General features: G+C 58.9%; 51 protein-coding genes and 2 tRNA genes (1 of these 53 running past the window's edge). 32 read left to right on the top strand and 21 right to left on the bottom strand.

Annotation, left to right across the window (positions count from 1 at the left end; genetic code table 11):
• Both fdnG and EPN93_12995 read left to right on the top strand, forming a co-directional pair.
• Window positions 1-473: the end of a formate dehydrogenase-N subunit alpha gene (gene fdnG, locus EPN93_13000; GenBank protein ID TAL33944.1), read on the top strand. 2,500 nt of this gene lie to the left of the window's left edge; the window shows 473 of its 2,973 coding nt (coding positions 2,501-2,973); its start codon lies beyond the left edge, outside the window; it ends in the stop codon at window positions 471-473.
• Window positions 474-476: 3 nt separating this feature from the next.
• Window positions 477-1,295 carry a 4Fe-4S dicluster domain-containing protein gene (locus tag EPN93_12995; protein ID TAL33943.1) on the top strand — a complete coding sequence of 273 codons (819 nt, stop codon included), beginning with the start codon at window positions 477-479 and terminating at the stop codon, window positions 1,293-1,295.
• A 77-nt stretch (window positions 1,296-1,372) separates the two neighbouring features.
• On the opposite strand, the gene EPN93_12990 is transcribed toward EPN93_12995, so the two are convergent.
• Complete coding sequence (locus tag EPN93_12990; GenBank protein TAL33942.1) at window positions 1,373-1,801, bottom strand: response regulator; 429 nt, start codon at window positions 1,799-1,801, stop codon at window positions 1,373-1,375.
• Between the two features lie 277 nt (window positions 1,802-2,078).
• Here EPN93_12990 and EPN93_12985 point away from each other — a divergent pair, with 277 nt between their 5' ends.
• Together EPN93_12985 and EPN93_12980 are read left to right on the top strand one after the other, a co-directional pair.
• The gene (locus tag EPN93_12985) at window positions 2,079-2,525 is read left to right on the top strand and encodes a hypothetical protein (protein TAL33941.1); all 447 of its coding nucleotides are present in this window, start codon (window positions 2,079-2,081) and stop codon (window positions 2,523-2,525) included.
• 74 nt (window positions 2,526-2,599) lie between these two features.
• The gene (locus EPN93_12980) at window positions 2,600-4,912 is read left to right on the top strand and encodes a hypothetical protein (protein ID TAL33940.1); all 2,313 of its coding nucleotides are present in this window, start codon (window positions 2,600-2,602) and stop codon (window positions 4,910-4,912) included.
• 13 nt (window positions 4,913-4,925) lie between these two features.
• Here the strand turns inward: EPN93_12980 and EPN93_12975 are convergent.
• A tRNA-Ala gene (locus EPN93_12975) sits at window positions 4,926-4,998 on the bottom strand.
• A 130-nt stretch (window positions 4,999-5,128) separates the two neighbouring features.
• Here EPN93_12975 and EPN93_12970 point away from each other — a divergent pair.
• The 5 genes from EPN93_12970 (at window position 5,129) to EPN93_12950 (ending at window position 11,875) form a co-directional block, all read left to right on the top strand.
• Window positions 5,129-8,359 (top strand): PAS domain S-box protein, encoded by a 3,231-nt coding sequence (locus EPN93_12970; GenBank protein TAL33939.1) that lies wholly within the window; start codon window positions 5,129-5,131, stop codon window positions 8,357-8,359.
• Between the two features lie 324 nt (window positions 8,360-8,683).
• Window positions 8,684-9,913, top strand: a complete 1,230-nt coding sequence (locus EPN93_12965) for a hydrolase (GenBank protein TAL33938.1) — start codon at window positions 8,684-8,686, stop codon at window positions 9,911-9,913.
• Window positions 9,914-9,933: 20 nt separating this feature from the next.
• Window positions 9,934-11,148 (top strand): cyclic nucleotide-binding domain-containing protein, encoded by a 1,215-nt coding sequence (locus EPN93_12960; protein TAL33937.1) that lies wholly within the window; start codon window positions 9,934-9,936, stop codon window positions 11,146-11,148.
• Between the two features lie 3 nt (window positions 11,149-11,151).
• Complete coding sequence (locus tag EPN93_12955) at window positions 11,152-11,796, top strand: Crp/Fnr family transcriptional regulator (protein TAL33936.1); 645 nt, start codon at window positions 11,152-11,154, stop codon at window positions 11,794-11,796.
• Between the two features lie 5 nt (window positions 11,797-11,801).
• Window positions 11,802-11,875: transfer RNA gene (locus EPN93_12950), tRNA-Arg, on the top strand.
• 6 nt (window positions 11,876-11,881) lie between these two features.
• Here EPN93_12950 and EPN93_12945 read toward each other — a convergent pair.
• Window positions 11,882-12,913 (bottom strand): hypothetical protein, encoded by a 1,032-nt coding sequence (locus tag EPN93_12945; protein ID TAL33935.1) that lies wholly within the window; start codon window positions 12,911-12,913, stop codon window positions 11,882-11,884.
• A gap of 198 nt (window positions 12,914-13,111) precedes the next feature.
• Here EPN93_12945 and EPN93_12940 point away from each other — a divergent pair, with 198 nt between their 5' ends.
• From EPN93_12940 to EPN93_12920, 5 genes are all read left to right on the top strand, one after another.
• Window positions 13,112-14,290: a hypothetical protein gene (locus EPN93_12940; GenBank protein ID TAL33934.1), complete on the top strand. Its 1,179-nt coding sequence runs from the start codon at window positions 13,112-13,114 to the stop codon at window positions 14,288-14,290.
• An 86-nt stretch (window positions 14,291-14,376) separates the two neighbouring features.
• Window positions 14,377-15,978 (top strand): chorismate synthase, encoded by a 1,602-nt coding sequence (locus tag EPN93_12935; protein ID TAL33933.1) that lies wholly within the window; start codon window positions 14,377-14,379, stop codon window positions 15,976-15,978.
• Between the two features lie 5 nt (window positions 15,979-15,983).
• Window positions 15,984-16,928 (top strand): bifunctional riboflavin kinase/FAD synthetase, encoded by a 945-nt coding sequence (locus tag EPN93_12930; GenBank protein ID TAL33969.1) that lies wholly within the window; start codon window positions 15,984-15,986, stop codon window positions 16,926-16,928.
• Complete coding sequence (locus EPN93_12925) at window positions 16,912-17,427, top strand: MGMT family protein (GenBank protein ID TAL33932.1); 516 nt, start codon at window positions 16,912-16,914, stop codon at window positions 17,425-17,427. Before EPN93_12930 ends, EPN93_12925 begins: the two co-directional genes overlap by 17 nt.
• A gap of 99 nt (window positions 17,428-17,526) precedes the next feature.
• Window positions 17,527-19,353 carry a methyl-accepting chemotaxis protein gene (locus EPN93_12920; protein ID TAL33931.1) on the top strand — a complete coding sequence of 609 codons (1,827 nt, stop codon included), beginning with the start codon at window positions 17,527-17,529 and terminating at the stop codon, window positions 19,351-19,353.
• A 34-nt stretch (window positions 19,354-19,387) separates the two neighbouring features.
• On the opposite strand, the gene EPN93_12915 is transcribed toward EPN93_12920, so the two are convergent.
• Window positions 19,388-21,133 (bottom strand): DEAD/DEAH box helicase, encoded by a 1,746-nt coding sequence (locus tag EPN93_12915; protein TAL33930.1) that lies wholly within the window; start codon window positions 21,131-21,133, stop codon window positions 19,388-19,390.
• 186 nt (window positions 21,134-21,319) lie between these two features.
• Between EPN93_12915 and EPN93_12910 the strand changes: the two genes are divergently transcribed.
• Complete coding sequence (locus EPN93_12910) at window positions 21,320-22,267, top strand: hypothetical protein (protein TAL33929.1); 948 nt, start codon at window positions 21,320-21,322, stop codon at window positions 22,265-22,267.
• 7 nt (window positions 22,268-22,274) lie between these two features.
• On the opposite strand, the gene EPN93_12905 is transcribed toward EPN93_12910, so the two are convergent.
• Window positions 22,275-23,570, bottom strand: a complete 1,296-nt coding sequence (locus EPN93_12905; GenBank protein ID TAL33928.1) for an ADP-ribosylglycohydrolase family protein — start codon at window positions 23,568-23,570, stop codon at window positions 22,275-22,277.
• A gap of 229 nt (window positions 23,571-23,799) precedes the next feature.
• Here EPN93_12905 and EPN93_12900 point away from each other — a divergent pair, with 229 nt between their 5' ends.
• Entirely contained in the window at window positions 23,800-24,879 is a 1,080-nt protein-coding gene (locus tag EPN93_12900; GenBank protein TAL33927.1) for a hypothetical protein, read from the top strand.
• 480 nt (window positions 24,880-25,359) lie between these two features.
• On the opposite strand, the gene EPN93_12895 is transcribed toward EPN93_12900, so the two are convergent.
• On the bottom strand, window positions 25,360-26,796 hold the full coding sequence (locus tag EPN93_12895) for a hypothetical protein (protein ID TAL33926.1): 1,437 nt from the start codon (window positions 26,794-26,796) through the stop codon (window positions 25,360-25,362).
• Window positions 26,797-26,921: 125 nt separating this feature from the next.
• On the opposite strand from EPN93_12895, the gene EPN93_12890 reads away from it, so the two are divergent.
• Both EPN93_12890 and EPN93_12885 read left to right on the top strand, forming a co-directional pair.
• Window positions 26,922-27,362 (top strand): hypothetical protein, encoded by a 441-nt coding sequence (locus EPN93_12890; protein TAL33925.1) that lies wholly within the window; start codon window positions 26,922-26,924, stop codon window positions 27,360-27,362.
• Window positions 27,363-27,429: 67 nt separating this feature from the next.
• Entirely contained in the window at window positions 27,430-27,891 is a 462-nt protein-coding gene (locus EPN93_12885; GenBank protein ID TAL33924.1) for an FAD-dependent oxidoreductase, read from the top strand.
• Window positions 27,892-27,894: 3 nt separating this feature from the next.
• Here EPN93_12885 and EPN93_12880 read toward each other — a convergent pair whose 3' ends face one another.
• The 5 genes from EPN93_12880 to lepB all read right to left on the bottom strand — a co-directional run bounded on the left by EPN93_12880 (window position 27,895) and on the right by lepB (window position 33,991).
• Window positions 27,895-28,998, bottom strand: coding sequence for a M20/M25/M40 family metallo-hydrolase (locus tag EPN93_12880; protein TAL33923.1), 1,104 nt, complete (start codon window positions 28,996-28,998; stop codon window positions 27,895-27,897).
• A 14-nt stretch (window positions 28,999-29,012) separates the two neighbouring features.
• Window positions 29,013-31,577: a hypothetical protein gene (locus EPN93_12875; protein TAL33922.1), complete on the bottom strand. Its 2,565-nt coding sequence runs from the start codon at window positions 31,575-31,577 to the stop codon at window positions 29,013-29,015.
• Between the two features lie 78 nt (window positions 31,578-31,655).
• Window positions 31,656-32,168, bottom strand: coding sequence for a cyclic nucleotide-binding domain-containing protein (locus EPN93_12870; GenBank protein ID TAL33921.1), 513 nt, complete (start codon window positions 32,166-32,168; stop codon window positions 31,656-31,658).
• The gene (locus EPN93_12865) at window positions 32,165-33,370 is read right to left on the bottom strand and encodes a hypothetical protein (protein TAL33920.1); all 1,206 of its coding nucleotides are present in this window, start codon (window positions 33,368-33,370) and stop codon (window positions 32,165-32,167) included. The genes EPN93_12870 and EPN93_12865 overlap by 4 nt, the downstream gene beginning before the upstream one ends.
• Before the next feature lie 18 nt (window positions 33,371-33,388).
• The gene (gene lepB / locus EPN93_12860) at window positions 33,389-33,991 is read right to left on the bottom strand and encodes a signal peptidase I (GenBank protein ID TAL33919.1); all 603 of its coding nucleotides are present in this window, start codon (window positions 33,989-33,991) and stop codon (window positions 33,389-33,391) included.
• A 162-nt stretch (window positions 33,992-34,153) separates the two neighbouring features.
• Between lepB and EPN93_12855 the strand changes: the two genes are divergently transcribed.
• Window positions 34,154-35,338, top strand: a complete 1,185-nt coding sequence (locus tag EPN93_12855; protein ID TAL33918.1) for a pyridoxal phosphate-dependent aminotransferase — start codon at window positions 34,154-34,156, stop codon at window positions 35,336-35,338.
• A 247-nt stretch (window positions 35,339-35,585) separates the two neighbouring features.
• Here EPN93_12855 and EPN93_12850 read toward each other — a convergent pair whose 3' ends face one another.
• The 4 genes from EPN93_12850 to EPN93_12835 all read right to left on the bottom strand — a co-directional run bounded on the left by EPN93_12850 (window position 35,586) and on the right by EPN93_12835 (window position 38,490).
• Window positions 35,586-36,524 carry a class I SAM-dependent methyltransferase gene (locus EPN93_12850; GenBank protein TAL33917.1) on the bottom strand — a complete coding sequence of 313 codons (939 nt, stop codon included), beginning with the start codon at window positions 36,522-36,524 and terminating at the stop codon, window positions 35,586-35,588.
• A gap of 169 nt (window positions 36,525-36,693) precedes the next feature.
• Window positions 36,694-37,110, bottom strand: coding sequence for a hypothetical protein (locus tag EPN93_12845; GenBank protein TAL33916.1), 417 nt, complete (start codon window positions 37,108-37,110; stop codon window positions 36,694-36,696).
• Window positions 37,111-37,127: 17 nt separating this feature from the next.
• Entirely contained in the window at window positions 37,128-37,988 is an 861-nt protein-coding gene (locus tag EPN93_12840; protein TAL33915.1) for an HDOD domain-containing protein, read from the bottom strand.
• Window positions 37,989-38,010: 22 nt separating this feature from the next.
• Window positions 38,011-38,490: a chemotaxis protein CheD gene (locus EPN93_12835; protein ID TAL33914.1), complete on the bottom strand. Its 480-nt coding sequence runs from the start codon at window positions 38,488-38,490 to the stop codon at window positions 38,011-38,013.
• A gap of 205 nt (window positions 38,491-38,695) precedes the next feature.
• Between EPN93_12835 and EPN93_12830 the strand changes: the two genes are divergently transcribed.
• The 6 genes from EPN93_12830 to EPN93_12805 all read left to right on the top strand — a co-directional run bounded on the left by EPN93_12830 (window position 38,696) and on the right by EPN93_12805 (window position 44,031).
• Window positions 38,696-39,376, top strand: coding sequence for a peptidase M15 (locus EPN93_12830; GenBank protein TAL33913.1), 681 nt, complete (start codon window positions 38,696-38,698; stop codon window positions 39,374-39,376).
• 238 nt (window positions 39,377-39,614) lie between these two features.
• Complete coding sequence (locus EPN93_12825) at window positions 39,615-40,562, top strand: hypothetical protein (protein TAL33912.1); 948 nt, start codon at window positions 39,615-39,617, stop codon at window positions 40,560-40,562.
• The gene (locus EPN93_12820; protein ID TAL33911.1) at window positions 40,549-41,094 is read left to right on the top strand and encodes a hypothetical protein; all 546 of its coding nucleotides are present in this window, start codon (window positions 40,549-40,551) and stop codon (window positions 41,092-41,094) included. Before EPN93_12825 ends, EPN93_12820 begins: the two co-directional genes overlap by 14 nt.
• Window positions 41,091-41,687, top strand: a complete 597-nt coding sequence (locus EPN93_12815; protein ID TAL33910.1) for a histidine phosphatase family protein — start codon at window positions 41,091-41,093, stop codon at window positions 41,685-41,687. The genes EPN93_12820 and EPN93_12815 overlap by 4 nt, the downstream gene beginning before the upstream one ends.
• Window positions 41,688-41,714: 27 nt before the next feature.
• On the top strand, window positions 41,715-43,307 hold the full coding sequence (locus tag EPN93_12810) for an alkaline phosphatase (protein TAL33909.1): 1,593 nt from the start codon (window positions 41,715-41,717) through the stop codon (window positions 43,305-43,307).
• Between the two features lies 1 nt (window position 43,308).
• Window positions 43,309-44,031 (top strand): methyltransferase domain-containing protein, encoded by a 723-nt coding sequence (locus EPN93_12805; GenBank protein ID TAL33908.1) that lies wholly within the window; start codon window positions 43,309-43,311, stop codon window positions 44,029-44,031.
• 25 nt (window positions 44,032-44,056) lie between these two features.
• Here EPN93_12805 and EPN93_12800 read toward each other — a convergent pair whose 3' ends face one another.
• Both EPN93_12800 and EPN93_12795 read right to left on the bottom strand, forming a co-directional pair.
• Window positions 44,057-45,136 carry a hypothetical protein gene (locus EPN93_12800; GenBank protein ID TAL33907.1) on the bottom strand — a complete coding sequence of 360 codons (1,080 nt, stop codon included), beginning with the start codon at window positions 45,134-45,136 and terminating at the stop codon, window positions 44,057-44,059.
• Window positions 45,137-45,141: 5 nt separating this feature from the next.
• Complete coding sequence (locus EPN93_12795) at window positions 45,142-46,503, bottom strand: tetratricopeptide repeat protein (protein TAL33906.1); 1,362 nt, start codon at window positions 46,501-46,503, stop codon at window positions 45,142-45,144.
• A gap of 199 nt (window positions 46,504-46,702) precedes the next feature.
• Between EPN93_12795 and purE the strand changes: the two genes are divergently transcribed.
• The 6 genes from purE to EPN93_12765 all read left to right on the top strand — a co-directional run bounded on the left by purE (window position 46,703) and on the right by EPN93_12765 (window position 51,662).
• The gene (purE, locus tag EPN93_12790; protein ID TAL33905.1) at window positions 46,703-47,233 is read left to right on the top strand and encodes a 5-(carboxyamino)imidazole ribonucleotide mutase; all 531 of its coding nucleotides are present in this window, start codon (window positions 46,703-46,705) and stop codon (window positions 47,231-47,233) included.
• A gap of 8 nt (window positions 47,234-47,241) precedes the next feature.
• A complete protein-coding gene (locus EPN93_12785) occupies window positions 47,242-48,798 on the top strand; it encodes a glutamine-hydrolyzing GMP synthase (protein ID TAL33968.1) in 1,557 nt (518 codons plus the stop codon).
• 33 nt (window positions 48,799-48,831) lie between these two features.
• Window positions 48,832-49,572 carry a hypothetical protein gene (locus EPN93_12780; GenBank protein TAL33904.1) on the top strand — a complete coding sequence of 247 codons (741 nt, stop codon included), beginning with the start codon at window positions 48,832-48,834 and terminating at the stop codon, window positions 49,570-49,572.
• Between the two features lie 49 nt (window positions 49,573-49,621).
• A complete protein-coding gene (locus tag EPN93_12775; protein ID TAL33903.1) occupies window positions 49,622-50,500 on the top strand; it encodes a radical SAM protein in 879 nt (292 codons plus the stop codon).
• A 98-nt stretch (window positions 50,501-50,598) separates the two neighbouring features.
• Window positions 50,599-51,369, top strand: coding sequence for a hypothetical protein (locus EPN93_12770; protein ID TAL33902.1), 771 nt, complete (start codon window positions 50,599-50,601; stop codon window positions 51,367-51,369).
• Between the two features lie 53 nt (window positions 51,370-51,422).
• Window positions 51,423-51,662, top strand: a complete 240-nt coding sequence (locus tag EPN93_12765; protein TAL33901.1) for a hypothetical protein — start codon at window positions 51,423-51,425, stop codon at window positions 51,660-51,662.
• Window positions 51,663-51,669: 7 nt separating this feature from the next.
• On the opposite strand, the gene EPN93_12760 is transcribed toward EPN93_12765, so the two are convergent.
• The 4 genes from EPN93_12760 to smpB form a co-directional block, all read right to left on the bottom strand.
• On the bottom strand, window positions 51,670-54,093 hold the full coding sequence (locus EPN93_12760) for a hypothetical protein (GenBank protein ID TAL33900.1): 2,424 nt from the start codon (window positions 54,091-54,093) through the stop codon (window positions 51,670-51,672).
• Window positions 54,094-54,578: 485 nt separating this feature from the next.
• Window positions 54,579-54,929 carry a hypothetical protein gene (locus tag EPN93_12755; GenBank protein ID TAL33899.1) on the bottom strand — a complete coding sequence of 117 codons (351 nt, stop codon included), beginning with the start codon at window positions 54,927-54,929 and terminating at the stop codon, window positions 54,579-54,581.
• Between the two features lie 129 nt (window positions 54,930-55,058).
• Complete coding sequence (locus EPN93_12750; protein ID TAL33898.1) at window positions 55,059-56,186, bottom strand: GGDEF domain-containing protein; 1,128 nt, start codon at window positions 56,184-56,186, stop codon at window positions 55,059-55,061.
• Between the two features lie 119 nt (window positions 56,187-56,305).
• The gene (gene smpB / locus EPN93_12745) at window positions 56,306-56,764 is read right to left on the bottom strand and encodes an SsrA-binding protein SmpB (protein TAL33897.1); all 459 of its coding nucleotides are present in this window, start codon (window positions 56,762-56,764) and stop codon (window positions 56,306-56,308) included.
• Window positions 56,765-56,907: 143 nt separating this feature from the next.
• Here smpB and EPN93_12740 point away from each other — a divergent pair.
• On the top strand, window positions 56,908-57,671 hold a 764-nt coding region (locus tag EPN93_12740), incomplete at its 3' end, for a response regulator (protein ID TAL33896.1).

Raw genomic sequence — 57,671 nt, 5'->3', positions numbered from 1 at the left:
ATATCTTCAATTCGCAGGCGCTCAATCCCGCCGCGGTGAAGCTCGATTCGATCGCCGCGGAATTTGGCGACCCGGGGCGGTTCCCCTATGTAGGCACGTCTTACCGCGTGGTGGAACACTGGCAGGCGGGCGCGATGACGCGCAACTTGCCCTGGTTGAACGAGCTTGTTCCCGACATGTTCTGCGAGATAAGCCCAAGCCTCGCGGCAGCGAAGGGCATCAAGAACGGGGACAAGGTTCGCATCCTCAACGCGCGCGGAAGCATATCGGCGTACGCGCTGGTCACCGAACGGGTACAGCCCCTCAAGGTGAACGGCAAGAACGTGGAAATGGTCGGAATGATCTGGCATTTCGGGCAGGGGTGTGCGTCAACGGGCGACAGCTGTAATCAGCTGACCCCCAATATCGGCGACGCCAATACCATGATCCCGGAATTCAAGGCGTTCCTGGTAGATATCAAGAAGGAGGCCTAAGCCATGTCAGAAAGATCATTTTTGGTAGATACCACCAAGTGTTCCGGGTGCAGGGCCTGCCAGGTCGCATGCAAGCAGTGGAACAACCTTCCCGCGGAAAACACGGAGTTTTTCGCGGGACCGGAGTACACCAATCCCAAGGAGCTTACGGCGATCACGTTCAACCATGTGAAGTTCTTCCCCATAGACCGCTCGAATCCCGAGAAACCTATTTGGATGATCATGCACAAGAAATGCTATCACTGCGAGATCCCCAACTGCCTGAACGTATGTCCCGAAAAGGCCATATCGAAGAGGGACGGATGGGTCGTGATTGACCAGGCGAAGTGCATCGGCTGCGGCGCATGCGAGAACGAGTGCATCTACAAGGTCCCGCACGTTCTGGAAAAGGACCTGAGCAAATACGGGACCGAGGAGCCCCTGGTCCGATACAAGTCCTTCAAGTGCCATGCCTGCACCGTCAATGCGCGGGAGATCCCGGCGTGCGCGTTCCACTGTCCGACCGGGGCGCTCACCATTGACTCGAGGCAGAAGGTGCTCCAGAAGGCCGATAAGCGCCTTGCCGCGGTGAAGAAGGATTTTCCCAACGCGAGCATTTACGGCAAGGAGGAGTTCGGGGGACTGAAGGTCATCACGATCCTCAAGGACAAGCCCGAGAAATACAGTCTTCCGGTCAATGTGAAGCCCATCGACATGGCGAAGGCCGAGGCGATTCGCGATATGTACCGCGTGGCGTCAATGTTTACCATGGGCTTTCCCATGTTGAAAAGGACCGCGTACAGGGTTTCGAAAAGGATCGTCACCAAGGACTTTGGCGCTTAATATATCCGATTCGACAGCATGAATTCAAGGGGAGCGGCGCCGCAAGGCGCCGCTCTTTTACACGCAGGCCCGGACGTTTACTTGACTTTGGAGAGGCGCAGTATTACGGCATCGCGATCGAACGGTTTTTTGATAAAACCGTTGATTCCCAGGCTCGCGAGCTCTTTGACCATTTCCGTCTCGCTGTGAGAAGTGACCATTACGATCCGGCAATCCGGCAGCAGGGGACGAATCTGCTTGACGAGCGTGATGCCGTCCATGACGGGCATTTCTATGTCGATGAACATGAAATCCGGTTTAAGATTCTTATTCCGGATTATCATCTCGGCAGTGGCGCCGTTTTCGATTTCCATTATTACGTTGAACTGGACCGACATGAGAATCTGTTTGAGTATCTGCCTGGTCATTTTAGAGTCGTCGACGATTATAGCCTCATACGAGGTTCCCCTTCGCGGATTGATCCCCGCCGGCGGGCTCTTGTATATATTGGCAGGTTCCTCGCTCATGTAGCCCTCCCTTTAAGTTAACCTATCTGCACCAAATATAGTGCATCCTATGAAAATACGCAACGAAAATGTCTCATGGATTTTTGGCGGCCGAAACATCGTATCGGCGAATGCCAATGCCGCTGATAAAGCCTCCCCGCAGGGCGAGTGTACTAAATCCGTGTAAATGTACGATGCGCGATGACGGAAAAGATTATTTGACAAATACTAAAAGCTCCCCATAGGGTGATAGCATCATGTGTGGCGTCATAATGACTATCCAGGAGAACACTTCGCGATGAGAAAGACGATTTTAGCTGCAATGGCCGCCGCGGTATTAGTGAGCGCGGGGTGCGCAACCCTGTTCAAGGACAAGATATCGGTGCTTGACGCCGTAGCCAAAAAAGAGGAAATGGACAGGGCCGATAACATCGCGAAAAAGGCGCTTATTATAAAAGAGCTGGGGGACAAGAGGGTGGTGGTCGCCGACGCGGTGGTGAAGGACATAATTCCCTCCGGTAATATTGATTATGAATTCTCGGTCCTGGTGAGCATCGAGGCGGGCGGAGCCCAGGTGGAGTGTTATATTCACACCCAGGACGTCGCTTCCGTCGCCGGGCTCATAAAAGGAAAGACGCGCATCAAGGCTGTCGGGGATTTCGGCCGGTTCTTCACCATGCTCGATAATAAGAACATAAAAATGGAGATCATAAACGCGGATATCGAGGTACTCGGGGATAAATAAGCCGTGCGCGGCGGATCGGTCAATCGAGGCCGGGACGGCGCACCCGATGTCATGATCTAAAAGGGCCCGGTGACATGACCAATAGAAAAAAGATCATACTCATTTCTTCCGGCTCCGCGCTGGCGCTCGTGATCGCGGCCGGAATCGTTTTCAGCCTCATCCTCCGGCGGACGGTATCCTATGACGGGGAATACGCGGCGGCGGTGACCGCGGGCGCGTCAATTTCGAGGGACGACTTCGGAGTCCCCACGGTACGCGCATCCGGCTGGGAGGACGCGTATTTCTGTCTTGGCTACCTTCACGCCCAGGACAGGCTGCTCCTGATAGAGTATTGCAGGGCGGCCGCGCGCGGCCGCCTCGCCGAGCTTATGGGAGAGGACGGGTTCATGATCGACAAGGTCTCCCGGGTGATGGGGTTCTCCCGCTCGGCGGGTGAAATCCTCGAAACGCTCAAGCAGCCCCATCGCGCCCGCATGGAAGCTTACGTGCGCGGTATCAATTTCCTGAAAAACAACAAGTTCAGGGAACTGATCGGCATATCGGACGTCCCGGGTGACGACTGGACGGCGGCGGATGTCATCGCGGTGCTTCTGCTGAGCGAATGGGGAAACGCGTTCACCAATAACAGGGAGCTCACCTTCGTGTTCCCGGATGAATTAAAGATACATCCCCTCAAGGACATGATCCCGGAAGAGCTTCTCTACTGGTATACCCCGGCCGAACAGAAGAACGTGCAGGCCCTCCTGGAAATCAACGGAATAATTTCGGACCGGATTATCCCGGCGTCGCGCGGTTTTGCGGCGTTCGTGGCCGCGAGCCGCACCGGGGATGGAGCCTCCAGGCTCATCATGAATCTTGACAATCCCATGCACCTGTTTCCCCTCTGGTACCCGGTGCGCATTATCATCAACGAAAAGAAAATCGACGGGTTCACGAGCGCGGGACTGCCATTCATATGGCACGGGGCCAACGGGGATTTTCTCTTCGCAAGTTTTCACCTGGCGGCAGACAGCCAGGACTTTTATATCGAAGAGACCGCAGCGGCGGACAACCGGCAGCAGTACCGATACCAGGGCGCCTGGAAGGACTTCATCGCGCGGAAGGAAACCCTTCAGGCGGGGCGAAGCCGGAGATCGTCCGTGGAATTCGAATTCAGGGCTACCGAACGCGGACCAGTGATAAGCGACGTGTTCCAGGGCGCAGTGAAGACCGATGTGATTAGCATCCGGTGCATCACGCCCGATGAAAGCTATATCGCTTCTCTGTTCGAGATGCCGCTTGCACAGGACCTGGAGGCGGCGCGGGGACTGGTAACGGGGGTGAACTCCGCGCCCAGGGTGCACCTGTTCGTGGCGGGAAAAACGGCTCGAAAAGTCTATTCCGGGAGAATTCCGCAGCGGAACGTTGCGGGCATGGTGTTCAGGTCGGATGCGCGTCCCGGCTGGAACGCGGCCGCCGATCTCTCGGCGTATGCGCGCAATGACGATGGGGCAATGCTCGTGGCGGGGGATTCAATGATCGAGGACGCGCCGCCCGAGCTTGCCGAGGCGATGCTCGGCAGGGACGGTTCCAGGCTGGGCCGGATACGCGAGATGCTCGACCGGAAGTCCAATATCGAGGATCGGTACCTTTACGAAACGCTTTTTGACATTACTTCACCGCACGCGCGCAAGATACTTTCTTCCTTCCTGCAGCTTCTCGAAAAAATGCCGATTACCTCCGCGCGCCTGTGCAGGATTTATTTTAACGACTGGGACCTGCGCGCGTCGACCGATTCGGTGCCCGCGACACTTTTTCAAACCCTGCTCCTGCGGGTTATCCGCGACACCGCGGGCGATGAATTCAAGGGAGATCATTTGAAGACGATCCTGGCGCGCCACAATCTCTACTTTGACAGGTTCGTTGAGATGTTCGTCGCGGACAAATCCCTCCTTTTCGACGATGCGACCACGTCCGAACGCAACGAATCGCGCGATATGCTTTTCGACCGCGCATTTCTTCGCGCCATGCGCGGTCTGAACGTGATCGAGGGGCCGGAGATGGAAAAATGGAATTGGGGCACGCTTCACAAGGGCCGCTTCCAGCTGCCGCTCGTGCGCGGAGATTCTTTCTTCGCGCGCAGGTTGTACCGCAGCGAGCGCGTGATGGTGCCGGGGGCCCATTCAACGATAAACCTCGGGGGCTTCAGTGATGCGGAAAAATTCGAAGCGGACATGGTCACGTCCGTCTCGGCGGTCATAAAGACGGACGGTTCCCTGATTGCGCCGCTTTATGGATATTCTACTAACCCGTTCTCGGATTATTTCGATCTGTACGTGGAAGACAGGGTGTTTCGACCGATGGATGCAACGCCGTCTCACGTAGTGAGCCTGGAGCCGGCATATTGAAAGGTGGTTGATGTGGAGCTGAACGGAATCGAACCGTCGACCTCTTGAGTGCGATTCAAGCGCTCTCCCAACTGAGCTACAGCCCCGCCTTGTAAGCCCATAGTAGCACCTTCCCCTTCAGCGTCAACCAAAATTCCCGGAACGCACGGATGCGGTTTTTCATTGACAGGCCCGGCGGGGACGGTTTTACTAGCGACCGCGGGTATATGGTGGGGAATGCGGAACTTTCTGCGCGGAACAGGCCTTGGAGTATTTTTAGTGATAGCTGCATGGGGGTACCCGGAACCGGTATACCCGGCCGACCCGCTTACGCTGGATGCCGGCTTTTCGACCGCAAGGCTGGATTCGCACATCGAATACTACAAGGATGCACCCCATTCCCTCTCCATCGAACAGGCGTCGACGCATGCCTTTAGCGCTAATTTTTCCCCCACCCCTTTCGGCCGGCCGGCCTTCGGTTACACCAGGGACGCGGTGTGGATCCGGTTCTCCATTGAAAATAGTACGCCCGCCCCGGCGGAGATATTTATCGAACATGAATACCCCCTTATCGACTCCCTGGATTTTTATATTCCATCCCCGCACGGATACTCCGCGGTCAGGCGGGGCGACCACCTGCCGTTCTCGAACAGGGACCTGAACTACCGGAACCAGGTATTCAGGCTGAGCGTTCCGCCGGGCGTAAGCACGTATTACCTGTGCATGCAGTCCCGGGGGTCAATCTCCGCGTCAATGGTCGCCTGGGCGCCGGAAAAATTCGAATCGATGCGGCGGTACGAGCTGCCCCTTCTCGGGGTTTATTACGGAATCATGCTCGCGCTTGCGTTCTATCACCTTTTCATTTTCGTGACGATGAAAGAGAAGAGCTATGCCTACCTGTTGTTCTTCATCCTGTCTCTTGCAATCGTATCGCTCGTGCACAGCGGGCTCGCCTCACAGTACCTCTGGCCGGATTCCCCGCGCTGGAGCAATATCAGTCACCCGCTGTTTTCGTTTTTAACGATACTCTTCGGGCTGCAGTTCACCTGTGCCTTCCTCAATGTATCGGAACATTCGCCCCGCATCTATCGCGTTTGCCTGATCTGGGCGCATATCCTGTTGGGTATCTCCGTTTCGTCGCTGTGGGTCGATTATTACTACATGACCCAGCTTTCGGCAATTGTCGCGGGGATCACCGTCGCGATGATGACGCTCCTGGGTGTGCGCAGCCTCATGCTCAAAATGCGGGAGGCCTATTTTTACGTGCTCGCCTGGTTGAGTTTCATACTGGGTATCCTGCTGCTTGTTTTGAAGTCCTACGCGCTTGTGCCCGAGATGTTCCTGACCACCTGGGGATACCAGGTGGGGTCGTCCATCACCATGCTCCTCTTCTCGTTCGGGATCGCCGACAAGATGAACACCTACCGCGCTGAAAAAATGAAGGCGCTCCGTCGGCTCCGGGAATCCGAGGAGAGGTATCGCCTGCTCGTGGAAAACGCCCACGACGGGATAATGCTGCTCATGGGCGTGAAACCGGTCTACGCCAACGCGTCGCTGGTTCGCATGCTCGGATATGATGAGCGTGAATTCAGCCGGCTTACGCTTGCCGACCTTCTCCCGGAAACGCCCAAGGGACGGGAGATGGTGTTCTCGTATTATAACAACAGGCTCGCGGGGCTGGAGGCGCCGTCGCAGTACGAGGCGCAGATGCTCACGAAGAGAAACGAAATCATCGACGTGATCATCGCTGCCTCCCGGATCACCATTGATGAAGGCGTGGGCGCAATCTCGATTATAACCAATATTTCACAGATGAAGCGCGCGGAGGACACGATCCTGATGCAGTTCCGGGAAATTCAGGTCCAGTATGGCAGGCTTGAAGCCTTGAACAAGCGGCTTCTCTCCGCCCACAATGAGCTTCTCGCGATGAATGAGAACCTGACGCGCGAGAAGGAGAGAATAGCGGCCACGCTTCGCGCGATCGGCGATGCCGTGATAACCATTGACATCGAGGGGGGCGTGCTCCTGATGAACCCTTCGGCTGAGAGGCTCACCGGGCACACCGTCGAAGAAGCCGGCGCGAAAAATTTAGCCGACCTTTTTTCGCTTCAAGATCTGAAATCCGGGCAGGAGCTTGCCGGGTTGTTTGGCCGCGTGGGGGCCGGGGCGCTCCAGGATCTCGCGGATCTGCCGATAGTGATGACCGCCCCGGACGGCCGCGAACGTATCGTCGAGGTGAGCGGCGCGCCGGTCGCCGGCAGCGGGGACCGCCCGGGAGGAACCGTCATCGCGATACGGGACATCACCGAGAAGATCAAGCTCGAAAAGGAACTCATCAAGATGAGCAAGATAGAGTCGCTCGGCGTGCTTGCGGGCGGGATCGCGCATGATTTCAACAACCTGCTTACCGCGATAATAGGGAACCTGGGCCTGGCGAAACTCACGATCAGGGACAACCCGGATTTCCATGGATTCATGGAGAAGATCGAGCAGGCCTGCCTGCGCGCGGCCAATCTTACCAGGCAACTGCTCACCTTCTCAAAGGGCGGGGCACCGGTCAAGAAAACCGCGTCGATCGGCGAGCTCCTGAGGGAAAGCGCGGAATTCATCCTTACCGGCTCGCCGGTCAGGTGCGAGTTCGATTTTGAAAACGGGCTCTGGCCCGTGGACATTGATATCGACCAGGTAAGCCAGGTGCTCAATAACATACTGATAAACGCGATGCAGGCCATGCCGGGCGGGGGCACCATCTCCGTTCGCGCACACAACCTGGGTGAAGTTTTCGGGCTGCCCCTGAAACAAGGGAGATATGTGCGGATATCCATCAGGGACAATGGCGTCGGCATTCCGAGAAAATTCCTGGGACGGATATTCGACCCCTATTTCACCACCAAGGAGCATGGAAGCGGACTGGGACTTGCGAGCAGTTATTCGATAATTAAGCGGCATGGCGGTTATATCGACGTCGAGTCGGAAGAACGCCGGGGCACCGCGTTTCATATTTACCTGCATGCGTCGGACGGAGAGGAGCGGAATCACCGGCGCAGCGATGCCCCGGCCGAGAAGCGCAACGGCCGCGTTCTCGTAATGGACGATGAGAAGGCGGTGAGAGACGTGGCGATCAACATGCTCTCATATTTCGGCTACAGGGTGGACGGGGCACGTGACGGCGCCGAGGCGGCCGCTATGTACGCGGATGCGATGGAGGGAGGGGATCCGTACCATGCGGTTATCATGGACCTCGTCGTGCCCGGGGGAATAGGGGGAGTTGAATGCCTGGCCAGGATACGTGAACTGGACCCCGCGGCCTTCATCATCGTTTCCAGCGGCTATTCGAACGATCCGGTAATGGCCGGTTACAAGGGTTACGGATTCGACGGCGTCATGATGAAACCCTATGTTCTTCAGGATGCGATCAGCTTGCTCGACGAGGCGACCGGGCGTACGGAGAAACCGATACCGGATTGAAACCGGGCCAGAGGCGGAACAAGTATTTCCAACCACGCGGCACGGGCATGACCGGCACGCGTCGGGCCGTTCCCCCCGCGAAAAATAGTTCCTTCAACAGAGGATCGATACCGATACAATAATAAAGCCGGCTCACTGCCACGGAACCGGGAGCATGCCCGTGGTCGCTGTATCCGGGGGGAGCATTTTTACTTGACGTTGAGATTTTGTTCTAATAGTATAAATAGGCTGTTCAAAATGTGATGTTTACGCCATTCCAGGCGCTCCCGTGCAGGCTTTGAACGGGACTAAGGGGATTGTGCGGCATATACGGAAGGTTTGCCGATGAAAGAGTGGGGAATTCAGGGAGCTGTCATTCTTACCCCCGAGGAAGAACTGAAGGGGAGCTCCGTGGAGATAAAAGATTCCAGGATCGAGCGGGTATCCAGGGAAAAGCCGCGGCCTTCACTGGCGATCACCGCCGAGGATGCGGTTTTAACCCCCGGGCTTATAAATTCTCATGATCATCTTCTTGGTACTTACTATCCAAAGGTCGGATTCGGCCCCTATGAAAACTGGCTTCCCTGGGACAATGATTTAAAAAGCGCGCCGGTGTACCAGGAGCGCCAGCAGATCGAAAACAGGGACCTCTACCTGCTGGGCGCATACCGCAACCTCGTATCGGCCGTCACCACCGTATCGGACCATATACCTCACTTCGTGAACGAGCCTTACCTTGACATACTGCCCACGAAGGCCATAAGGAACTATTCGCTTTCCCACTCCATCGCGTCCTTCGCGCTCGCATGGGGCGGTGAGATAGACGTCGAGTACCGGAAGGCGCTCAAGGAAGACATCCCCTTCATCACCCACATCGCGGAAGGCTTCGACGCCGAGACGAAGCAGGATCTGAAGACCCTGGACCGCAAAGGGGGGCTTGGGGACCACTCTGTTCTGGTTCATGGAATCGCTTTCAATGAGGAAGACATAAAGGTCATAAAACAACGGGGCGCATCGGTCGTGTGGTGCGCCGATTCCAATGTTTTCATGTTCAACACGACCGCGAACGTGAAAAGAATGCTGGATGTCGGGGTGAACGTGTGTATCGGCACCGATTCCCCCATGTCGGGTGGAGAAAATATCCTTTACGAGATGAAATTCGATCGGACCTATTTCAAGAAAACATACGGAAAGGATCTTCCCGAAGAAACGATCGTCCGCATGGTCACCGCGAATCCGGCAAAGGCTTTTTACCTGAAAAAAAACGGCCACGTCAAATCCGGCAACGTTGCGGATCTCGCGCTGTTCAGAAATACCAGGAAGAACGCGTATGATTCGGTAGTCTCGGCGGGGCTTAAGGATGTTCTGCTCGTGGTGATCGACGGCAGGCCCGTGTACGGGGACGCCCGTTATGCATACCTCTTCGATGCGCTCAAGGTGACCTACCAGCATATCGTGATGGACGGCGAGGAAAAGATCATTATCGGCGATCTCGTAGGGATGCTCAGGCGCATTTCGAAGGCGGTGGGCTTTAAGAAAGAATTTCCCTTTATGCCGGTCGAATTCCGGGTATAACAGGAATCGGGGAAGAAGCGATGTCAAACGGCCCAATGAGTCAGTCTACCAGCATTGTCACGCGCCGATACAAACACGGCTCGGTGGTGTATTTCGAAAACGACAAGAGCGAATACATATACGTGCTCAAGGGCGGGCGCGTGCTCCTCACCTCGCGCAAGGTCGACACCGGCGAAGAGGTGAAGGAGGAGATCAAGCCGGGCGAGTTCTTCGGGGTAAAATCCTCGCTGGGCAAATATCCGCGGGAAGAGACCGCACAGACCATCGGCGAGACGGTGCTCTTGGTGCTGCCCCTGGCCGATTTCGAGCGCCTGGTGATCCAGAACGTGAACGTGGTCCGCAAGATGCTCCGCATCTTCTCGAACCAGCTCAGGCGGATCGGCAAGATGCAGCGCGAGGTGCTCGACCAGAAAGACAACGTGAATCCCGCCGAGGAGCTTTTCCGGATCGGCGAATACTATTTCGAGGTGGGGAGGGTCCAGCAGGCGCTCTATGCCTACAAGCGCTACATGGAGTATTATCCGGACGGAAATTATTCCGGAAAAGCAATGGAGCGCATCCGCGCCATCGAGTCGGGAAGTCCCGGCGGTGCGGGGGCGACAAGGGACACGGGGGGGCCGATACCGACGGCTTCGACCCCGGCGCCCTCGCACGATGATTCCATGGACATGACCGATTTCAGCATCGACGACGACAAGCCGGCGTCGCGCGCGGCCGAGCCCCACGGGCCCATGGCCGATATGGACATGGATTCTTCGTCCGGGCTCTCGGGCGAGATCGACGATTTCTTCGGCACCTCGCCGGCGGCCGCCTCCCCGGCGGAGCAACCGAAAAAGGATGTCCCGGAGATGTTCTACGAAGCCATGAGCCTGTTTTCCCAGGAAAGCTATGCGGAATCGCTCAAGCTCTACCAGGAAATTCTCGCGACGAAGAACCTCAAGAACGAGGCCGAGCGCAAGGTTTTTGAAAAGGCTAATTTTGAGATCGGGCGGAGCTACCTGAAGCTTGCCAAGTTCAACGAGGCCCTCGTGGCCTTCTCGGACATGATAAAGAAATTCCCGAATTCGGAGAACGTGAAAAACGCGCTCTTCCATATCGGGCTCACGTACGAGACGATGAAGAAACCGGACAAATCCGTCTCGTACTATACCAAGGTCGTCGCCATGGATCCCAAGGACGGCGTGAACAAGCTCGCCGCCAAGAGGCTCGCCACAATTCAGGCGCAGGGGAAGTAATCAATGTTTCTTGACAGCAAGCTCTTCGAAAAATTCGGAGTGGATTATTCCCCGGGGGAGATCATCTTCTGCGAGTACGAGCCGGGCAACGAGTTTTATTTCATACAGAACGGCAGGGTCAAGATCGTAAAGATAATCAACAACACGGAGAAGACCCTGGACGTGCTCGAGGTGGGCGATGTATTCGGGGAGATGGCCATCCTCGAGGAACAGCCCCGATCGGCCTCGGCGATCGCGATGGATCACGTGAAGCTCCTCAAGTTCCGCCGGGAAAATTTCGACGCGCTCCTCCAGGGGAACCCCCAGCTTGCCTACAAGCTGCTCATCATATTTTCAAAGCGAATCTACGACGCGAAGCGCCGGCTTATGATTCTCCTCCTCGAGGAGCCTCAGCTCAAGGTCATGGACGTCATGTGCATGCTTTCCGAGCAGGACCCGCACCTGGATATCCAGGAGGCGGTTACCCTGAAGGCGAATATGCAGGAAGTCGCGAACTGGGCCGGAATGCAGGTCGTGGATGTGCAAAAAATATTGACACATATGAACCAGCTCGGCAAGATTGAACTCTTCACGGACAAGATCATAGTGAAGAACCTGCGTGACTTCCAGCGGATCGTCAATTCGCGCAGAAAAAACATGATGACGTAATTTCCGCTCCCGTAGCTCAGGCGGATAGAGCAGTAGTTTCCTAAACTATGTGTCAGAGGTTCGAGTCCTCTCGGGAGCGCAGATATTATTTACCGCCCTTGAATTCCCCGTTTTCCCATTTCCCCTGCTGAACCTTGCCGTTGGGATGGCGCATGGAGCCAGCGCCGTGCATTTCGCCGTTTTCCCATGACCCGGTGTAGATGCGCCCGTCCGGGAATTTCATTATCCCGAAACCGTGAAGCTGGTTGTTCCTGAACTCGCCCTCGTACACGCGCTTGTCGGGCCAGGAGATTTTTCCCTTGCCGTTGGGGATTCCTTCCAGGAACTCACCCGTGTAGGTTGTACTGTCGCGGTAGGTGATGGTGCCCTTGCCGTTCAGCTTGTCCTTGTCCCATTTCCCGGTATACTTCGTCCCGTCTTTCCACGACCCCGCGCCTTCGCCCACGCGTTTGTCGTTTTCCCACATGCCCTCATAGCGGTCGCCCTCCGGGCCGGTCAGGATGCCTTTCCCTTCGCGTCGGCTCGCCTTGAAGGCCCCGATGTACTTGGAACCGTTGAGCCAGGCATAGGTGCCCTGTCCGTCCATCTTGCTGTCCAGCCAGTCCCCCTGGTATGTCGATCCGTCCGCGAAGGTGAATTTCCCCTTCCCGTTCATCCGGTTGTCCTTCCACTCGCCCTCATAGTGTTCGCCGTTGGGCCACACCATGGAGCCCCGGCCGTTCATCGCGTCGTTTTTCCATTCGCCCTTGTATTCCCGGCCGTCCGACAGGGTGTAGCTTCCCTCGCCTTCGCGCCTGTCGTTCTTCCACGAGCCCGTGTAGACGCTGCCGTTTTTATACTTGAAGATGCCGTTTCCGAAAATGTGGTTGTTTTTCCAGTCCCCCGTGAAGGTGGAGCCGTCGGGCCATCGCTGGGTTCCCGTTCCGTGACGGGCGCTGTTAAGAAACCCCCCCTCGTAGGAGGTGCCGTCACTCCACGTGAACGTGCCCCTGCCGTTGGTGCAGTCTCCCGCGACGCAATCGGCCTGGAGGGTAGCGTGCGGTGACACGAGCAGATACAGGCATAAGGCAAAGAATGCGACGGGGTAAAAACTCAGGTTGCCGTTCCGGTTGGCCATAATTCTCCTCGGGAAGAGAAAGCGCGCGTGTGCGGAAACGATTATCAGGCCTCATTTTTATTATTACAACAAATATTTTGGCATACCTCGTGAAGACGGGGCGAAACCATGCAGGTCCGCCCCTTGGTGGGCGCAGGATTCCGGGACTTGCATTCGACGGGCGTTTCGAATATAATGAGTATGCCGTTACCACGGATCATGATGAAGAGATATCTTTTACTGCTGCCCGTCCTGATCATTGCCTGCGGCATGCCCGGGCTGGGGCAGGGCTGTTCACAGGGCGGCGGGGTCGCCCAGAAGAGGGTTCCCTGCAGGGCGGACCTGCACGAAACCGCGCTCTTTCTCGCGGGCATGCCCGCGGAATCCGGGGACGAGGCATGGATAAGACTCAGGGAAGACCCCGTATACGCAGGGCATGTCGCCTACATGGACCGGTTCTGGGAAAACGTAACCCGGCTGACCGTCGTCCCCGTGCGGGCATGGCGGCCCGGCAACCTGCCCGCTGCATATGACCGGGAGATGGTGTTCTACCCGCTCAGCGGCGCCGACTTCATAAACATGTACTGCCTGTTCCCGGATGCGCCCTTCTACCTGATGGTGGCGCTCGAGCCCCCCGGCGACGCGCCCGCGCTCGCGGCCATGGGCCGGCAGGGAATCGCGTCCCTGCTGTACTCCATGCAGACCGCGATCCCCGAGTTCGGGATGATGAACTATTTCATGAGCCATATCATGCAGAACGCGATGACCGGGACGCAGCTGGCGGGTGTCGCCCCGGTGATCATGGCATTCATGGCGCGCCTGGGGCTCCGGGTGTGCGGGGTCGAGCGCATAGGCTTCGACGATGAAGGAAGGCCCGTCGCGACGGGGACGGTCGAATCGGCGCCCGCGCAAAAAAATAACGCGCCCGCGGCTTCGGGCGTGCGGATTTCATTCAACGTCCCCGGCGAGACGGAACATCGCACGCTGGTGTACCTGTGTGCGAAGCTGGACGACGGGTTCGCGCGGGGCGGATCCCCGGAGGGCAGGTACGTGGGCTCGTTCAGGTCCTACGTGACGATGCTTAAGTCGGCGATCTTTTTCATGCACTACGACTGGATCGGGGCGGTCCGCGCGATGGTGCTCGACCGCAGCCTCATGATCGTGCAGGACGACTCCGGAATTCCGTACCGCTTCTTCGACAGGACCGTGTGGGATGTGCGCCTGCTCGGGATATACGATCCCTCGTATACCCTCACCAACGCGACGGTGCTGCCACAGCCCGACATGCGCGCCGCCTATCCCCGCGACAACGCGCCCCTTCCGTTTCACTACGGGTACGGTGTCATCATCAATAAATCGAACATGCAGATCGCGGTGAAAAAGAAGACGACGCGCTGATCCGCTCCGGGAATGCCGCATCCGGCAGATTTTTTTATTGCTTTTTCGGGGGCCGATAGCCACATTTTATCAGGTTCGTCCCCTCCATGAGAATAGTAATCACAGGACCCAAGTGCAGCGGCAAGAGCACGATCGGCGCGAAGCTCGCGGAACTGACCGGCCTGCGCTTCGTGGAGACCGATACGCTCCTCGAGGAGATATGCGCGCGTGAGTCCGGCGAGCCCGGCACCTGCCGCGAGATATGCGCGCGGGAAGGGGAGCCCGCGTTTCGCGAATGGGAGCGCAGGACCGTCCGGGAGCTCGCGGGACGGGACTGGTGCGTGATCGCGACCGGGGGCGGCACCATGGCCGACCCCGACTCGAGGAGGCTGCTCCTCGAGGACTCCATCCTGATTCTCCTCAAGGCGCCGATACACCTTCTATGGGAAAGGATGCAGAAGACCGGTCTCCCGCCCTTCCTTTCGTGCGCCGACGGCCTCCAGGAATTCGAGGCGCGCGTTTCGCGGCTCTATGAATCGGTGGAGCACCTTTCTGATATGACCTTTACCGTCACGGCGGAGAACGAACGCGACGCGCACCGCGAGATCGCCGAAATACTCTCCTCCCTCATGAGCGCCCGCATGCATTCGCCCAGCACCTTCGGGGAGATTATCAGAACGACTACCTTCGGGGAGAGCCACGGGCCGGCGGTGGGAGCCGTCATGGACGGCCTGCCACCCGGCATCCCGGTTTCACCGGCCGACATCCAGGCGGAGCTCGATCGCAGGCGCCCGGGACAGAGCGCGGTGACCACGCCCCGCAGCGAGGATGACGCGGTGCACATTCTCTCGGGCGTGTTCGAGGGGAAGACGACCGGCACTCCGCTGTGCCTGGTCGTGTACAACAGGGACCAGGATTCGACCAAGTACGAGGCGCTGCGCGAGGTATTCCGCCCCGGGCACGCCGATTTCACCTTCTGGAAAAAGTACGGCATGCGCGACCATCGCGGCGGCGGACGCTCGTCCGGCCGCGAGACCGCGGGAAGGGTCGCCGCGGGGGCGGTGGCGCTCTCGATCGTAAGGAAGCACGGCATTGCAATTTTCGCCTTCGCCCAGGAGATCGCCGGGATCGAGGGAACGCGTGAAGATCTCTCGTTCATCGAAAAAAACCCCGTGCGCGCGGCCGACCCGGAGAGGGCCGGCGCGATGGAAGAGGCGGTCATGACGGCGCGCCGCGAACACGATTCGGTGGGCGGCATCGTGAAGCTGATCGTGAAAAACGTGCCGGCGGGGCTGGGCGATCCCGTGTTTTTCAAGCTGGACGCGCGGCTGGGGGCGGCTTTTTTTTCCATAGGCGCCGTCAAGGGCGTGGAGTTCGGATCCGGATTCGCGGCGGCGCGACAGCGCGGCAGCGCCAACAACGATCCCATGGACGGTACGGGTTTCCTCTCCAACAACGCGGGCGGGATCCTGGGGGGCATTTCTAGCGGGGCCGATATCACAGCCCGGATCGCAATCAAGCCGACACCGTCGATCGCGCGTCCCCAGTCCACCGTAGACGTGCGGGGTGCGGAGCGCGCGATACTTATCGAGGGGAGACACGACCCCTGTATCGTGCCCAGGGTGATCCCGGTGATCGAATCGATGACCGCCCTCGTGCTCGCCGATGCGCTTGCCATCCAGGAAAAAATCGCGGGGGGACGCCCGTGACCGTCTTGCGCGGCATACCGGAAGAAAAGGGGCTATTTAAAAATCCCGTCGTCACGCTGGGGAGCTTTGACGGCGTGCACCTGGGACACATGCGGATATTTTCCATGGTGCTTAACATCGCGCGCCAGAAGGGCGGGGAGCCCATCGTCATCACCTTCACGGATCATCCCAGGAAAATAATCACGCCCAAAACGCCCCCGCGCATTCTTACGACGGCGGAGGAAAAGGTGCGCGCCATTCAATCCTGCGGCATACCCCACATCATCCTGCTCGACTTCACCGCCGCGATGGCGCAGATGAGCGCAACCGAATTTTTCAACGAGATAGTCCTGAAAAAACTGGGCGTGATCGACATGGTGGTGGGGTATGACCACGCCTTTGGAAGGAACCGCGAGGGGAATATCGATTTCCTGCGCGAGGTTTCCAAGCATCGCGGCTTCGGCGTGACCCGCGTGGAGCCGAAAAGCTTCTATTCGCGGCCGGTCTCTTCCACGTGGATCCGCACGGAGATCGAGGACGGCAACGTGAGACTCGCCTCCTCGCTGCTGGGCCGCTGTTACACGGTTTCGGGCATGGTGGTGAAGGGCGCCGAACGCGGAAGGACCCTGGGATTCCCCACCGCGAACATGCTCCCCGGAGACCCGGACAAGGTAATACCCAAGGATGGGGTCTATGCCGTCAGGGTGCTCGCGGGCGGCACAATGCACGGGGGCATGCTGAATATCGGGACGAACCCGACGTTCGCGGGCTCGGGCCGCACGGTGGAGGCCCACCTGTTCGATTTCTCGGGGGATCTCTACGGGCAGGGAATGGAAATCGAGTTTATCGAGCGGCTCAGGGACGAGAAGCGTTTTCCCTCCGTCCAGGAGCTCGTCGCGCAGCTCGAGCGCGACGCGGCCGCCGCACGGGAAATTCTCCGCGAGGAGGAATGCAATGGCAATCTCAATTAACACCTCCCCGCTCCGGGGGCCGGTATGCTACCATCCATTCAGGCTGCAGCCCGGAATCCTGTACCTGCTCGGCGACGACAGGAGGCTTTTGTGCGCAACGTTCGCCACGGAGCGCGAGGAGAGGGAGATATTGCTGCGCTACAGGGAGCGGGTAAGCGGGGGGATCGCGCCGGCACTGGCCTTCCTTGAATCTTATTTTTCAAAGAAAAGCTCGAAGGCGCCGGAACTCGACCTGTCCGCCTATACGGAGGGGGAGGTCCGGATATACCATGAGCTTCAGAAAGTACCCTTCGGGAGGACCGTCACCTACGGCGGGCTCGCCGAGCGCGCGGGTGTGAAAAACGGCGCCCGGTTCGCGGGCAATACGATGGCGAAAAACAGTTTTCCCATATTCATCCCCTGCCACCGTGTGATCAAATCGGGGGGGATTATCGGCAACTACACGGGGGGCGTCCATATCAAGGAATTCCTCCTGCGGCATGAAGGCGCCCTGAAATAAGCGCACCCCGCGTTCCACACGACCAATCTACGCCGCCCGGCATGCCCCTAATGCAGCCCTGCGGATCAGTAAAACAATCCGGGGTAGAGGAGAACAGAAATGATGTCACGACTGGCTCGATACGTGAACGTGCGCTCGATTAAGGGACGGGTCATTATCGGCGTCCTCGCGATCTTTTTCATAAGCATGACCGTCACGAACATCTGGTGGCGGGGAAGGCTCATCGCCCTGGGCGAAACCGAGATCGTGGACAAGGCGCGCTCGATATGCATCATGGGCGAATCGGTCCGCGAATACCAGGCCGACAACTGGGGGCGCGGCGTGTTCGACCGGGAACGCCTCATGAAGGACGTCAAAGGGAAATTCGTCTACGCGGTGCCCGTCTTCTCCTCGATTATGACCATGAGAAAAAAAGCGGCGGAGCTGGGTTTCATTTTTCGCGTGCCTAAATTCTATCCGCGCAATCCCGAAAACACCCCGACCGCGCAGGAGGCGGACGTGCTGAAGACGATGACCGATGAAAATAAAACGGAACACCTCCAGATAGATTTCTTCGGTGAGAAGACCATAAAATATTACAGGGCCGTCCGCCTCACCAGGGATTGCCTCGTGTGCCACGGCGACCCGAAGACCTCGAAGGAGTTGTGGGGCAGGGACGACGGGAAGGACCCCACCGGGGGGACAATGGAGGGATGGAAGGAGGGCGAGATCCACGGGGCGTTCGAAATAGCGTACTCGGTCGATAAATTTATTTCCGAACAGTTCTTCGCGATAGTGTTGAGTATCATATTGAACATCGTGATCTTCGTGGTTGCCCTGGTTCTTATCAGGTTAATCGTGAAACGATCGCTCTCCCCTCTTGACGGCATGGCTGTCGCGTTTACGGGCATCAATGAGGGCGCGGGTGATCTCACGGTGAAGCTCGATATTCAGCGGGAGGACGAGGTGGGCCGGCTCGCCGGGCTGTTTAACGGCTTTGTCGACAAGCTCAGGGAAATCATTTCATTGGTTCATTCGTCGGCGGACCAGGTGCGTGTCTCGTCGCAGGAAATGACCAGATCGAGCTCCGACCTGGCGCACGTTGCCCAGGACCAGGCGGCGAGCATCGAGGAAACCTCGAGCGCGCTCGAGGAGATAAAGGCGACTATCGATGCCGTATCCGACAACGCGAAACAGCAGGCGAAAAAGGCGGACCTGACCAAGACATCCATGGAGTACCTCGCCGGCGCGATCGTCGAGATCAACAGGAACGCCCAGGACGCGAACCGGATGGCGGACGAGACGCACGGCTACGCGATGGAAGGGGAGAAGATACTGGTAAACACCGTGGACAGCATGAAGGATATCAACGAAAGCTCCCGAAAGATCACGGAGATCGTGACGATCATTTCGGAAATATCCGACAAGATCAACCTGCTTTCGCTCAACGCCTCGATCGAGGCGGCGCGTGCGGGCGAGCACGGGCGCGGGTTCGCGGTCGTCGCCGAGGAGATATCCAAGCTTGCCGACCAGACCGCCGCCAGCTCGAAGGAGATCAACACCCTCATCGCCGAAACGAGCGGGAAGGTGGACGCGGGGTCCTCGCTCGTGGAGCGGACCGCGGCGTCGCTGCGGGAGATTATCGGTAACGTGAAGAAGACCGCGGGACTCATGGAAAGCATCGCGAAATCCTCCGTGGATCTCACCTCGATGAGCGTGGGCGTAAAAGACGACGTGCTGTCGGTGAGCCGCATGTCCGAGGAGATTTCGGTGATGATGGAGGAGCAGAGCCTTTCCAGCAACGAGATCATCAAGGCGATCGACCAGATCAACAGGATTACGCAACACGTCGCGAGCGGATCGGAAGAACTCGCGGCGACCTCCGAGGAGCTGACGTCCCAGTCCGAAATCCTGAACGATATCGTCCGCCAGTTCAAGCTCGAATGACGGAAAGCCGGCCGCTTCGCGGCCGGCCCTGCACCTATTTTTTAAACAGGGACTTGATCTTGGAAAGGACCCCGCCCTTCTTTCCGGCCTTGCCGGAGGAGGGCTCAGCCCCCTTCTTGTAGCTGAAATTGTCACCGTACTTCTGCCGGTAATATTCCAGCCTTTCATCCGCCGAGGTGCTCTTCGCCGGTTTTTCTTCAGTGCGCGGCTTGCGGTCGCGCCTGTCATCTGGCCGCTTTTTCCTGTCATGCCGCTCGGAACGATCGGGCCTTTCCTGCTGCGTTGCCGCGACGGCCTGCTGCCCCTGCGCCCCTTCGCCGCCCTTGCCCCTTTTCTTCCTGCGGCGTTTGCGCTTGGAAGACCTGTCGCCGGATTCGGCGCTCACGGCGACCGGTACGGCCGGCTGTTCGGCGCCCTCGATTTTTTCCCTGTCCCGGTTCTCGAAAGAGACGCGATCCTGGGGCACGTATTCGTGGGACGACCGGCTCTGGGAGGAGCGCCTTTGCGACGGTCGCTCGAGACTGGAGCGGCTTTGTGACGAGCGTCCCTGCGAGGAGCGGCCCTGGCCGGAACGACCCTGTGATGAACGACCGCGGGGACGCTGGTCCGCGGAACGGTGGTCGTGCCGCAATTCGCGGCTGGCGTCTTCGGCCAGGAGGTGGTCGAACTCCCACACGGTGGGTATCTTCGAGCCGATGAAGGTTTCGATCGCCTCGAGGTTGTACACATAACGTTCGCAGGCAAGGGAAACGGCCCTGCCGCTTTTTCCCGCGCGGGCCGTGCGGCCGATGCGGTGCACGTAATTCTGGCAGTCGTCGGGGAGATCGTAGTTGATGACCATGTCGAGCTCCTCGATATGGAGTCCCCTCGCCGCGACGTCGGTGGCGACCAGGAGCTCCTGCTTCCCGGCTTTCATCTCGTCGATGATCTTCAGGCGCTTCTTTTGCGGAAGGTCGCCCGAGATGTAATCGTTCTCGATCCCGTTCGCGGTGAGCCTGCGTGAGATTATCTCCGCCATCTTCTTGGTGTTGGTGAATATGAGCCCGCTCTTGGGGGCCTCCTTCTTTAAGATGCCGAGCAGGAGGCGGAACTTTTCCTCGGTGGATACGTGGTAGAGCTCCTGGGTGATCGTGTCGACCGTGAGCTGTTCCGGACGGATCTCGATCTCGAAGGGATCGTTCATGTATTCCCAGGCGAGCTGCTTCACCCTGGAGGAGAGCGTCGCGCTGTAGAGCATCGTGAGGCGCTCGGTCGGGGGCACCATTTTCTTGATGATGTAGCGGATGTCGGGTATGAAGCCCATGTCGAACATCCGGTCCGCCTCGTCGATCACGAGGATGGAAAACTGCTTAAGGTCCAGCATTCCCGATTTTGTGAAATCGATAAGCCTGCCGGGCGTACCCACGTAGAGGTTCAGGTCGCCCGCGTTGAGGAGCCTTTCCTGTTTATCGTACCCCATGCCGCCGAAAAAGCTGCCGCACTTGAAGCTGGTATGCCTGCCGAGCACCTTCGCCTCTTCCTCGACCTGGATGGCGAGCTCCCGGGTGGGGACCACCACGAGGGCCTTGTTGCGGGGATAACGCCCGGTGAGGAACATCTGGAAGATGGTGATCAGGAACGCGGCGGTTTTGCCCGTACCCGTTTGGGATTGCACATAGACGTCGGTTCCCGGCAAGGTCTTTACGAATGTCATCTCCTGGACGGGGGTGCAGTCGGTAAAGCCAACATCGTCTATGCCTCTCTGGAGGCTCTCGTGCAGATTCAATTCTGTGAATTTCATTGATTTGTGTCTCTATGTCTTTTGATTTTATCTAAACAATTGTTTCTGAAAAAGGTCACGGGTGGGGAATTGTCAATATATTTTTTTCCTTAAAAGGAAGAGTTTAACGGGCCCGGGGCGTCGCACGGGAGCGGATTTTTTGATAGCCAGGAATCGCGAGGCCCGGCTAGACTGAAGCAATTCGGTATGGGGGAACGGGCACGCGCCTTGATAAGCCACGATTCATGCTATTTCTGCGGGAAGGACGGGTATATTTTCGATAATCTCGCGCTCTCCGGCACGGGGGCGTCCGCGCCGGTGATTATCGGGTACCGGCATGAGGGCTGGCCGGGCATTCCCCACGGGGCGGTGGGCATGATAGCGCTCCTGGAACTCGCGGATCACCTGGACGGATGGATGTCACGCTGCCCCTGGAAGGCCGATTTCAGGTTTGGGGGCGATCCTATCGGCATCGGCAGCCGGGTGACCATATCCGCGGAAATCGCCGACGGCGCCTGCCGGGGGAGCGTTCATCCGGATTTCTGCATGCGCGCCTATCTTGAGGGGAAAATTCACCGTTCACCGCCGGGGGAATTCGAAGAGGCGGCGGCGAGAATCGATGCGCTGATGGGCCGGCCGGTGCGGTCGCGGAATTCCTTCAGCATACCCTTTTTTTCCGAGAGGATTATTTTCTGTGAAGGGCACCAGCCGGAGAACTGCACCCGCGTGTTTGAAATCCGCGAGACCGATACCGGCGGCTACCTGACCTCCCTTTTCAGCGCGACCGGGGGGCCCATGCGCTGCGACACGATGAACCGGCACGGAGACGCGGTGCATCCGGGGGTCCTGGCCGCAATGCTCGACGAAACGCTGGGGTGGGCCGGATTCATGCACGTCTGGCAGGGCGGGGTAACGGTGGATTTTTCCGTCATCTTCGCCGGCGAGGTAAGGCCGGATGAGCACATCTATTCGGTGGGGGCATGCACCGGAGTGCGCGGACCCCACAGGAAAAAGCTTGTCGAGTGCGAGGGCGCGATAATCGCCCTCCGCGGGGGCAGGGAGGTTCTCATAGGGTACGCGCGCGGGCGCTGGCTTACCACGGCAGAATTCAAGGAGCGCATGCTTCGTTATATAGACGCGGGCGCGGAGAAATAACCACCCCTCATTCCTGGTGCTTGTCGTAATTCTTCTTGTCTTTCTTCCACTTCGCGCGGTCGGCCTTTGTCCAGCTCTCGACGGTAATCCGGGCGATCCTTTCCTCGGCCTGTGTGCGAGTCAGCTGTTTCTTCGTTTTCGGGGAGAAATGCCTTGTCCTGCCGCCAAGCTCCTGGAGTTCCTTGCGCGTAAGCCCCGCCTCGGCCGCGATGAATTCGGAAAGTTCGGTTTCGCCGACACGCCCGCGCGCGAGAGACTCGCAGAGCGCGGTGATCCGGGACTTGTTGATGATTCCCTCGAAAATTCCTTCCGGTATCCACCCGGTCCCATGTGCGGCCGCGAGGTACGCCGCGGCCAGGGCGGCCAGCGACGCGCACGAGCCGCCCTCCATGACCGCGTGAAGAAGGCCGGTAACGGGGGCGTCCGAAAAAAACCGTGCATAGGCGAGGGCGAAGGGGAGGACGCACAGCGGGTGATTCACCGTGGCGCGGGTTACCGGTGTCTTGAGGATCGTGTTTACGATACGGATTATCGCAGTCTCCGCCGCGGCGATATCGCGCGCGGCGGAAGCAGCGCGAAGCGCCGCCTCGAAGAGGCGGGCCGCGTCCAGGAGCGAATCCGGATTGAATCCGAGCGAGAAAAGCCCGGGAGAATTTTCATCAAGGTCGGCAATAACCATCCCGGTTTCGAGGACCGCCGCCTTGAGCAGTCCGCCCCCCGCTTCCCCGCGGTCCCGGACAGCCCGGCGGAGAATCGACGCGCCTATGATCGCGCCGGATGCGGTGAATCGCTCGCGGGACCAGAGTGCGGCCGCGCGTGCGAGGGTGGGAACGGGTTCGTCCTCCCCGGCAAAGAGACCCAGGGGGACGATCCCCGCAACGGGACGCGCGCAGGGAAGGGAGTCGAGCATGCGGTGCCCCGTATCCGCGGACATGAGGCGTTCGAGCATTCCCCGTTCGGCCGCGCCCGCGTGCCTGAAGGGACCGAACATGCCTCCCTCCACCGCGGGTGCCGCGCGCACGAGTCCGGAAAAAGCGGAAACGGGATCCCTCCTGCGGGCCGTAAGGGCCCCCGCGTACAGGAGCATGAGCTGGGAAATGGAGGAGTAGAGCCCGGGCTTGCGCCAGCGGTCGAGATGTCCCTTCAGGGCCGGTTCCGGGTCGGTGTAACCATCGAGGTCCCTGAATACCGCGTGCAGGTGGGCCTTGCCCAGGCCTTCGAACGGCGTGCCGAGCGCGTCCCCGATAATCGCGGCAAGAAGCGTTCCACGTACAATTTCCGGGTCGTTCAATTGCGTGTTCATATGGGTATGACAACAACATGTGTATCGGCGTCATGCAAGCTATTTTAGGGTGAAATGGCATTTAGAACCCGCCGGGCAGGTGGGCCCGGGGACAATACGCATTGGATGACAGGTTAAAAATTGGAGGGGAGCCGGCTATTAATTTGCATTTTTACCATGGGTCAGTGTACTATTGGTACGTTCAAGAGTGAATGAAAAGGATTCAACTCACCAGGGAAGGGGGAATGTCATGAAAAAGTTACTCGCGGTTGCCATATGCCTGCTGGTCGGCGTCTGGGCAAGTTGCGGCAAGGTCGAAGACGAATATGCGATGATCAGCTTCATGATCGGCGATGTTAAGAAAAACGACAAGCCGGTCGAGATGGGCGAGCTCATCAAGGAGAACGATCGCATCGTAACGGCCGGGCAATCGAGCTGCGACGTGAAGATAGGCAATTCGATCATAAGGGTCAAGGAGAACTCAAACCTCGTTTTTGCGCAGATACTGCGCGAGGGAGAAATGGAAACCACAACCCTGGGGCTGGATGTGGGCAAGATGCTCTGCAAGCCCAAGAAGCTCATGAAGGATGAGAGCTTCATGGTGAAAACCCCCACCGCGGTCGCGGGCGTGCGCGGGACGAAGTTTTCGGTCGAGGCCGACGAAAAGAAGAATTCGCTGTTCAAGGTTTTCGACGGCAAGATCCAGGTGATCAAGCGCGTTCCGCAGCTCGAGTCGCAGACCGCCAAGCTGCTTGAAAGCGCACCCGCCATCGAGGAGAAGGAAAAGGTCGTCGTCACCCAGAAGGAAGTGAATGACGCCGAGAAAAAGGTGGAGCAGATACTCAAGAGGGAAGACGCCAAGAACATCGAGATCGCGGTAGTCAAGATCGCCCAGGAGATGAAGAACGACGTCGTTTTAACGAAAAAGGACGTGACCGTGTTCAAGGCAGAGGACTTCCGCGAGAATGCCGAGGTTGCCGCGATGGCCGTAAAGCCCAAGGAAATCATCAAGCAGATCGCGCAGGTAGTCAAACTCGAGAAGGAAAAACCAAAACCCGACGGTCGGCTGCTCGTGACGAGATACGAGATATACTTCATAAAGAACGGCAAGGTTATATGGGAAGGCAAGGTGGTAAACCAGCCGCTCAAACAGGATAATAAGCTTTACATCGCCTCGGGGGATTACATTTACTGCGCCTCGGTTGAAGGCCCCGTGCTGTGGAGAAAGAATATCGTAAACGATGGCAAGATCGAAATGAAGGACAACAAGGTGCTCGTATATTCGAACGGTGTCCCGAAATCGCTCGATCCGGAGACAGGGCAGGAATAGACTGGTTTAGAAAAGAGTCCGGATTTCAACACAAGCGTCCTGTTGTCAGGACGCTTGTTTGATTAATTCTTCAAAATTTTTAAAAATCGTCGCCGCCTTGGCCAAAACTTACTATACTATCTCTGGAAGTCAGCCGGGGAAGAACGATAATCGGTGATTTCCATCTTGAAAATTGGCGATATGTCGGGCGATTGTCCCCCAATCGATATTTTTTTAGAAAACACTGAGGTTTTGGCACTAAACGTGCTTAATATAAAGTGTGAGCTGGGATCATCCTGGTACACTTTAATTTCCTTCCAAATATTCCGCTAAATTTGCGCGAGGTATTCATCATGAATACCTCTCTTTTTTTATAGGGGCACCCCGTTTTCTTCATCTTGCCATATTCCAATGCCCTGAAAAACAAAATTAGCCGGATCAATTCAGGTATATCGGCGCGGGTTTGATGATTCGTGCGAATCGGCGGATGCCATCGCTTCTTTATGCGCGTCGAATCGTAATTTCTTCCGGAATCTTGTAGGCGGAAAGATTTTCTCTGGCCCATTCGAGCACCGATTCAGCCGTAAGCGCGGAATCCGTTTTTACGAATATCTCGGCCGTCAGACTTTCCGCGAATCGATGATCAGGCAAGTGGGTGATGTGTCCGGAAACCTGGACGTTTTGAATCTCCGGATTGCGGGAAAGGATCCTGGCTACCTCCCGAGGATACACATTGAGCCCCCGACGAATCACCATGTCTTTTTTTCGGCCCGCAATCACGAGATTCGCCTTTGCATCAAAAAAACCAAGGTCCCCGGTATGGAGCCAGCCGTCCGATATCGCTTCCCGAGTGGCCCGTGAATCTTCGAAATATTCCCCTATCACATTGGCGCCCCGCACAAGAATCTCGCCCGGGGTACCTTCGGGGGAGCGCCGATCGGGGGGAAGGATTCGCACCTCGTTATAGGGCATCGCGCGGCCCACCGAACCGGGCGTACTGGGGTTATCGAGATCGTTCCAGGCGACTATGGGAGACGCCTCGGTGAGGCCGTAACCCTGGCGCAGGTCGATGAGATGATGTTCCAGGAGGGAGGCCTGCAGGCCGGATGAGAGAGCCTCCCCGCCGGATATCCAGGCCTTCATTCCCGGGTAGCGCGTGCCGGCCGGCAGCGCCTTCGCCAGGATTTCGTACATCCCGGGAACCCCGCACGCGATGGTAGCCTTCGACAAAAGACCGACGAGGGTGCGCGGAGAAAAACGCTCGATGAGCATAAAAGGAACACCGCTGTACAGCGGAAGTATCAGGGATGAGGTAAGCCCGAAAGAGTGGAAAAAGGGGAGCATGGAGATAAATACGTCGTGTTCATCCACGAGCATCCGGTGAGCCGTTTCGGCGGCGACACGTATTCCTCCATGGGTGAGAAGTGCCCCCTTCGCATTGCCGTCGCTGGCAGAGGTAAAGATGAGCGCCGCGGCCTGTCCCGGCGCGGAACATTCATAATCTTCCAGGGGATGAGTCCCGGCGACTTCTCCGAGAAATCCGCCGGGGGAGGGGCCGTCTATCGTGATGATCGCGCCGGGGGCCATGAAGGGAATCCCGCCCGCCCGGAATTGCCCTTCGAGGGCCCTGGTGGTCACCGCCAGCCTGGGCCGGGCTTTTTCACAATAATATTCGAGCTCGAACCGCCTCGCCGCGGGATTGACGAGCATGGGAATCGCGCCAAGCTGGAGCGCGGCGAAATAAAGGTATACGAATTCAGGCGAGTTTCCGAGCTGCAGGAGGAGACGATCGCCGGCGAGGAGTCCGCGCCCGCGCAGGTTCCCGGCAGTCCGCCTGACGGTTTCCAACGCCTGCCGGTAGCGCACGGGACTTTCCCCGTGGATGAAAAACACGCCATCGGGCCGCTCCTCCCCGTTCCGAATGAGCAGTTCGTATATCGGGGCCGGGCCCCCCTTGCCATTACTTAACGTCGCGCGTTCCTTTTACTTGACTTATGCGGGAGATTAACTATCATTTCCCCGGCTGTCAAGACAATATAGAGCAATAGAAAGTATCGTTCGCCATGATCGTTCTCGTTTTTATTATCATTCTGGAAATTTCTTTCGCCGTACATATCTATTTCCTGAGTTCGTACATATCAAAAAAGGACGAAAAATCGTTCCGCGGTTTCCTATTCACCTCGGTGACCAACATCTTCCTGGGAATATTCCTGTCGGTCTTCATACTCATCAGTCCGCGGGAACTCAAGGAGATCAACCTCGACAGGCTCCTTTTCATAGAATCGGGTCTCATATTTTTCTTCATGCTGTTCGTGAAATACCGCGTCTCGCGGCGCATCTACAGGCGCACGCAGGATCCCGCGCATTTCCATTACTCCTTTTTCGGTAAAAAGGTGATTCACGCGAGCGCCGTCGGGGGCAAAGACGTGATTACCTATTTCATGACCCTGCCGCTCACCCTGATCTGCGGGGCATATTTCGTGGTGAAGCTGGGTTGTAACTAGCCCCGGCGGCCATGTAGTAATATTCCGTCGGGCCAGATAAAAAGGAAGGCGGCGGGCGATACTGGTGATGGAATCGTTGAAGAAGCACGCCCCGGGATTTTCGGACGCCCGCATCAGGAATTTTCACACGTCGCTGGGGACGCGCGAATCGAGAAAAATCATCGGGGCCTATAATCTCACCGAGCACGATATTAAAAACCAGGCCCGTTTCGCGGATTCCATCGCCGTCTGCCCCGAGTTTATCGACGGCTACAACGTGCTGTATATCCCGACGACCGGCAGGTATTTCCAGCTGCCCTACGGCATTATCCTTCCCCAGGGCGTGGACAACCTCCTGGTCGCCGGACGGTGCGTCGCGGGGGACAAGATATCCCATGCCGCGACGCGCCAGATGGTCAGCTGCACGGCTACCGGCCAGGGGGCGGGCGTGGCCGCGGCGCTCGCGGTCAGGGACAGGACGACGCCAAGATATGTGAACATTGCAAAGCTCCAGGCGCAGCTTAAAAAGCAGGGGGTCCGAATCGCGTAGTTCCTAAACCCCGGCAACAAGCGCAAGGGCCAGGCGCCCGGCGCCGACGAGGTCCCGGATCATGATGTACTCGTTCGTGGTGTGCACGTTCATCATGCCCACCGAGAGATTTACCGCCTTTATCCCGGCCTTGTTTATTATGTTGGTGTCGCTCCCGCCGCCGGAGCTCTCGAACGCTGGTTTGCAGCCGATGCTTTTCACCGCTTTTTCCGCCATGCGCACGACGGCGCTGGATTTGTCGAGCGAGAACCCCGAGTATTCCAGACGGCGCTCAAGGCGCGCCTTGGCCCCCGCCGCACGCGCCTTGTCCTTCACCGTCGCGTAAATTTTCGATTCGATCGATGCCAGTTTTTTCCTGTCGATCGATCTTACCTCGATCTTCGCCCAGGCCTCCTGGGCGACGATATTGGTGGCCTTGCCCCCGGATATGAGCCCGATGTTGGCGGTGGTTTGTTTGTCGATGCGCCCGTGGGGGATTGACGAAAGGATGCCTGAAAGCACCCTGATCGCGCTCACGCCTTTTTCGGGTTCCATTCCCGCGTGGGCGGCCTTTCCCTTGATGAAAACTTCGATGGTGGACTGGTATGGCGCCTCGAGGATTATCCGTCCCACGCGGCCGCCGCTGTCCAGCACGAAGGCGAATTTCGAATCGAGATGTGCAAGATTGAAGCCCTTGATCCCGTAGAGCCCGAGCTCCTCGGCGCAGGAAAAGAGGAATTCGACGGGGCCGTGGGGAAGCTTTCGCTCTTGTAGAACGCGCATGGTCTCCAGCAGCGCGGCGACCGCGGCCTTGTCGTCCGATCCCAGGACCGTGCTCCCGTCGGAGGAAATGCGCTGGGGCGTAACCACCGGCTGCACCCTGTCGCAGGGGACGACGGTGTCCATGTGGCACGAGAGCGCGATCCCGCGCGTCCCGGGAACGGTGGCGCCCATGCGCGCGAGCAGGTTGTGCGATTCTCCGCAGGGGAAAAGCTCGTAAGGTATCTCAAGATCGCGAAGAACGCGGGTGATATATTCGATGATCGCGCGCTCCTTCCAGGACGGGGAGGGGATTTTCACGAGGTCCAGGAAAGTGCCGATAAGTCTCTGCCTGTCGATGTCATGCATGGGAGCGTCCTCTGTTACTGGGATTTCGAAAGGTTCGATATGATTCCGGAGTATTCCGTGATGATCTTCTCGCGTTCCTCAAGTGACTCGCCCTCCGCGTAAAGGTGGATGAGGGGATTCGCCGAATCGGGCATGATGAGTATCCATGCCTCTTTGCGCACCACGCGTACCCCGTCCGTGAGCTCCATGCTGGCGCCGGTTCCGTGCGCGGCGGTTGAAAGCGCTTTCATGATCGAGGCCTTCTCCTCCGTGGTGCAGTGCAGGGAAACGGACCGCATGCTTCCCTGGGGAAGGGAGGCCCTGAGCCCTGTAAGGGTGTTCTTCTCGCGCGCGGTGAGTTCGAGAACCAGGAGAAACGCGATCATGGGATCGAATTCGAGCTCGAGGTACGGAAGGCGCTCGTCGCTCGTATTCAGGAAAAGGTCGTCGATACCCTCCGGCTGGCGGAGCTTGGTGCTGGTTCGACGGACGATCCCCCCCTGGGAAGCGCTGATGCGCTCGATGACCGCCGATGCCGTCACCGGGATGCCGATTCCCCGGACCTTCCTGTGCTTGAGGTAGAGAAGACACAGCAGGGCCGCGACGTCGTCGCTCGAAAGGATGGCGCCCGTTTCGTCCACGATGGTGATGTTCTCGCCGTGCGGGCCGAGTATGGCCCCGATCTCGCCGTTTGCGCGCGCCATGCTTACCACGGATTCGATCGCGTTGCGCGCGTCTTTTTTCAGCTCGTCCTCGCTCTGGAATTCCTTGATCTGTCCTCGCAGGGAGGTAAGGGTGCAGCCGAATCGCGCAAGGAGGTCCGGGAGCACGAGCGACGACGCCCCGTTGAAAAAATCCACGATCACGTTGATGCGGCTGTTCCTGAGCGATTCGCGGTCAGCGTAGTTTTCCGCGTTCGCAATATAGGATTCGATATGGTGGATGGGATAGATAAGCCTGCCCACCTCGAACGCGTTCTTGCGCGGATAATCGCCACGGTAGAATATGTTTTCGATCTTTTTCTCGTCCTGGATGGGGATCTGGAATCCGAACTTGTTGAAAAGCTTGATCTGGACGAACTGGAGTCCCGTCATGGGTGCGATATGCACGTATACCCCCATGTCCGCGTTCAGGAATCGGGTCGAGTACCTGTTAATGGGGATCGATTCCACGTCGAGGTCGTACACCTCGACGCCCATGGAGAGGAGCCCCGAAGAGACCGCCCGCTTAATGATGCGCGCGGCCAGCGAGGCGTCCCGGCTTATCACCACGGTCGTAGCCCCGCCCAGGAAGGCCCCAAGGGCGGAACCGAGCTTCGCGCCGAATTCGGGCGTGATCCGGATATTGAAGGAACCGCTTATCCCTTCGCTGCCGAAGAGCGTCTTTTTCTCGGTCTGCCCCCAGATGAGGTCGGCCGTGAGCGTCGCCCCCTGCTCGATTATCTTTTCGGGCCAAACCCTGATCCCGGAGGGAATCTGTACGGCGCTGCCGATCTGGCAGTCGTCGCTCACCACCGCGCCCTCGTAGATGGCGACGCCTTCCCCGAGCACGCAGCGTTTCCCTATGAGCGCGCCGCGCAGGTGGCACTTGGGTCCCACCAGCGTGTTGTGCAGGAGGATGCTCCTTCGTACCGTCGCGTTTTCCTCGATCACGCAGTTGTCGCCCACGACCGAGAATTCCGACACCTCCGCGCCGCGCTTGATGCGCACGAAATTCCCGAGTATGACGGGGCCGCGCAGCACCGCGTTAGGCGCTATTTCGACGTTTCGTCCCACCCAGACGTTGTCCCCGATCTTTTTCCCGGGGAAGTCGATTCCCACGCGGCCCTCGAGAATCGCCTGGTGAACGTCCCTGTACGCTCCCAGGTTTCCCACATCGCACCAGTAGCCTTCCGCGACGTGGCCGTACATGGGAATCCCCAGGCGCTGGAGGATGGGGAAAAGGTCCATGGAGAAATCGAACCTGGTCCCTTCCGGGATATGCTCGTTGATGATTTCGGGCTCTATGATGTACATCCCCGTGTTGACGGTATCGCTGAACACCTCGCTCCAGGCCGGCTTCTCGAGGAATTTATCGATACGGCCGTCCGGGGCGGTGATCACGATGCCGTACTCGGTGGGCTCGGTCACGTGGGTGAGCACGATGGTGAAGGAGGAATTATTCCGTTCGTGAAATTCCCTTACGCGATCGATATCGAAATCCACCACGCCGTCGCCGGAGAGCACGAGCATAGATTCGTGCGCGCGGCCGACGGCCTTCTTCACTCCCCCCGCGGTTCCCATGGGGGATTCCTCCACCGAATAGGAAATGTTCACGTTCCATTCCGAGCCGTCGCCGAAATAGTTCTGGATGTTTTCCGGAAGGTAGAAACAACTGATGACGATGTCGATGATGCCTTTTTTTCGTAAAAGGTTCACGATATGTTCAAGCACCGGTTTGTTGATGACCGGGATCATGGGCTTGGGGCGGTTGCAGGTGAGGGGGCGCAGGCGCGTGCCCTCGCCGCCGGCCATGATGATCGCTTTCACGTGTATGCTCCTGTCGGGATTCCAGGTGAAGGTGATCTTATTTAACGGGCCCGGAAACGGGCTTGTCAACATAAAATCGGGACGATGGGAAAGCACCCGTGCGCATATCCGGTTCGAAACCCGGTACCGACCGGTGAGGCCGCGGTGTGGTTACTGGGACCGCGAGAGCGCGATCGAGAGCGCGGTGGTGAGTTTCAATATATCCCGGTTTCCATTGCGGATGCGGGCGCACAGGATGTTCGCGATGTTGTAGAGTATGACCGATCCGATCAGGGGATGCCTCATTATGAAGCCCTCGAATTCCTTTTTCTCGATTTCGTACAGCACGCAGGGTTCGAATGCCTTCACCGTCGCGGAGCGCGGCTGCTCCTCGAACAGGCTCATTTCCCCCAACATGCCCACCTGCTCGGCCTTGAGACGCACGAGGGATTTTTCCACCTCGCTGTAGCCAAGGCGGTTGCTTGCCTTCATGGTGATCACGTTCGACACGGCCACTTCCCCTTCTATGAAGAAGAACATGCTGTGCCGGTCCTCTTCCTCCTGCATGATGATCTCGCCTTTTTCGAATACGTGGCGAATGCAAATGTCGAGGAGAATCTGCGCCTGGTCGTCCGATATGCCTTTCAGGATGACGATGTTCTTGAATTTATCGAATTCGCTCATGATTTGGACCTCGGTTCGCCTATCATGAGCGCCCGGTCGTTCTCCATGATCACGTAGTCCCAGCCGGGGTTCACCATAACGCCGAGCTGGCCGCCCGTATCGGCGAAAAAATCCTTTTCGGACTCGGCGAACTTCCGCTTGATGAACTCGTCTATGGACGAGGGGTCGCCCGATAGAAAATCGTCAATCGAAAGCTTTTTCGATTCGCTGATAATACCGATCAATATCGCGCCTTCCTTCTCGCGGATGAAGCGGAAGAGATCGTCGAATTTTTTTCCCACCAGGTTCGCGGGTATATCACGGGTGGTGACTTCCTTGCCCATACTGAAATTCATCATTTCCTTGAGCGCCTGCGGCACCCCGGGGTTGAGCGAGGAGTTGATGAGCATAAAGCTGTTGAATTCCCCGGTTACGATGATGCTGTCGACGTTGGTGCGCTTCAGGTACTGCTCGTTCTGCTGGTTCTGGATTTCCACGCTGATGCGCGCGCCGGGATTGAGGGTCGTTATGGTGTAGGCGGCGAGCACCACGCGCTCATCCGCGTTTTTCAGCGTGTTTTCCCCGGACTCGTCGGCGAGTATCACCACCGATTTCGCGCCCTTTATGTTCGCCTTTTCGAGCACCTGTTCGTGGGTGAAATTGCCCCTGATGAATTCAATGCCCAGGAACTTGGTCGCGTAGGTGAATTGTATCTCGTTCATCGCCTCGGTCTCGAGCTCGTTAAGGAGCACCAGGTCGGTCTTTTTCCTGGTCTTCTCGGACTTGATCCGGAACCCGTCCAGCAGCGCGCTGCCGTTCTCGTTCCAGCCGCATATGATTATATGGTCCTTGCTGTTTATTTTTTGCAAACCCCGTCCCTCCTTCAGTTTTCGTTCCACCAGGATTGACGCGATGGTGCCCGAAATGACAATGGTGAGGATCATGCCGGTGAGCATGGTCGTGATCGCGACTATCCTCCCCGCCCAGGTGACCGGATACTTGTCGCCGTATCCCGTGGTGCTGATCGTCACAAATCCCCACCATATGCCATCCCAAATGGAATTGATAAGCGCGTCAGGGCTTGTGCGTTCGAACATGTATATGACCGTGCCGAAAAGGGTCACCACGGCGAAGAGCGAAAGCAGCAGGCGATGCACCCTCTCCTTGCGGAAGGATTCAAGCATTTCGCCCAGGGCGCGGATTTTCTCCTGAAGCCTTTCCATGTTTTTTTCGGTATCCCGCTATCTGTATATCACTCGCCCGATTATCCTGCCCGCTTCCACCGGGCCGAGCGTCCTGCTGTCGAATTCCCGGTCCAGGTTGTCGCAAAGCAGGAACCAGGCCTTCCGGTCGAGCTTCACGGCGGCCATGTTGTCGCGGCCGGAGAAGCTCATCGGGAATACCCTATTATCGGTCGAAAGGGTTTCCCAGGTAAAGGTCATTTTTTCGCCGTTGTTATAGAAGACCTTGTTCCTGACCTCAATTACGGCGCCCTCGCCCGCGATAACCCGCCTGAGGAGCGTTTTGCCGGGCTCCGCGGGGCTTTCAACGAGGACGATATCGCCCTCGCGCGGCGTGACATGCTTGAGCACGTAGACCAGGCGCCCTTGTTCAAGGCCGGGCAGCATGAGGTCATCGCTCACCCGGCAGGGAATGACAAAGGCGCGCGCCACCAGGAAACCCAGGAGGAGCCCCGCTAGAGCGAAGACGGCACGCGCCAGCCTGGGGTATAAAAATATCGGGGAATCCTCTCTGGGGCTCATCGCGTTGCTCCTGTCGCGGGAAATGGAGGCCTCCGGGCGCCGGGCCTCATGATTCAACAATACGGGGAAGTGCGGGTACATCAAGAAGAAAAATGCTTGATTCGCGCCGTCCCGGCCATAAACTTACTTCCTGTGCCGGCGGGGTCCCGGCCTGCTGCAAGCAAGGACGTCTTTTCCGCGTCCCCGCTTAAAAGCGTCGGGCGGCGGCGCGGATACATGTTGATTCGGTATGAGAGGTAAGCGATGACGGTCTCTGCCAGGATAAGGGAATCGATGGAACGGTCCTCCTGGATACGCAGGATGTTCGAGGAGGGCATACGGCTTAAGGCGGAATTCGGGGCGGAGAACGTCTTCGATTTCAGCCTGGGCAACCCCGATCTTCCGCCGCCTGCCGGGTTTGCGGCCGCGGTTAAAGACCTCATCGCCCAGGACACCAGGGGCGCGCACGGCTACATGCCCAACGCGGGTTTTCCCGACGCGCGCGAGGCGATCGCGAAGCGCGTCTCGAAGGACCAGGGGGTGCAGATCGTGGGCTCGCATCTTATCGCGAGCTGCGGTGCCGCGGGGGGCCTTAACGTGGTTCTTAAAACGATCCTCGACCCGGGCGACGAGGTCGTGGTGGTCAAGCCCTACTTCGCGGAATACGGCTTCTATATCGATAATCACGGCGGGAAGATGGTGCTTGCCGCCTCGAACGAAGATTTTTCCCTTAACATGGACGCGATAAAAAAGGCGCTTGGGCCGAAGACGCGCGCCATACTCATCAATTCACCCAACAATCCCACCGGCCGCGTGTACGGTGAGGACGAGATACGGGCGCTTTCCGGGCTGGTGCTCGATCACATGAAGACCGCGGGAAGGGCCGTCTACCTTATAGCCGATGAGCCGTACCGCGAGATCGTGTACGACGGTGTAAAGGTCCCGCCGCTCATGGCGCACTGCAGTCAGGCGATTGTGGTGAGCTCATACTCGAAGACGCTTTCGATCCCCGGCGAGCGTATCGGCTATATCGCCGTGCACCCCGGTATCGCCGACGCGGAATCGCTCCTGAACGGACTCGTGTTCTGCACGCGGATACTCGGGTACGTGAACGCGCCGGCGCTCATGCAGCGCGCGGTCGCGCGGCTCACCGGCGTTTCCGTGGACGTGGAAACCTACAAGAAGCGCCGCGATCTCCTGGTGGGCGGGCTCAAATCGGCCGGGTACGCGTACGCCAGGCCCGACGGCGCGTTCTATATTTTCGCGAAATCGCCCATAGCGGACGACGTGGAGTTCGTGAGGCATTTGCAGAAATCGAACGTGCTGGTGGTGCCGGGGGTGGGATTCGGGGGTCCCGGATATTTCCGTATCGCATACTGTGTCGCGGAGGACGTAATCCGGCGCGCCCTTCCCAAATTCCGGGAGGCGATGGATACCATTAAAAAGTAGCATCGCGCCGGTGGCGCGATTGTTTCGCGCCGCCGGCGCGGGAACACATACAAACATCAAGGAGAGTCAGGATGGCAGAAGAAGCACAAGGCGCCCAGGACGCGAAGGCAAAGAAGTCGAAAAAGGTCAACAGGCTCAGCAAGGATCAGATCGCGAAGAAGATCGACGAGATGGAAAAAGCCAACCAGGTGAAATCCAGGTATTACTTCCACCTCAAGGCGAGACTTAAAGAGATATAGCCCCGTCCCTATTCCTTTACGAGCACCAGGTATTCGTACTTGTAAAGATCCTCGATGAAATGCCTGACGGCCTCGTGCTCGTCCTTCATGGACGCGCGCGAGGTCACGATGAAGCGCACCTCCGGGCTGAACTCGAAATCCAGGAAATCCGCGAAGGGACCGCGGTGCGTCCGGTACCCGTGCGCGCGCGCGATCTGCTCGAGATACGAAAACCGGATCGTGTACTCGTCGTGGCCGCGCAGGCGGATCCGCTCGGGATCGCCGGCCGAGTGCGCGGCGATGAGTCCCGCGAACGATTCGGGGAGCCGGGCCTCGCAACTGTGCTCCGAAAGGTAGACGCAGCGTATCCCCGCGCCGCACAGGCGCTCCACGGCCCGCACCGCCCCCAGGTTGAAGGCGAACTCCCCGGCCGCGGGCCTCTGGAGCCCGTAGCGGGTGAAGTACCCGCGGACCGCCGTGATAATATCGGACCCCGTCCTTTCGCCTTCGAACAGGGCGTGCGTGAGCCCGCAGGCGGTGGGGAAATCCCCCAGGTTTTCATTAAGGATCGCGAGATCGAAGCGGCGCAGGAACGCGCGATCGCAGGCGAAGAAATCCCCCTCGATAAATTCCGCATAACGTCCGAAAAGCGCCTCCCGCTGCCGCGCCAGGAGAAAGGGCGAGATGTCCATCATGCACGCGCGCGCCGCGGGAAGACCGGCGAGAAGGTCGCGCATGAGGCTCCCGTATCCCCCTCCCACCTCGAGCACCGCGCCCACCGCGTCCCACGCGACGAAGCGCGAAAGGAACGCGCGCAGCGCGCCGCCGAACGATGAAGGAACCCGGAGGAATCTCCGGCAGGGGCTGTCTCCCCGGGAGAGCATCTCGCACACCGTGAGCTCCCAGTGAAGCGAGGTGATCTCCTCGCGATGGTACCGCTCGGTGGAGTTCAGGAAATGATCTGTCACCGTTCTCTCCCGTGCGTCGGCATACTTGTGGCGGGATCGCCGGAGAAAAAGCACGGGGGCCGATTCGCACACGTCCGTTTCCCGGCGCCCTCCGCGGCACAACGCGCTTCAAAAAAAATGCATACCGATAGCGATACCACTGGCGTGATCATGGAACCGGTCCGGGCCGTTAAACGATTACGCCTTCGGGCGGGATGCGCCGGGCGTGCAGGATGTAGATGAAATAAAGGATTGCGGCCAGGGCGATGCCCGCCGCGACGCCGATAAGCACGATTCTCCGCTGGCTGGTCGCGGGCAGGAGCGGGAAATTCTGGATCGTGTATTTCAGGCGATAGGTGCGCTGCATGACCGCGTCCTTGAGATCGCGGGCGCGCGTCCGCAATTCCGCGAACGAGAGGTTGTCGAAGAGCCCGGGACGGGCTTCCTTGACATGGGCGATGTCGAACGTGGCGTTCTTGTAGAGCGCGGGATCGTCGGGATTGGCAACGAAGCTCTCCCCGCAGACGCACCGCACGCGAATGGTGCCCTTGTCGATGGGGAAGCGCAAATTTCTCCCGCAGGCGGGACAGCTTTTTATGAGGTTCATGACCCCGGTCCGGGAACCTAGAGCATTTCCCTGGTCTGGTTGACGACCTGGGGGAGGTCCGAATAAAACTGCTCAAGCTCCTTGTTGCTGAGCCCAAGCGCCTTGATCGCGACGTCGGAGAGCTCGTGGTAGAGGCCGTCCGCCCCGATGCCGATGCCGCCCATGAGGCAGATCACGTTGGCAACATGAACGATGGAGACCAGTTCCAGAAATTCCTTGGGCGCCGCGGCGGGATCGTGGTGGAAGCGCACCATCGCCTTGAGCACCTCGGGGAACCTCCACTTGGAAAGAACCTTTTCGCCAATCTCCTGGTGGTCGTAACCCATGATTTCCTTTTCCGCGGAGTCGAAGGTGATTTTTTTCGATTCGGCGGTGGCGAGGATATCCTTGAAGGTGCTCTGCACGAAGAGGGCGAGCACGGTCTTTCCCACATCGTGGATGATGCCGCCGGTAAACGCGACGTCCGCGACCGCTTTCCGGTTTTTCGCGAGGGCGATCCGCTTGGAGAGGATCGCGACCGCAAGCCCGTGCCTCCAGAGCTCGCCGCGCTGGAGGTCGTAACCCTGGATCGCCTTGCTCAGCACCTCGCGCGTCGCGGCGACAATCACGATGTCCTTCACTTCCTTTATTCCCAGCGTCACGATGGCCCTGTCCATCGAGGTGACTTCCTTCCCCTTGCTGAAAAACGCCGAATTACAGAGCTTCAGGATATTGGTGGTTATGGCCTGGTCTTTGGAAATCTCGTCCGCCATGGCCTTGAATGACACGTCCGGATCGTTGACCATGTTGATCACCCGGCTCGCGACGTCCGGGATGGACGGGAGCTGGTCCAGATTGGTTATTATCGCTTCTATGCGTTTCTGTATCTGCTCTTGCATGGGATTTCTCCGGGTTCTATGGTTAAACCTTGTAGTACAGCTTTTCCTCGCCGCCGGCCTTGACCTTGAGCCGGCCGTCCTCGAGGAAAAAGTCGATAACCCTGCCGGAATTCCCTCCGATATCCTCGGCTACCACAGGTATGCCGTGTTTTTCCAGCATCTTCCTGGACTCTTCGACGTTGCGGTCCCCAATCTGGCCGAGCGCGACGTTGCTGTTGAATTTGAACATGGCCGCGCCGCCCGCGAGCTTCGCGGACATGAATTCCTTCTTGCAGCCGTCTTTAAGGAGCCGCTGGACGATGAGCGGGATGGCGGTGTCCGCGTATTTCTCGGGATTGCCGTCGCCGGGGTTGTTGGGGAGAAGGACGTGCGCCAGGCTCCCGACTTTTTTCATCCTGTCGTACACGCAAATGCCCACGCAGCTGCCCAGGATGGTCCTGAGCACCGAGGGATGAACGGCAAATCCAACCTGGGACACGCCCACATTAACCAGTGAATTCATAGGTATACTCTATCGCGAAATATATGATTGACGATCTTTCGGCTGCCTGCCTGCATAGCGGCACTTCGACATTTTGATATACTATATCAAAATGCCAGAACTAAATCAAGGAAGAAAAAGTGCGCTTTGTCAAGGGAATTCGAGAGCGGTCACTTTTTTTATTTGACCGCGGGACAAAATTCGTGCACGCAGGGTAGTATCAGCCATGAAAACTACGCGAATCCTTTCCGCCGTCCTGGCGCTCTGTCTTTGGATTCCCGCGGCCTGCGGCGAAAGCGGGCAAGAGGGGGACGGGGACGCGAAACCGCGCGCCTGCACGCGAATGCCGGAGGGCTTCTCCGATCTCGCCCTGGTTTCCGGCGTGAGAACCGACGTGCGCTACGCGACCGCGAACAATTTCACCGGCGCGGCGATGGACGGCTATCGCGCGGGCTGCGCCTGGCTCGTGACGCCCGCGGCCGAGGCGCTGGGAAGGGTCCGGGAGGAGCTCGCGCACCGCGGCTACGGTCTCCTGGTGCTGGATGCCTACCGGCCCCTCAGGGCGCAGATACACATGATCCGGTGGGCCCGCGCCTCCGGGAAGGCATGGCTGGTGGGAACCTATATATCGGGCATCGCCAACACCGAGGCCGTGTACGGCCATCCCTGCGGGAACACCGTGGACCTCACCCTGACCGACGAACGGGGCCGCGAGCTGGACATGGGAAGCGCCTACGACGAATTCTCCGAGCGCGCCTGGACGAAGAACGCCGACGGTCCCGCCCGTGAGCGCCGCGAGATTTTGAAAAGCGCGATGGAGCGCCAGGGGTTCAAGAATTACCACATGGAATGGTGGCATTATACCTACATGAAGCCCTTCAAGGCGCGCGACGCGGTGATAGAATGAGTTGCATGAATTTGTGTTGATTATCGAGTGGGAGCGTTATAGCATTTGCGGGCCTCGTGGGGTCCAACGGCGCGGGCCGGTGCGTGGGGCGCGATCGAAGGCTTTAAATCGGGGGTCCGATATCGCTTCCGGCCGGCCGGCGAATCGGACCCAAACCACAAAACGTAATTGAATTCGCGCCGCGAAATGAAGTATATTTAATTCGAATCGATTCCAGGCGGGGCTCGGCGGGGAGAGAATGAATCCACTTGATCAGATCCGGGACATGCTCAAGGCGATAGGGCCCGAGGCGCGGAATAAAACCGGAGACGTTTTCATCAACAACATCAAGAACGAGTTCGTGCTCTTCCAGGGCGAATACGAGGTGGGCCATGTCCCGGTGAAGGAGCTCGACTACGCGAGCGCCGTGGGGATCGTGAAGGGCGTCGCGGAATTCGTGCCCGAATATCTGGCCGGCCACGATCTCATGCGCGAGCGCAAGCCCGCCGCCGAACAGCATACGCTGCAATTCGTGAAGAAATTGCCCGGGAAATTTATTGACTTCATCCACATCTACAAGCTGGACATGAAGTACGGCGGCGGTGGGGGACGCGTCCTGGAAAAAGGGACCACGGACCGGTATCCCTCGTTCGTCACCGACCGCGCCTACTTCAAGTCTGAGCTCATACCCGTGGTAAAATCGGACAAGCCGGCGGAGGACTCCTTTCTCCCGGTGCGGGTATTCGACCTGACCTACACGGAATCGGATCAGGCCTTCCACACCTTCGCCATGTTCGAGGACATCAATTACCGGGAGCTCACCAGGGAGCTCCACGTGCGCATGGACCTGGAGGACGTGTTTCCGATCTCGCTCAAGCTGTACCCCTTCATCGTGTACGATTATTTCACCTCCTGCATAAACGTGCTGCGTCCCACGGCGCGCGAACTAGAGCGCGCGTGCGCGGTATTCGAACCCCTCTTCCTTCTCGTTTACAGTAAGTACAAGAGCGCCGAGGAACTCCTTCCCGCCGCGAAGCGCGAGTCCCTGTTTCCGGGTCTCCTGATCCCCCGCGAGGACGAGCTCGCCCCCACCGACGCGTTCACGGCGCAGCTCAGGGAATATTTTGGACGCTTCCGGACCGTGCGCGACGACGAGCTCTCGCTTAAGGGATGGTGGAGGATCGACTGCGATCATGACTGCGATTAGAAGGGGCGTATCCGCGGCGGTGCTGGCCGCGCTTGTAGTGATGCTTGCGTGCGGCGGGGATCGTGGTGTTCCGTCCTTGGGTGAGGGACGGCTGGGATCGCGGCTTGCTACCGGGGGTGACATCGCCGACAGTACCCTCGTCTACACGTTTCGCCCCTACACCCGTGGCGGGACGGTGAAGGATCTCTTCAACTTCTTTTATTTCGAGGGGGATACGGTTTGTTTCAGCTTTCCGCTGACAGGCGGCGCGGCGCACGGCGCGGTGAAGGCGGTGTTCGTGGACAGTGCCCGCGGGATATCGGTTGAGGCGGAGAGGCTGGAGGTCGTAGAGGGGAAGATTTACGGCTTCTCGCTCGTGGGAAGCCTCATGGAAAAATTTTTCCACGCGGAGCTTGCCGCGCCTGCTCCAGGTGACGGATATTCCTGCAAAGACATCCCCTTTGAGGTGCGATGCACGATTGAGCTTCCGGGGGGCGCGCAGGAGCGCAGGCTGAAGGGCGCATTCAGGATCGAGTACCGCGACGCCAAATGAATTTCCGCAATCGCTACATGGTTATGCGACACGGCGAGAGCGAGGCGAACGTCGCGCACATAATCGCAAGCGGGCCCGACCTGGCGAGGGGGTCATACGGGCTGACCGGACAGGGCGCGGAGCAGGTGCGCGGGCGCGTGCGCGAATGCGGGGACCTGGACCGGGTGACGATCGTATGCTCGTCGGATTACCGGCGGGCGATCGAGACGGCGGAGATCGTGCGCGAGATCCTGGGCCTGGGGCAGGTTCGGGTGTCGGCGCTGCTGCGGGAGCGCTTCTTTGGCGAATTCGAGGGCAGGAGCTCGGAGCATTATTACGACGTCTGGGCCGGGGACGCGGGCAACCCGGACAACGGCGCGCACGGCGTAGAGACGCCCCGCGCGGTGCGCGCGAGAATGCTCGCGTTCGTGGAGGAATGCGAAAAAGACCTTGATGGGGAAACGCTGCTCATCGTGTCGCATGGCGATCCCCTGCAGATACTCTGCGCGGCCTTCCGGGGGCTTGCCCCCGACCGGCACAGGGAGATCCCGCCGATGGGGAACGCGGACGTAAGAATGCTGGAGCCCGCGGAGGGATTCGCGCTACGGGCATAGTCAAGATCGGACACCATGGTGGAGAACATGAAAAAGCTTGCAATAATCATCGCCGCGGGACTCGCGTGCGCCGTGCTCCTTGGCGGGGCGTGCTCAAAGAAACCGGGCCCCATCCGGAACGTCATCCTGATCATCGGGGACGGCATGGGTCCCCAGCAGATCGGCCTCGCGCTCACCTACGCGCGCTACGCCCCGCGGTCGGTCGTCCCCGGCCGAAAGCTCGTCATCGAGGAGGCCATGCAGGCGGGCGCGATGGGTCTCGTGCTCATGAGCCCCGAGGGCGCGCTCGTCACCGATTCCGCGGCCTCCGCGACCCAGTACGCGACGGGGCTTCCGGCGCGTCCGGAGACCGTGGGCCTCAACAAGGACGGCAACGCAGCCGAGACCATCCTGGAACTGGCGAGCCGCAAGGGCCGGGCCACCGGGCTCGTGTCCGATACGCGCATCACGCACGCGACCCCCGCGGCCTTCGCCGCGCACCGCGCGGACCGCAACATGGAAAACGAGATCGCCGAGGACGTCATCCGGTCGGGCGCCGACGTGCTCTTCTCCGGGGGGCTCAGGTACTTCCTTCCGCAAGAGGTCGCGAATAAAAATTCGCAGGCGTACAAGGACCTGCGCGAGCTCGTCCCCGCCCACATCGAGCTCGATTCGAAGCGCAAGGACAACCAGAACCTGCTCGACGCGGCGCGGGGCCAGGGATACGACCTCGTATTTGGCAAGTCCGATATGCAGAGCGCGAAGAGCGGGAAGCTGCTGGGACTTTTCACCGCGGGCGAAATGCCCGACGGAATCCAGGTGACGAAGACGCGCAAGAGCAAGGACCGCCAGATCCCCACGCTCCGGGAGATGACGGAGAAAGCGATCGAGATACTTTCGCGCAGCGAGAGCGGTTTTTTCCTCATGGTCGAGGCCGGCCACATCGACTGGGCGGGTCACAACAGCGATGCCGGGCGGCTCATCCACGAAATGCTGGTGCTGGACGAAACCCTGGGGTACGTGTACTCGTGGGCGAAGTCACGCGAGGACACGCTCGTCCTGGTCGCGGCCGACCACGAGACGGGGGGCGTGGGTTTCAGCTATTCGCGCTACAATATACCGGAGCCCCGGGCGCTCATGGGCAAGGCCTTCGGGGGAAAGCCGTATAAGCCCTCGTGGAATTACGTGAATCCCGAGGTCCTGGACCGCATCTACGCGCAGAAAATGAGCTTCAACGGGATACGCGACCAGTTCGAGGCGCTGCCTAAAAAAGACCAGACCGCCGATGCGCTCACGAGAATTTTCAACGCGAACGTCGAATTCAAGATATCGTCGGAGGAGGCGAAGGCTATCCTCGCCGACGAGACGAACGAGTACTATGTGTCGGGACGGGATGCCAGGAAAAGCTTTCCCAAGGTACTGGACTTCAAGGAATTCTACGTCGCGCCGGACGAGGCGCGCAACAACCTCATGGGCCGCGCCATCAGCCGTGAGCAGGGAATCGTATGGGCGAGCGGCACTCATACGTCGACCCCGACGATTCTCATAGCGCTGGGGCCGGAGAACACGATAAACTATTTCCGCGGCCTGCGCCATAGTACCGAGGTGGGCGAGCTCATGCGGCAGGCGCTGGGGTTGTGACATGAAATTCTATGATCGCCAGTTCGCGCTGGACTACGACCGGAGGCTTTCAGCCGAGGGGTACCCGGGCAACCTGCTCGACGAGGTGGCATCGAGAATCAAGGGGGCGGGTCGTATCATTGACGTGGGAGCCGGGACGGGATTCTTTACCGCTCCCCTCGCACGGATAGGACACAGGGTCGAGGCTGTGGAGCCCTCGCAATGGATGGCGGCACTTCTGGAGGAAAAGCTTGAGGGGGAGGCCCGCGGCCGCGTCAGGGTATCCGTGGTTCCCTGGGAGGATTGGAGCGGCGACAGGGCCGATGCGCTTGTCTGCGTTCACGCGATCTACCCGATGAAAGATACGAGGGCGGCGCTGCGCAAGATGAGCGAATACGCGGCGAAGTCCGTGCTCCTCGTCAAGAGCGACGTGGGGACGCTCAGCCTTGCGGAGCTTTTACGCGCGCGTTTCGGCGGCGGGCACGGCGGTTCGGGCGTGTTCCGCACGCAGGTCACCGATGCGCTCGACGTGATCGGTCTCGATTACGAGGTGCACAATGTCGAGCAGATTCGCGTCACCCGGATCGCCGATCTCGACGAGGAATCCGAGTACTTCCGAAGGCACCTGGGGCTCGAAGAGGGGATGGGTCCGGAGGTGCGGCGCGTGCTCGAAGAGGTGTGCGCGCGCGATAAACAGGGCTACTCTTTCCGCGGCGTGTACCACGACGTGGTGATCACGTTTTAGAGATTCACACCCTACCTGCGACCGCCTATCCCGCAGGCGCCGCCTGTTTTTTAGCGACGAAAACATGAGGAAGCTCCCCGCGGGCCACCGCAAGCAGATCGAGAAAGCGTTTTTCATCGATGAGGAAAAGCGCCCCCCCCTGTTCTATAATGATGTGCGGGCCCGACCTGCCGCGCGCCCTGAACGAGAAGGGAAGCGTGATGCCCTCAGACGGACGTGCGTAGTCGGTAAAAAAAATCCCGTCGCGCGTCTCGAAGAGCGCGCCCGAGCCCAGAAGCGTGATATCGACGAGATCGCCCATGGTCGCGAGCTCCTTGACGGCTTTCGTCTCGAAGGCGTACGCCGCGAGGATCCACGCGCCCGCGCTCCCCGCAATGTAGTATAATCGGTCCCGGGTCGATATGAGGCGGGAGGATGAAACCGGTTTGTTTTTAAACAGCATCGTTTCCTTCTCGATCCCCAGGGCGCTCAGGTTGTACTGCCCGCCCATCCCCAGGATGAGGAGCAGCGTCCCGCCCTCCAGGATGAACGACGCCCTGTACCCCGAGTCTCCGTAGGGTGGAGCGAAACTTTCCCGTGGAAGGAAGGGCTTAAACGAACGGGCGCGCGGGGAATAACGAAAGAGCCTTCCGTCGCAGAACACCATGAGATCGTCGCCGGTCCAGGCGAGCGCGCGGGCCGTCCGGGTCTTTTCCTTCGAGGGGGGAAGCGTGTCCGCGGAAATGAATTTGCCCCCCAAATCGAAGAGCGCCAAGTCGTTTCCCTTTACGAGCGCGACCGAGTCCTTGCCGCACGCGATCGCGTCGAATTCCGCGATTCCCTTCAGGGTTACGTCTGCCGGGTGCACGACACGGGTGCCCGAAGCGGTTTTGCGGTAGAGCGTGTCTCCTCCCTCGGGTAGCGGCGCGTCGAACGAGAAGGCCGCCGAACCGCGCACGATGCCTTCCTCCATTGCGCGAAGGCCTTCGTCCTTCTTCCCTTCCTGGTACAGGCCTGCCCCCTTGCGAATGGACGACTCGTAGTCCCGCCCGCAGGCGGCGAATGCGACGAACAGGGAGGCCGCGGCAAGTAGTGCGTATCTGACGGTGCGCGCCGGAAGGTTCACTCGTATCAACCCCTGTCCTTTTTCTGCATTATGCGCTCGATAAGCCTTGTCAGCGTACTCGTATCCACAAGGTCGATGAGCATGGTCGTGGCGTTGTTCTTCGCCTTGATGCTGAAGCGGCTCGTGGTTATGTAGATACCGCTCCTGCATTTCTCCTCGTCCATGCGCTTGTGGAATTCCTCGAGCTGGGCCTCGGTGATCTCGCGCGTAGTTCTATTGAAGTTGATGAGCAGGGGCGGATCGTTCATCCGCTTCACGTTGAAGGCGCGAAACTGGTACTCGTGCTGACCCACCGGCTTTTTCGAGAGCACGTTGTAATTGAGCCGTGCGATAATCTCGGTGATGAGCGGTTGCAGCTCCTCGAGCGACGAGGTGAAGAGGGCGCGCTGGCGTTCGTCCTCGAGGATTCCCCGGTAGTCGTCCAGCTTGCCCTTGATGCCGCGGTAGCCCGGGTTCTGCTCGTTGATCTGCTCCCAGTGGTAGAGCGCCTCCGCGATCTTGTTGCCGTGCTCGTAACACTCGGCGAGGAGGTAGCGGTACTCGAGCGCCTCGTCGGTCTTGGGCTGGAGTGACGAAAGCCCCGGCTCGAGCCTGCGGATGGCCTCGTCGTACTCGTCCCTCTCGAAATATATCTCGCCGACCTGGTACAAGGATTTTATATAGAAGCGCCGGTCGACCTGGGTGTTCGAGAACATGCGCAGCGCGGTATCGTAGTCCTTGCGGGACTTGTAGATGATTCCCAGCATATACTGGGCCTCGATGGTGTCCGTGCCGGTTTCCAGGGATCGCAGCAGGTGCTGTTCCGCGGAGGAATAGTCGCCCAGATTGAAATAGCTCGCCCCCAGCGGAAACAGCGCGTCGACGAGGCTCGCGTCCTGACTGTACGCGCGCAGCAGGTGATCGCGCGCCGACTGGAAATTCTTCTGCTTGAAAAGCACGTGCCCGATGCGGTGATTGGCCCTGATGTCGTTCGGGTTGAAGGTGAGGATGACCTTGTACTCGTCGACCTCCCGCGGGAACTGCTTGGTTTCCTTGTAGAGCATGGCGAGGTGGTAGTGGATTTCCACCTCGTTCACGTACTGGCGCATATCGGACAACCCCAGGATGCCGGTGAGCTCGGAGATGGCCATCACGTACTGCCTCTGCAGAATGAGCATGCGGGCGCGAAGGTAGCGCGCGGGGACGAAATCGGGTTTCTTGTCAAGGACCTTCTTGACGATCTCCCCTGCCTTGCGCGTGTCGCCCTGCGCGAAAAATTCCTCGGCCTTGCGGATGCGCGCGGGGTGCTGCATCATCCTGGCGACGAGGACCACGCCGCCCATGACGACGAGCGCGATAAAAAACGCGATAAACCTGAGAAAATCCATGCAGCTTCCGCCTGGCGCCGGGGTTTAGCGACACTATTCCGTTAATCATAAGGGAAGACGGACCGCGGCGGGAAGTCAAGTATATTTGGGCCGATGCGTGCACGGTAAAATTGTTTACATTTTGGGTGAGGGGACGCTAGGCTGTCCCCGTCCCCCGGAAACAAGGCTTGTTCCGCACCACACGAGGAGCGTACGTACTATGCCGGACGTTGCTATCATACTCGGGAGCGATTCGGACCTCCCCCGCATCAGGGAATGCTTTTCCACGCTCGAGGATTTCGGCGTGCCCTTCGAGGTGCGCGTCTCTTCCGCCCACAGGACGCCCGACGAGACGAAGGAATGGGCGAAGGGACTGCGGGCGCGCGGCGTGAAGGTCGTCATTGCTGCGGCCGGCGGTGCGGCGCACCTGCCCGGGGTGCTCGCGGCCTACACGACGCTTCCCGTGATAGGTATCCCCATCGAGACTGCGCTCGCGGGCGGGATCGATTCGATCCTCTCGATCCTCCAGATGCCCTCCGGCATACCGGTGGGAACCATGCCGGCCGGCAGGGCCGGCGGGACAAACGCCGCGCTCTACGCGGTCGCGATGCTCGCGATTGGCGACGCGGCCCTCGCTTCGAAGCTCGATGAGTATCGAAAAACGCTCGCGCGCGGCGTGATGGAGAAAAATGAAAAGCTGCAGGCCGCGGGGTATAAGGAATATATCCGTCTGATGGAGTCGAAGAAATGATCGAACACATTCCGGGGAGCGTCCCCGCCGAAAAGGTGATCGTGCTGGATTTCGGTTCGCAGTACACCCAGCTCATCGCCCGCCGCATCCGCGAGCTGCACGTTTACGCCGAGATCGTGCCCTTTTTCCATCCGATCGAGGACATAAAAAGGGAAAAGCCGGGCGCGATCGTGCTCTCCGGGGGACCATCGTCCCTCTACGAGGAGAACGCCCCGCGCATAGGGAACGATATATTCGAGCTCGGCGTGCCGGTGCTGGGCATCTGTTACGGACTGTACGTGACGGTCGAGGCGTTCGGCGGAAAGACGGGGAGCTCGTCGCGCAAGGAGTACGGGCGCGCGACGATCAGCGTGAAGGCGGATTCGCCGCTTTTCAAAGGCCTCGCGCGCGAGGAGACAGTATGGATGAGCCACGGCGACAAGGTGGAAGCGCCCCCGCCCGGCTTCACGGTGATCGCGAGCACGGATAACGCCGAGACCGCGGCCATCGAGCACCGCGAGAAGAGGATATACGGGGTCCAGTTCCACCCCGAGGTCTACCACACCGTCCACGGGACCGAGATACTTTCGAACTTCCTGTTCGGGGTATGCCGCATAACGCCCACCTGGAACATGAAGTCCTTCGTGAACTCGAGCATAGAGGCCATCCGCGCCGAGGTGAAGGACGGCACCGTGCTCCTGGGACTCTCCGGGGGCGTGGACTCCTCGGTCGTCGCGGTGCTTTTACAGAAGGCCATAGGCGAGCGGCTGTACTGCGTGTTCGTGAACAACGGGGTGCTCCGCAAGAACGAGGCCGAGAAGGTGATCGAGCGCTTCACGCACCACATGAAGCTGAACCTCATCTACGTGGACGCCTACGACCGGTTCCTGGGGAAGCTCGCGGGCGTGGACGAGCCGGAAGAGAAGAGGAAAATCATAGGACGGGAATTCATCGCGGTGTTCATGGAGGAGGCGAAGAAGATCGGGCGCTTCGATTTCCTCGCGCAGGGGACGCTCTATCCCGACGTGATCGAATCGGTGTCCACGAAGGGTCCGTCCGATACCATCAAGAGCCACCACAACCGCGTCCCCGAGGTGCTTGAGCTCATTAAGTCCGGCAAGGTGATCGAGCCCCTGAAGGAGCTCTTCAAGGACGAGGTCCGCGAGCTCGGGCAGGAGCTCGGGATGCCCGACGAGCTCATCTACCGGCACCCCTTCCCCGGCCCGGGCCTCGCGATCCGCATCATAGGCGAGATCACCGAGGAGCGCCTCAGGGTGCTGCGCGAGGCGGACGAGATCCTGGTCGACGAGATAAAGGCCGCCGGGCTCTACCGGAAGCTCTGGCAGGCGTTCTGCGTGTTCCTGCCGGTGAAGTCGGTGGGCGTGATGGGCGACAAGCGCACCTACGAGAACGTGATCGCGATCCGCGCCGTCACCTCGGTGGACGCGATGACCGCCGACTGGGCGGAGCTCCCCTACGCGGTGCTCCAGACGATCTCGAACCGCATCATCAACGAGGTGCGCGGCGTGAATCGCGTGGTCTACGACATTTCGTCAAAGCCGCCGTCCACGATCGAGTGGGAGTAGGCGAAGCGGTAACGCTCAGAGGGGGAATCCTGCATGCAGAAGATCATGAACGTACTTGCCGCGGCGGTGCTCATGCTGGGGATTTGGCATCCGGCTTCGTCGGGCCTCAAGGCTGCGAACGACGCGGCGGTCAAGGCCCCCGCGAAGGCCGATTTATCGACGCCCGAAAAATACTTCAAGGCACTCACCGCCATCCCCGCGTTGCTCACCGACGCGGAGGTCGTCACCCTCTACTATGCCGCCGAATCGGCGAAGGCACTTGTCGAGTTCGACAGCATGGGTAACGCCGGGATGAAGCAGTTCGCGCTTTTCAAAGAGGCCTTCCGGAAACGGTTCCCCGAGCGCATCCTCGAGGAGGACGAGAACCGGCTCAAGGTAAGCATGAAGTGGCCTGCGAAGAAATTCGAGACGATGAGCGCGGCATGGTCGCTTACCGCCTCGCTCATCGCCCCGCAGTTGCGCGCGCTCAAGCCGGCCGACATCGTCCTGGTAAGCGCGAGGGAGGAGGGCGGCGTCGTCAAGACGGAGGTCATGGTGTCCGGAAAGAAAAAGCCCATGGACCTGGTGCGCGAGGGCGCCGACCTCAAGCTCTTTATCGAGCCGGCGGAGCTCGCGAAGATAAAAAAGATGAGCGCGATGCTCAACCGCTGTGCCGCGCTCCTGGGGCATTTCCGCCTGGAGCTCGACAAGGGAATCGTCACCGACAAGAACTACGAGGGCACGATCGCCCAGTGGGAGAAGGAGTACATGGCGGTGATCGACGCGTACCAATAGCGCACAACGTCCCCGGTTTCCCGAAAAAATTACTCAACGGATTTCATCAATGCGATACGAAGGAAACATCTTCCGCCCGTTCAGCGAGGCCAATAGTTACCTGTTACAGTGCACCGTGGGATGCTCGCATAACGCGTGCACCTTCTGCGGGATGTACAAGGACAAGAAATACCGCGTGCGCGGCATCGACGAGATAAGGGCCGATATACGCATGGCGGGCGAACATTACGGGGACGTCGAGAAGGTGTTCCTGTGCGACGGCGACGCGATCGCGATCGACACGCCCGTCCTCCTGGAGATATTATCGGACCTCAAAAAAACATTCCGCTCGCTGCGGCATGTGGGCAGCTACGTGGGCCCGCAAAGCACCCTCGCGAAGAGCGCCGATGAGCTGAAGGAGCTGCGCGCGGCCGGGCTCACCAAGGCATACCTGGGCGTCGAGACGGGCGACGACGCGCTCCTGAAGCACATCCGCAAGGGCGTGACCGCGGGGGAGATGCTTGCGGCGGGGCGTGCGCTCATTGACGCCGGGATGAATCTTTCGTCCATGGTGCTCCTGGGGCTCGCGGGCCGCGGTGCGCGCGCACGGGAACACGCAATCGCGACCGCGCGCATCACCAACGAAATGAAGCCGCACTACCTGGCGGCGCTCACCGTGACGCCGGTGCCCGGCACGGTCCTCCACCAGCAGATGCAGCGCGGCGAATACGAGCTTCCCGACGCGCTCGAGACGCTCGAAGAGATGAAGGTGCTTTTCGAAAACCTGACGGTGGACAACATGCGCTTCGTGGGAATCCACGCCTCGAACTACCTGCCCGTCAACGGCACCCTCCAGAAAGATAAGGCACACATGCTCGCCGCGATCGACGCGGTGCTTTCGGGCCGCGACATGTCGGGACTCCGGTCCGAGCGGGCGCGGGGGTTGTAGGGCTCGCTCGATTTAAGCAACTGCATGCTGTTGTAAATTAGAATTGACAATAATGAAAATCATTGCATATTACTCTTGTTTAATGGACTGGAGAATAAATGGTAAGTAATCCTAATTCCCGTACTAAAATATTAATTGTCCCAATAATATTATTTTTTATTCAATCTGCATTTGTACTATTGCCACCGGATTTAAAGACTCCTGCTGATTTAATTACTCTTCTGGGAAATTTGAACTACCAGGTCAAAATATTCCTTTTTGTGACTCTAATAGGTTTATATGTTCTTTATCAAAAATGGGCATTACAAGGTGAAGTGAGACTATTCAGCAAGTTTATTGCAACGCGTCCGCAAATAATTGAAAGCCGTATTAGAGATTTGGCGCAAGTTTATTCAAAACACAGCATTGACCTTAGAGTTAATGTGATGATAGCAAAGAGAAGAATTCTCATTTGGAAGCGACTATGCAATTGGCACCGGCCATTTATAATGACAACACAATTCGATACGGTTTTCCATTACAATATGAATCGAGATATGGATAAAAATTTGCAATTAACGATTAATCAGGGAGTGGCGGGCTTGGCTTATCGGGAAGGGCAAATTGTGGTTGACTTGGAAAAAGTAGATAGGAATGAGTTTAGTTTAACTAAAGAGCAATTAAAAGCAACAGAAGATATAAAGTTTATAATGAGCACCCCGATTTTTGAAATTGATCTTCATACGATGAGGTTAACAAATAAAATAATAGGTGTGGTTAATATCGATAGTAAAAACAATACATTCGACGAACTAGAAAAGAGAAAATTGCTCGAGAAGCTTTTTGAAAATAGCAACAATATTTCTGAATTTGTTGCTCTGCTGCATTAAAGGAAAGGTTGATTGTTTGTTGTACTGGGAGTATATTTATAGAGAGGTTCATTATGGGAAACAAGAAAAATATCAGCGGATTCAAATTAGTCCCCATAAAGCCTGGTATATACAAAGCTAATCTTGTACCTACTTCGACAGGAACTGTTTCGTATTCTGAAATCGCTGAGAAAATTTCAAAGCCTGATATTACCTTTAAAAAGGAATCATCTTCATCGGGTGGGAATAATGGCGCTCGTACTACCCAGAAAAAGATGTCTCGTGCGCCCCTAAAATCAAAAAAATCATCCTAGATAGGATTTAATTTTTATTGCGTGTTACTCGCACTTTAAGAGAGACACCCGGCGCGCAGGGCAGCACAAACCTCACGCACGCATCCCCGGTCCGCTCGAAGGAAATCTCCCTCCCGTCCGCAACAATCGACATCGCCGGCGCTGCGCACAGCGGATCCTCCACCGTGAATGTGAGCGTTCCCGACTGCGCGGCGGATGGCGCCCGGTAGAGGAAAGAAAGTGAGCCCTCGCGTTTTTCAATTTCAAGGAGGGCACATTTCAGGGACCACTCCGGGTCGGGAAGCCGTGGCGTTATGCGAAATCCAAATGCGTCCGGCTCCACGCCGCAGGTCCTGAGCGCGGCGAGGATGGGGGAGGCGTGCACGTTCGCGTTCATGACGGGGAAGTCGGCCATGGGCGTGATGTGGTAGAAGGTCTCCCCGGCGTTTTCCGCATAACGGGCGTTGTAGCTGTCCGGCCCGCTCCACGTGCCAAACCAGATGTCCGGGTAAGCCTCCGCGTGGGCGCAGAGCGTGTTTTTAAAGAGGCTCGCGCGCGCGTACGCGGGGCGGCGCGCGCCGTATCCCCAGGTGAGGATCGCATTCGCCGCCGGCCAGACGCCGCCGTTGGTGTCCCATCCGGAGGGGAGGAAATCGAACCGCAGCCGCGCGGGGGGAGCGAGGATGTGCGCCCCGCAGGGAGACGGCGCGTCGAGCGTTTCACGGATCGCGTCGGCTATGGTGTCGGCCATGGCGCCGGGGAGCGCCCCCGAGGCAAGGGCCCAGGCGTGGTGCTCCATGAAGAGCGCATCGCCGCCGATCGCGTTTCCCCTGCCATCCCAGCTTCGAATGAGCTGCCGCCCGTTCCACTGCCGGAGAAGCGCCGCCCTGAGCCGTTCGGTGAATCGGTACAGTTTCCCTGCAAGTGCATCGTCCCATGACGCGGCGAGTGCGGCGGTGTGCGGGAGCACGTAGAGCGCCATCGCGGTGGTGTACGTCGATTCACCGTCCCGGATGTAGGCGCGGCGGCGCTTCGCGTGAAACTGGATGAAATCGTTCCAGTCGCCGGTGCCGGAGCGCAGGAGTCCGTGGGCGCCGGTGCCCGTGCGCTCCATGACATAACGGCAGTACTGCGCAACGGCGCTCTTCACCGTGCGCGGGGACACCGTGCCGGCGGGATGATACGGATGGATCTCGTCCAGGAAGGCGAAGTCGCGCGTCGCGAAGACATACTCGGTGAGCGCCCACAGGAAGAAGAGATGCAGGTCGCCCGAGACCCCGTGAAGCCCGAATCCCGAGGACATGCCGTATCCGTAGAGGGCGTAGGGCAGGGTGCCGTCCGCGTGCGTGGCGCGCAGCATGGTCACGAGGATTTCACGCGCGAGCGGCGGATCGATATACGACAGCGCCGCCGCGAACAGGGCGTGGTCCCGCGGCGCGCCGTCCACGCCCTGGACGAAATAGTACGCCCCGCCCTGGCGCACGGTATGGCTGTCGTGACAGCGGTCGTACATCGCGGCGTCGCGAAGCTGTCCCGCATGCCAGGTCCATTCGCGTTCCACCCACGGAATCCCCGGCACGCTGAAAAAAAACGCGTCCTTACGGCGCGCGGCCATGTGGTTTTCCATGGATGCATGGTACAGCGCCCGCGCGGCCGTCTCCACCTCGGCCCTGTCCGCATAGCCCCAGACGACGCGGAAATCCTGGGTATTTCGGGGCGCGAGCGCGAACGAATGTGCCAGGTTCACGGGGTTCCGATATTCCTTCGTGCCTGAGAATCCGTTCCCCCGCGCGAGCGCGCCCAGTACCTCCCGGGCCGACGAAAACGGCACCGCCCGGACCGCGCATGTTTGTTCACCCCGGCCCGCATCGCCGCTAAAGAAGGTCTGAGGAAATTCCTGGCGGGGCGATAACGCCCGGGGGTCAAAGCGCTTCCCCGCGCGCCGCTCCGGAAAGACATGAATCTCCCCCGCGGTCGCCGATTCGACCCTGTAAGTGAAAGAGCGGGCGAAACGCATTCTCCTCCAGTTCGTGTTGAGGCGCAGCGGGTAGAGCAGGTAGCGCGAGACAAGCGAAAGAAGCCTTAGTACCGGCGCGCGGCCGAAGCGCTCCCTCCTCCATCCGGAACAAACGGGGTCGAAGTCGATGAACCACGCGGCGACGCCGTGCGCGAGCATAAGCCGCTCCGGCGCCTGGGGACCGGGCGTTATGCGCATGTCGGTGACCACGGCCGGGGAATTATCGTCGGGAAGCCAGTGGGTGATCCCCACGCGCGTACCGCGCACCTCGTATGCGAAACGCGCGTATCCCATCCCGAAGCGGACCTCCATGGCGCTTTCCGGGGGCAGAAGTCCCCTGAGGAGCGGTACGGGTTCCGTACCCGGGAAACAGAGCATCGCGAGCGCCCCGCCCACCGTGCCCAGGCGCGGTTCGAAGGGCGTTATGCGGAACAATCCGCGGTCGGACGCGTAGAGCTCGGTACTGCCGTCGGCGTGAAGCGCGGCGGTCAGGCGGCGGTTCCCGGCCTGGTGCCAGGGGGCGCGGAAGACGCCGTCCTCGGTGACCTGGGGCGCGCGGGGAGCGCTTTCGGGCGGAGCGTAATCATAGCAGGGAAGGCCGTACTCGTCCGTCGCCCACCGCCCGAAAGAGCCGTCGCCGGACCAGGAAGCGAAATCCGCAGGCGTGCTTATATCGGACCCCCGTTAATAAAAAATGGCGTCATGCGATGTCCGGCGTCTTGAATAACGCTACCGCATCCCGTGCGTCCAGGCAAGCACTTAACGGCATGCCGGATTTCACGGAACGCACGCTTGTCGGGGGGATGAAATTCCCGTCGCCGGCTGTCCGGGAGTTTTCGTGGGTGAGATAAATACGGAAACAACCCCCTCCCGGGGGCTGGTGAGCGTATGGCATCTGGTTGGTCGGACGGGAAAACGCGCTAGTTCATCGCTTCGAAAAGGTCGAACTCGACATCCCCGCTCTTCGACGCATGTCCAATCCCGATGGGCGCGGTCTTATGGGTGTCGAACTCTATGTGGATCAAGATGGGATAACGGTCGCCGGCCTCTGCGATTTCACCCCTGGAAAAATGCACCTCCACCGGGGAGAGCATCCTCTTGCCGCCCAGGATGAAACGCACCTCCCTGGTGCGCACGAAGGGGTCTTCCTTGGTCCAATCGTTCTTGATGATGCTTTTCGCCTTGCTGCGTACGGTCGATTCGATGTCCTTTTTCGAAATGGTAAGCGACTGGTAGCTCCTTCGCTCGGACAAGATGGTTTTAAATTGCATAGTTCGCCTCGTGGTAATGATCAGTTTAGCATGTTATGTTGAAATTACCAGCAATTAATCTCATAAGTGGATATTAATCGGATAAATTTGAAGCGGTGCGGCGACCCGGCGCAACCCCGTCCCGGGCGCTCAGCCGCTCACCACACAGTTCTTCCCATTCGACTTCGCCGTGTAGAGCAGGCCGTCCACGCGGATGAACAGGCTTTCCGCGGTATCCTCCGGGAGGTATTCCGTGATCCCGAAGCTGCAGGTAACCCGTCCTATCCTGGGAAATTGATGCTTTTCGATCACCGCGCGGATACGGTCGGCCAGAACGGCGGCCTGCACGCGCCCCGTCTGGGGCAGGAGCAGGGCGAACTCCTCGCCCCCCCAGCGCGCGAACAGGTCGATTTCGCGTATCTGCGTCGAGACGAGCATTGCTATGCCGGTGAGGACGGCGTCGCCGGCGCGGTGGCCGTGGGTGTCGTTTATCTTCTTGAAATTGTCGATGTCGATGAGCACGAGGCTGAAAGGGCCGTGGTACCGGTACGCGATCATGATCCATCGCGAGAGCTCGTCGTCGAATTTTTTTCTGTTGAACACCCCCGTGAGCGCATCGGTGACGGTCATTCTTTCCAGGTCCCTGGTCGTGAGGTATTGCAGCCGCTTCGAATACTCTCCGCGCAGCATCGAAAACGCGCCCAGGACGAGGGCCAGCACGAGGTACGTGATTATCGCGGCGATTTCAAAGCCGGTCAGGCGTCCCGGCGAAGTAACGAGCAGCGCCGTATACGAGATTATGACGGCGACGGCTATGGTCACCGATAATACCCAGCGGTTGGGGACGAGAAAGATTCCCAGGATGACCATGATCACGCTGAATCCCTGGATGTAGGGGTTGCCTTTTTCATAAAGTGTCAGCACCGCGATGAAATTGAGGCAATTGAGCGCCAGGTATCCCGTTATCCACCGGTGCATGACGGGAAGGTTCGCCGGCTTTTTTAGCGCAAGGAGCGTGACGAGCGAAACGAAAACAAAAAGCGCGCGGAGGGCGAAAAGGAAAAGAAAGCGCGGTTCCGCGCCAAAGACCAGGTAGTCCGGTACCAGGAACATGAAGTACAGGAGCGCGCCGGCGGAGAGGAAAAACCGGAGATACCTTCCCAGGCGTCCGTATTCGTGTACGAAGTAGTCCCGTTCGAGGGCTTTATCGCCGAACGTCGCGGTATACCCGTTAACCCTTCTGGGCGGATTTTTATGTTCGGAATTCATGTCCGGCATTGTGGGTGCCTCCGGAAAAGTAATATCGGCGCCCCTGGGGCGCCCCGGCCTGAATCGCACCGCGGCAGGCGCGCGAAGATGACGAAAAAACGCATAATGCGTGGCGTACGTCCTACCGGCTAACGGTGCTTCTTGATCTCCCGCTGCAGCTCCCGGTTCGCTTCCCGCGTCTTGATCGTCGAGCGCTTGTCATACTGGGCCTTGCCCTTCGCCAGGCCCAGGAGCACCTTGACCTTCCCGTTCTTGAAGTAGAGCTTGAGGGGGACCATCGTGTAGCCGCGCTCCTGGAGTTTGCCGGTAAGGCGCCTGATCTCGCGGGTATGCAGGAGGAGCTTGCGGTCCCTGACGGGCTCGTGGTTGAACCGGTTGCCCATCTCGTAGGCGGAGATGTTCATGCCGGTGAGGTAGGCCTCGCCCTTCCATATGCGCGCGTAGGCTTCGTTGATGCTCACCTTTTTCTGGCGGACGGATTTCACCTCCGTGCCCACGAGCACGATCCCCGCCTCGAAGGTCTCGAGTATCTCGTATTCGAAGCGCGCCTTCTTGTTCTGAACTATGTCGTGTATGGTATCGCTCATCCTGGTTACCGGCCCGGCAGCGGGAAAGCCTCGCACACGGGGAGTATCCGTCAAATCATTTTCGCTGTCAAATTCTATTGACTTTCGACGTCCCGTGACGTATTCTCAGAGTGCAAATCTCAGGTGCCTGTTAAATACTGAAAATGCCCGGAGCGAGAATCCTAATAGTAGAGGACGAAAATCTGGCCGCGGGGGAGTACGCGCGCATACTGCGGGATCTGGATTACACGATCGCGGGGAACGCGCTCTCCGGCGAGGAGGCGCTGCGCGTGCTTATGGAGGCGCGCCCCGACCTGGTCATCATGGATATCGAGCTGCAGGGGGCGATCGACGGCATAGAGACCGCGGAGCAGATGCGCGAACAGACGGACGTGCCCGTCGTGTTCCTGAGTACGCACAGCGACCTTCCCAGCATACGCCGCGCGATCCACAGCCAGGCGTACGGGTACGTGATCAAGCCGGTGAGCAGGGAACACCTCTATACCGCCATCGAGACGGCGCTCCAGCGCCACCGGCTGGAGAAACGCCTCGCGCAGAGCGAGGCCAGGTACCGCGCCATCGTAGAGGATCAAACCGAGCTCATATGCCGCTGCCTGCCCGACGGCACCCTCACCTTCGTAAACGGAGCCTTCTGCCGCTTTTTCAACCGTACGCTCGATGCGCTCATAGGCCAAAGCTTCACATCGGCCGTTCCGCGGGAGGACCGGGTCCGCCTGGAAACGGCGCTCGCGGCGCTCTCCACCGCGAAACCGGTGTGCACGGTCGAGCACCGCGTCTCGCTGGATGACGGCCAGCAGCACTGGCAGCAATGGACGTACCGTGCGATATCCCGCGAACAGGGCGGGATCATCGAGTACCAATTGGTGGGACGCGACATCACCGAGCGCAAGAGGGCCGAGCAGAATCT

Source organism: Spirochaetota bacterium, assembly GCA_004297825.1.
GTDB lineage: Bacteria > Spirochaetota > UBA4802 > UBA4802 > UBA5368 > FW300-bin19.
The sequence above is the reverse complement of the archived record's forward strand: the minus strand, read 5'-3'. Positions and strand labels throughout refer to the sequence as shown.

Coding starts and splice junctions, on each gene's coding strand:
- EPN93_12815 (TAL33910.1), top strand. CDS start 41,091: ATGAATTTCCGCAATCGCTACATGGTTATGCGACACGGCGAGAGCGAG.
- EPN93_12935 (TAL33933.1), top strand. CDS start 14,377: ATGAGAATAGTAATCACAGGACCCAAGTGCAGCGGCAAGAGCACGATC.
- EPN93_12810 (TAL33909.1), top strand. CDS start 41,715: ATGAAAAAGCTTGCAATAATCATCGCCGCGGGACTCGCGTGCGCCGTG.
- EPN93_12750 (TAL33898.1), bottom strand. CDS start 56,186: ATGCCGGACATGAATTCCGAACATAAAAATCCGCCCAGAAGGGTTAAC.
- EPN93_12880 (TAL33923.1), bottom strand. CDS start 28,998: ATGCATGACATCGACAGGCAGAGACTTATCGGCACTTTCCTGGACCTC.
- EPN93_12960 (TAL33937.1), top strand. CDS start 9,934: ATGTCAAACGGCCCAATGAGTCAGTCTACCAGCATTGTCACGCGCCGA.
- EPN93_12845 (TAL33916.1), bottom strand. CDS start 37,110: ATGAACCTCATAAAAAGCTGTCCCGCCTGCGGGAGAAATTTGCGCTTC.
- smpB (TAL33897.1), bottom strand. CDS start 56,764: ATGAGCGATACCATACACGACATAGTTCAGAACAAGAAGGCGCGCTTC.
- EPN93_12905 (TAL33928.1), bottom strand. CDS start 23,570: ATGAACACGCAATTGAACGACCCGGAAATTGTACGTGGAACGCTTCTT.
- EPN93_12890 (TAL33925.1), top strand. CDS start 26,922: ATGATCGTTCTCGTTTTTATTATCATTCTGGAAATTTCTTTCGCCGTA.
- EPN93_12940 (TAL33934.1), top strand. CDS start 13,112: ATGATGAAGAGATATCTTTTACTGCTGCCCGTCCTGATCATTGCCTGC.
- EPN93_12835 (TAL33914.1), bottom strand. CDS start 38,490: ATGAATTCACTGGTTAATGTGGGCGTGTCCCAGGTTGGATTTGCCGTT.
- EPN93_12820 (TAL33911.1), top strand. CDS start 40,549: ATGACTGCGATTAGAAGGGGCGTATCCGCGGCGGTGCTGGCCGCGCTT.
- EPN93_12990 (TAL33942.1), bottom strand. CDS start 1,801: ATGAGCGAGGAACCTGCCAATATATACAAGAGCCCGCCGGCGGGGATC.
- EPN93_12855 (TAL33918.1), top strand. CDS start 34,154: ATGACGGTCTCTGCCAGGATAAGGGAATCGATGGAACGGTCCTCCTGG.
- EPN93_12865 (TAL33920.1), bottom strand. CDS start 33,370: ATGGAAAGGCTTCAGGAGAAAATCCGCGCCCTGGGCGAAATGCTTGAA.
- EPN93_12875 (TAL33922.1), bottom strand. CDS start 31,577: ATGTTGACAAGCCCGTTTCCGGGCCCGTTAAATAAGATCACCTTCACC.
- EPN93_12840 (TAL33915.1), bottom strand. CDS start 37,988: ATGCAAGAGCAGATACAGAAACGCATAGAAGCGATAATAACCAATCTG.
- EPN93_12870 (TAL33921.1), bottom strand. CDS start 32,168: ATGAGCGAATTCGATAAATTCAAGAACATCGTCATCCTGAAAGGCATA.
- lepB (TAL33919.1), bottom strand. CDS start 33,991: ATGTACCCGCACTTCCCCGTATTGTTGAATCATGAGGCCCGGCGCCCG.
- EPN93_12805 (TAL33908.1), top strand. CDS start 43,309: ATGAAATTCTATGATCGCCAGTTCGCGCTGGACTACGACCGGAGGCTT.
- EPN93_12900 (TAL33927.1), top strand. CDS start 23,800: ATGAAAAAGTTACTCGCGGTTGCCATATGCCTGCTGGTCGGCGTCTGG.
- EPN93_12970 (TAL33939.1), top strand. CDS start 5,129: ATGCGGAACTTTCTGCGCGGAACAGGCCTTGGAGTATTTTTAGTGATA.
- EPN93_12910 (TAL33929.1), top strand. CDS start 21,320: ATGGGGGAACGGGCACGCGCCTTGATAAGCCACGATTCATGCTATTTC.
- EPN93_12920 (TAL33931.1), top strand. CDS start 17,527: ATGATGTCACGACTGGCTCGATACGTGAACGTGCGCTCGATTAAGGGA.
- purE (TAL33905.1), top strand. CDS start 46,703: ATGCCGGACGTTGCTATCATACTCGGGAGCGATTCGGACCTCCCCCGC.
- EPN93_12780 (TAL33904.1), top strand. CDS start 48,832: ATGCAGAAGATCATGAACGTACTTGCCGCGGCGGTGCTCATGCTGGGG.
- EPN93_12825 (TAL33912.1), top strand. CDS start 39,615: ATGAATCCACTTGATCAGATCCGGGACATGCTCAAGGCGATAGGGCCC.
- EPN93_12980 (TAL33940.1), top strand. CDS start 2,600: ATGACCAATAGAAAAAAGATCATACTCATTTCTTCCGGCTCCGCGCTG.
- EPN93_12885 (TAL33924.1), top strand. CDS start 27,430: ATGGAATCGTTGAAGAAGCACGCCCCGGGATTTTCGGACGCCCGCATC.
- EPN93_12965 (TAL33938.1), top strand. CDS start 8,684: ATGAAAGAGTGGGGAATTCAGGGAGCTGTCATTCTTACCCCCGAGGAA.
- EPN93_12770 (TAL33902.1), top strand. CDS start 50,599: ATGGTAAGTAATCCTAATTCCCGTACTAAAATATTAATTGTCCCAATA.
- EPN93_12795 (TAL33906.1), bottom strand. CDS start 46,503: ATGGATTTTCTCAGGTTTATCGCGTTTTTTATCGCGCTCGTCGTCATG.
- EPN93_12995 (TAL33943.1), top strand. CDS start 477: ATGTCAGAAAGATCATTTTTGGTAGATACCACCAAGTGTTCCGGGTGC.
- EPN93_12925 (TAL33932.1), top strand. CDS start 16,912: ATGGCAATCTCAATTAACACCTCCCCGCTCCGGGGGCCGGTATGCTAC.
- EPN93_12755 (TAL33899.1), bottom strand. CDS start 54,929: ATGCAATTTAAAACCATCTTGTCCGAGCGAAGGAGCTACCAGTCGCTT.
- EPN93_12775 (TAL33903.1), top strand. CDS start 49,622: ATGCGATACGAAGGAAACATCTTCCGCCCGTTCAGCGAGGCCAATAGT.
- EPN93_12765 (TAL33901.1), top strand. CDS start 51,423: ATGGGAAACAAGAAAAATATCAGCGGATTCAAATTAGTCCCCATAAAG.
- EPN93_12830 (TAL33913.1), top strand. CDS start 38,696: ATGAAAACTACGCGAATCCTTTCCGCCGTCCTGGCGCTCTGTCTTTGG.
- EPN93_12985 (TAL33941.1), top strand. CDS start 2,079: ATGAGAAAGACGATTTTAGCTGCAATGGCCGCCGCGGTATTAGTGAGC.
- EPN93_12915 (TAL33930.1), bottom strand. CDS start 21,133: ATGAAATTCACAGAATTGAATCTGCACGAGAGCCTCCAGAGAGGCATA.
- EPN93_12955 (TAL33936.1), top strand. CDS start 11,152: ATGTTTCTTGACAGCAAGCTCTTCGAAAAATTCGGAGTGGATTATTCC.
- EPN93_12945 (TAL33935.1), bottom strand. CDS start 12,913: ATGGCCAACCGGAACGGCAACCTGAGTTTTTACCCCGTCGCATTCTTT.